Origin of the sequence: Roseobacter weihaiensis, assembly GCF_020622345.1 — a bacterium.
In the GTDB taxonomy this organism is placed as follows: domain Bacteria; phylum Pseudomonadota; class Alphaproteobacteria; order Rhodobacterales; family Rhodobacteraceae; genus Roseobacter; species Roseobacter weihaiensis.
On sequence record NZ_JACNMO010000014.1, the window covers coordinates 57,180 to 114,850 of the forward strand.

Annotated in this window: 50 protein-coding genes (2 of these 50 cut by a window edge); 29 read left to right on the top strand and 21 right to left on the bottom strand. The window is 60.0% G+C overall.

Going from position 1 to position 57,671, the window contains the following annotated elements; translation table 11 throughout:
* Positions 1 to 593, bottom strand: partial view of a sensor histidine kinase gene (locus tag H7847_RS15640; protein WP_227270418.1) — the beginning only. Its footprint begins 769 nt before the window's first position; the window shows 593 of its 1,362 coding nt (coding positions 1-593); the start codon lies at positions 591 to 593; its stop codon lies beyond the left edge, outside the window.
* Positions 590 to 1,297, bottom strand: a complete 708-nt coding sequence (locus tag H7847_RS15645) for a response regulator transcription factor (protein WP_319799776.1) — start codon at positions 1,295 to 1,297, stop codon at positions 590 to 592. The genes H7847_RS15640 and H7847_RS15645 overlap by 4 nt, the downstream gene beginning before the upstream one ends.
* A 97-nt stretch (positions 1,298 to 1,394) precedes the next feature.
* Between H7847_RS15645 and H7847_RS15650 the strand changes: the two genes are divergently transcribed.
* From H7847_RS15650 to H7847_RS15665, 4 genes are all read left to right on the top strand, one after another.
* Positions 1,395 to 2,498 (top strand): tricarboxylate transporter, encoded by a 1,104-nt coding sequence (locus H7847_RS15650; protein ID WP_227270419.1) that lies wholly within the window; start codon positions 1,395 to 1,397, stop codon positions 2,496 to 2,498.
* A 75-nt stretch (positions 2,499 to 2,573) separates the two neighbouring features.
* Positions 2,574 to 4,601, top strand: coding sequence for a tripartite tricarboxylate transporter permease (locus tag H7847_RS15655; protein ID WP_227270420.1), 2,028 nt, complete (start codon positions 2,574 to 2,576; stop codon positions 4,599 to 4,601).
* Positions 4,598 to 5,689 (top strand): 4-oxalomesaconate tautomerase, encoded by a 1,092-nt coding sequence (locus H7847_RS15660; RefSeq protein ID WP_227270421.1) that lies wholly within the window; start codon positions 4,598 to 4,600, stop codon positions 5,687 to 5,689. The genes H7847_RS15655 and H7847_RS15660 overlap by 4 nt, the downstream gene beginning before the upstream one ends.
* Complete coding sequence (locus H7847_RS15665) at positions 5,686 to 6,654, top strand: D-2-hydroxyacid dehydrogenase family protein (RefSeq protein ID WP_227270422.1); 969 nt, start codon at positions 5,686 to 5,688, stop codon at positions 6,652 to 6,654. Before H7847_RS15660 ends, H7847_RS15665 begins: the two co-directional genes overlap by 4 nt.
* Here H7847_RS15665 and H7847_RS15670 read toward each other — a convergent pair.
* Both H7847_RS15670 and H7847_RS15675 read right to left on the bottom strand, forming a co-directional pair.
* Positions 6,632 to 7,660 carry an AbrB family transcriptional regulator gene (locus H7847_RS15670; RefSeq protein WP_227270423.1) on the bottom strand — a complete coding sequence of 343 codons (1,029 nt, stop codon included), beginning with the start codon at positions 7,658 to 7,660 and terminating at the stop codon, positions 6,632 to 6,634. The two genes, H7847_RS15665 and H7847_RS15670, sit on opposite strands and share 23 nt — an antisense overlap.
* The gene (locus H7847_RS15675; RefSeq protein WP_227270424.1) at positions 7,657 to 8,304 is read right to left on the bottom strand and encodes a GntR family transcriptional regulator; all 648 of its coding nucleotides are present in this window, start codon (positions 8,302 to 8,304) and stop codon (positions 7,657 to 7,659) included. The genes H7847_RS15670 and H7847_RS15675 overlap by 4 nt, the downstream gene beginning before the upstream one ends.
* A gap of 63 nt (positions 8,305 to 8,367) precedes the next feature.
* Here H7847_RS15675 and tcuA point away from each other — a divergent pair, with 63 nt between their 5' ends.
* Positions 8,368 to 9,834, top strand: coding sequence for an FAD-dependent tricarballylate dehydrogenase TcuA (tcuA, locus tag H7847_RS15680; RefSeq protein WP_227270425.1), 1,467 nt, complete (start codon positions 8,368 to 8,370; stop codon positions 9,832 to 9,834).
* A gap of 226 nt (positions 9,835 to 10,060) precedes the next feature.
* On the opposite strand, the gene H7847_RS15685 is transcribed toward tcuA, so the two are convergent.
* From H7847_RS15685 to H7847_RS26780, 3 genes are read right to left on the bottom strand one after another with little or no spacing between them, the layout of a single operon-like run.
* Positions 10,061 to 11,212, bottom strand: a complete 1,152-nt coding sequence (locus H7847_RS15685; RefSeq protein ID WP_227270426.1) for a WD40/YVTN/BNR-like repeat-containing protein — start codon at positions 11,210 to 11,212, stop codon at positions 10,061 to 10,063.
* A gap of 39 nt (positions 11,213 to 11,251) precedes the next feature.
* Positions 11,252 to 11,605, bottom strand: coding sequence for a DUF1428 domain-containing protein (locus H7847_RS15690; RefSeq protein ID WP_227270427.1), 354 nt, complete (start codon positions 11,603 to 11,605; stop codon positions 11,252 to 11,254).
* Between the two features lie 16 nt (positions 11,606 to 11,621).
* Complete coding sequence (locus H7847_RS26780; RefSeq protein WP_264479589.1) at positions 11,622 to 11,747, bottom strand: hypothetical protein; 126 nt, start codon at positions 11,745 to 11,747, stop codon at positions 11,622 to 11,624.
* A 207-nt stretch (positions 11,748 to 11,954) separates the two neighbouring features.
* Between H7847_RS26780 and H7847_RS15695 the strand changes: the two genes are divergently transcribed.
* On the top strand, positions 11,955 to 12,404 hold the full coding sequence (locus tag H7847_RS15695; RefSeq protein WP_227270428.1) for a MarR family winged helix-turn-helix transcriptional regulator: 450 nt from the start codon (positions 11,955 to 11,957) through the stop codon (positions 12,402 to 12,404).
* A 563-nt stretch (positions 12,405 to 12,967) separates the two neighbouring features.
* On the opposite strand, the gene H7847_RS27195 is transcribed toward H7847_RS15695, so the two are convergent.
* Complete coding sequence (locus tag H7847_RS27195) at positions 12,968 to 13,129, bottom strand: hypothetical protein (protein ID WP_406676010.1); 162 nt, start codon at positions 13,127 to 13,129, stop codon at positions 12,968 to 12,970.
* A gap of 54 nt (positions 13,130 to 13,183) precedes the next feature.
* Here H7847_RS27195 and H7847_RS27200 point away from each other — a divergent pair, with 54 nt between their 5' ends.
* The 3 genes from H7847_RS27200 to H7847_RS15710 all read left to right on the top strand — a co-directional run bounded on the left by H7847_RS27200 (position 13,184) and on the right by H7847_RS15710 (position 16,087).
* Positions 13,184 to 13,447 (top strand): nucleic acid/nucleotide deaminase domain-containing protein, encoded by a 264-nt coding sequence (locus H7847_RS27200; RefSeq protein WP_406676011.1) that lies wholly within the window; start codon positions 13,184 to 13,186, stop codon positions 13,445 to 13,447.
* A gap of 187 nt (positions 13,448 to 13,634) precedes the next feature.
* Positions 13,635 to 13,892, top strand: a complete 258-nt coding sequence (locus H7847_RS15705; protein ID WP_227270429.1) for a hypothetical protein — start codon at positions 13,635 to 13,637, stop codon at positions 13,890 to 13,892.
* 302 nt (positions 13,893 to 14,194) lie between these two features.
* The gene (locus tag H7847_RS15710) at positions 14,195 to 16,087 is read left to right on the top strand and encodes a glycoside hydrolase family 9 protein (protein WP_227270430.1); all 1,893 of its coding nucleotides are present in this window, start codon (positions 14,195 to 14,197) and stop codon (positions 16,085 to 16,087) included.
* Positions 16,088 to 16,486: 399 nt separating this feature from the next.
* Here H7847_RS15710 and H7847_RS15715 read toward each other — a convergent pair whose 3' ends face one another.
* The 5 genes from H7847_RS15715 to H7847_RS15735 all read right to left on the bottom strand — a co-directional run bounded on the left by H7847_RS15715 (position 16,487) and on the right by H7847_RS15735 (position 21,152).
* Positions 16,487 to 17,401, bottom strand: coding sequence for a PhzF family phenazine biosynthesis protein (locus H7847_RS15715; protein WP_227270431.1), 915 nt, complete (start codon positions 17,399 to 17,401; stop codon positions 16,487 to 16,489).
* Between the two features lie 207 nt (positions 17,402 to 17,608).
* Positions 17,609 to 18,757 carry an MFS transporter gene (locus tag H7847_RS15720; RefSeq protein ID WP_227270432.1) on the bottom strand — a complete coding sequence of 383 codons (1,149 nt, stop codon included), beginning with the start codon at positions 18,755 to 18,757 and terminating at the stop codon, positions 17,609 to 17,611.
* A 151-nt stretch (positions 18,758 to 18,908) separates the two neighbouring features.
* On the bottom strand, positions 18,909 to 19,628 hold the full coding sequence (locus tag H7847_RS27205) for an MFS transporter (protein WP_227270433.1): 720 nt from the start codon (positions 19,626 to 19,628) through the stop codon (positions 18,909 to 18,911).
* Positions 19,629 to 19,934: 306 nt separating this feature from the next.
* Positions 19,935 to 20,153 carry a hypothetical protein gene (locus H7847_RS15730; protein WP_227270434.1) on the bottom strand — a complete coding sequence of 73 codons (219 nt, stop codon included), beginning with the start codon at positions 20,151 to 20,153 and terminating at the stop codon, positions 19,935 to 19,937.
* 57 nt (positions 20,154 to 20,210) lie between these two features.
* Positions 20,211 to 21,152: a DMT family transporter gene (locus H7847_RS15735; protein WP_227270435.1), complete on the bottom strand. Its 942-nt coding sequence runs from the start codon at positions 21,150 to 21,152 to the stop codon at positions 20,211 to 20,213.
* A 53-nt stretch (positions 21,153 to 21,205) separates the two neighbouring features.
* Between H7847_RS15735 and H7847_RS15740 the strand changes: the two genes are divergently transcribed.
* Positions 21,206 to 22,111 carry a LysR substrate-binding domain-containing protein gene (locus H7847_RS15740; RefSeq protein WP_227270436.1) on the top strand — a complete coding sequence of 302 codons (906 nt, stop codon included), beginning with the start codon at positions 21,206 to 21,208 and terminating at the stop codon, positions 22,109 to 22,111.
* Positions 22,112 to 22,606: 495 nt separating this feature from the next.
* Positions 22,607 to 25,333: an EAL domain-containing protein gene (locus tag H7847_RS15745; protein WP_227270437.1), complete on the top strand. Its 2,727-nt coding sequence runs from the start codon at positions 22,607 to 22,609 to the stop codon at positions 25,331 to 25,333.
* Between the two features lie 152 nt (positions 25,334 to 25,485).
* Here H7847_RS15745 and H7847_RS15750 read toward each other — a convergent pair whose 3' ends face one another.
* Positions 25,486 to 26,385 carry a LysR family transcriptional regulator gene (locus tag H7847_RS15750; protein WP_227270438.1) on the bottom strand — a complete coding sequence of 300 codons (900 nt, stop codon included), beginning with the start codon at positions 26,383 to 26,385 and terminating at the stop codon, positions 25,486 to 25,488.
* A 94-nt stretch (positions 26,386 to 26,479) separates the two neighbouring features.
* On the opposite strand from H7847_RS15750, the gene H7847_RS15755 reads away from it, so the two are divergent.
* From H7847_RS15755 to H7847_RS15835, 17 genes are all read left to right on the top strand, one after another.
* A complete protein-coding gene (locus tag H7847_RS15755; RefSeq protein ID WP_227270439.1) occupies positions 26,480 to 27,247 on the top strand; it encodes an NAD(P)H-dependent oxidoreductase in 768 nt (255 codons plus the stop codon).
* Between the two features lie 376 nt (positions 27,248 to 27,623).
* Positions 27,624 to 28,712, top strand: a complete 1,089-nt coding sequence (locus H7847_RS15760) for an ABC transporter ATP-binding protein (protein ID WP_227270440.1) — start codon at positions 27,624 to 27,626, stop codon at positions 28,710 to 28,712.
* Positions 28,709 to 29,812 (top strand): ABC transporter ATP-binding protein, encoded by a 1,104-nt coding sequence (locus tag H7847_RS15765; protein WP_227270441.1) that lies wholly within the window; start codon positions 28,709 to 28,711, stop codon positions 29,810 to 29,812. The genes H7847_RS15760 and H7847_RS15765 overlap by 4 nt, the downstream gene beginning before the upstream one ends.
* 3 nt (positions 29,813 to 29,815) lie before the next feature.
* Positions 29,816 to 31,336, top strand: a complete 1,521-nt coding sequence (locus tag H7847_RS15770) for an ABC transporter substrate-binding protein (protein ID WP_227270442.1) — start codon at positions 29,816 to 29,818, stop codon at positions 31,334 to 31,336.
* A gap of 61 nt (positions 31,337 to 31,397) precedes the next feature.
* Positions 31,398 to 32,342: an ABC transporter permease gene (locus H7847_RS15775; RefSeq protein WP_227270443.1), complete on the top strand. Its 945-nt coding sequence runs from the start codon at positions 31,398 to 31,400 to the stop codon at positions 32,340 to 32,342.
* 1 nt (position 32,343) lies between these two features.
* Entirely contained in the window at positions 32,344 to 33,228 is an 885-nt protein-coding gene (locus H7847_RS15780) for an ABC transporter permease (protein ID WP_227270444.1), read from the top strand.
* A gap of 16 nt (positions 33,229 to 33,244) precedes the next feature.
* A complete protein-coding gene (locus H7847_RS15785; protein WP_227270445.1) occupies positions 33,245 to 35,026 on the top strand; it encodes a gamma-glutamyltransferase family protein in 1,782 nt (593 codons plus the stop codon).
* Positions 35,023 to 35,766, top strand: coding sequence for a DUF1028 domain-containing protein (locus tag H7847_RS15790; protein WP_227270446.1), 744 nt, complete (start codon positions 35,023 to 35,025; stop codon positions 35,764 to 35,766). Before H7847_RS15785 ends, H7847_RS15790 begins: the two co-directional genes overlap by 4 nt.
* 15 nt (positions 35,767 to 35,781) lie before the next feature.
* Complete coding sequence (locus H7847_RS15795; protein WP_227270447.1) at positions 35,782 to 36,513, top strand: FadR/GntR family transcriptional regulator; 732 nt, start codon at positions 35,782 to 35,784, stop codon at positions 36,511 to 36,513.
* Positions 36,510 to 38,159, top strand: coding sequence for an amidase (locus tag H7847_RS15800; RefSeq protein WP_227270448.1), 1,650 nt, complete (start codon positions 36,510 to 36,512; stop codon positions 38,157 to 38,159). Before H7847_RS15795 ends, H7847_RS15800 begins: the two co-directional genes overlap by 4 nt.
* Before the next feature lie 54 nt (positions 38,160 to 38,213).
* A complete protein-coding gene (locus H7847_RS15805; protein ID WP_227270449.1) occupies positions 38,214 to 39,752 on the top strand; it encodes an ABC transporter substrate-binding protein in 1,539 nt (512 codons plus the stop codon).
* 55 nt (positions 39,753 to 39,807) lie between these two features.
* Entirely contained in the window at positions 39,808 to 40,749 is a 942-nt protein-coding gene (locus tag H7847_RS15810; protein ID WP_227270450.1) for an ABC transporter permease, read from the top strand.
* On the top strand, positions 40,746 to 41,561 hold the full coding sequence (locus tag H7847_RS15815) for an ABC transporter permease (protein ID WP_227270451.1): 816 nt from the start codon (positions 40,746 to 40,748) through the stop codon (positions 41,559 to 41,561). Before H7847_RS15810 ends, H7847_RS15815 begins: the two co-directional genes overlap by 4 nt.
* 40 nt (positions 41,562 to 41,601) lie before the next feature.
* Positions 41,602 to 42,525 carry an acetamidase/formamidase family protein gene (locus H7847_RS15820; protein WP_227270452.1) on the top strand — a complete coding sequence of 308 codons (924 nt, stop codon included), beginning with the start codon at positions 41,602 to 41,604 and terminating at the stop codon, positions 42,523 to 42,525.
* A gap of 514 nt (positions 42,526 to 43,039) precedes the next feature.
* Complete coding sequence (locus H7847_RS15825; RefSeq protein ID WP_227270453.1) at positions 43,040 to 45,790, top strand: cation-transporting P-type ATPase; 2,751 nt, start codon at positions 43,040 to 43,042, stop codon at positions 45,788 to 45,790.
* A 69-nt stretch (positions 45,791 to 45,859) separates the two neighbouring features.
* Positions 45,860 to 47,578, top strand: coding sequence for a cation:proton antiporter (locus H7847_RS15830; protein ID WP_227270454.1), 1,719 nt, complete (start codon positions 45,860 to 45,862; stop codon positions 47,576 to 47,578).
* Positions 47,575 to 48,585, top strand: a complete 1,011-nt coding sequence (locus tag H7847_RS15835; protein ID WP_227270455.1) for a universal stress protein — start codon at positions 47,575 to 47,577, stop codon at positions 48,583 to 48,585. Before H7847_RS15830 ends, H7847_RS15835 begins: the two co-directional genes overlap by 4 nt.
* A gap of 491 nt (positions 48,586 to 49,076) precedes the next feature.
* Here H7847_RS15835 and H7847_RS15840 read toward each other — a convergent pair whose 3' ends face one another.
* The 7 genes from H7847_RS15840 to H7847_RS15870 all read right to left on the bottom strand — a co-directional run bounded on the left by H7847_RS15840 (position 49,077) and on the right by H7847_RS15870 (position 57,482).
* Complete coding sequence (locus tag H7847_RS15840) at positions 49,077 to 51,293, bottom strand: xanthine dehydrogenase family protein molybdopterin-binding subunit (RefSeq protein WP_227270456.1); 2,217 nt, start codon at positions 51,291 to 51,293, stop codon at positions 49,077 to 49,079.
* Between the two features lies 1 nt (position 51,294).
* On the bottom strand, positions 51,295 to 51,747 hold the full coding sequence (locus H7847_RS15845) for a (2Fe-2S)-binding protein (protein WP_227270457.1): 453 nt from the start codon (positions 51,745 to 51,747) through the stop codon (positions 51,295 to 51,297).
* A gap of 116 nt (positions 51,748 to 51,863) precedes the next feature.
* Positions 51,864 to 53,462: an MFS transporter gene (locus tag H7847_RS15850; protein ID WP_227270458.1), complete on the bottom strand. Its 1,599-nt coding sequence runs from the start codon at positions 53,460 to 53,462 to the stop codon at positions 51,864 to 51,866.
* Positions 53,446 to 53,745, bottom strand: coding sequence for a GNAT family N-acetyltransferase (locus tag H7847_RS15855; RefSeq protein WP_227270459.1), 300 nt, complete (start codon positions 53,743 to 53,745; stop codon positions 53,446 to 53,448). The genes H7847_RS15850 and H7847_RS15855 overlap by 17 nt, the downstream gene beginning before the upstream one ends.
* A 53-nt stretch (positions 53,746 to 53,798) precedes the next feature.
* On the bottom strand, positions 53,799 to 55,658 hold the full coding sequence (locus tag H7847_RS15860; protein WP_227270460.1) for an amidohydrolase: 1,860 nt from the start codon (positions 55,656 to 55,658) through the stop codon (positions 53,799 to 53,801).
* Between the two features lie 66 nt (positions 55,659 to 55,724).
* On the bottom strand, positions 55,725 to 56,414 hold the full coding sequence (locus tag H7847_RS15865; RefSeq protein ID WP_227270461.1) for a hydrolase: 690 nt from the start codon (positions 56,412 to 56,414) through the stop codon (positions 55,725 to 55,727).
* A 135-nt stretch (positions 56,415 to 56,549) separates the two neighbouring features.
* Positions 56,550 to 57,482, bottom strand: coding sequence for a VOC family protein (locus H7847_RS15870; RefSeq protein ID WP_227270462.1), 933 nt, complete (start codon positions 57,480 to 57,482; stop codon positions 56,550 to 56,552).
* 112 nt (positions 57,483 to 57,594) lie between these two features.
* Here H7847_RS15870 and H7847_RS15875 point away from each other — a divergent pair, with 112 nt between their 5' ends.
* Positions 57,595 to 57,671: the start of a LysR family transcriptional regulator gene (locus H7847_RS15875; protein WP_227270463.1), read on the top strand. The gene runs 838 nt beyond the window's last position; 77 of the gene's 915 nt are visible here — the first part of the coding sequence; it begins with the start codon at positions 57,595 to 57,597; the stop codon falls past the right edge of the window.

Consider the following 57,671-nt stretch of genomic DNA (forward strand, 5'->3'; position numbering starts at 1 on the left):
GCAATAGCATCCTCAAGGTCGATGAGCGGGGCCAACCCGCGCCGGACGCCAAACCAGACAATGACGGCCAAAGCGCCAATCATCGAGGCGATGATCAGGAACACAGGCTGCGCTCGCGACTGCACGAAGCCATCCCTGACGGAAGTTTTTTGCCAGACGGTGAAGGTGAATAGCCCGGTCAGGCCATCCATCGTCGTGCTTTGAGAAAACCGCAAGGCGCGCACCGTGGAGCCTTGATAAACAGCATCATAGTAGGTTTGCGTCGCGTCCGGAGCGGTTTTTTCAGGGGGCACCGGAGGTGTGGCATAGCCTGTCACAAAGACTCCGTCAGGCGCATAGACGTGATAAAATACTGCACCGCCTGATGTGTCGCGCAGCAGATCGCGGGTCTCTTCGCTGAGCGCATCGCCCCCGGACATCGCCGTGTCTCGCGAAATGGCAAGCGCCGTGGACAGGAGCGAGCGGTCAAACCGTTCCGCCGCATTCGCTTGCGCATCGAGATAAGCCCAGGCGCCGACCAGTGCCGCGATCACCATCAGCGGGGCAAGAATGACAATCGTCAAACGCCCACGAAGAGACAGGCTGTTCTTCATCCTATCGCCTGCATCATGTAGCCCAGCCCGCGTTTCACAATGATCTGAACGCCGTAGGGCTGGAGCCGTTTGCGCAGGCGGGAAACATAGACTTCGACCACGGGCTCATCCACGTCGGCACCGGTGCCATAAAGGCTATCCAGCAAGAGTTGCTTTGAGACAATCCGTCCCTCCGCCATCAGCAGCCGCTCGAACAAGGCGACCTCCCGGCGCGGAATGTCGAGCGGACCCTCGGGCCCCTCGACCGTTCGGGCAGTTCTGTCGAGCGTCACACGCCCGATGCCGGTGATCGGTCTGGGTTTCTCGGCCACGCGCCGCGACAAGGCCCGAATGCGCGCGCCGAACTCCTCCATCTCAAAGGGCTTGCTCAGATAGTCGTCCGCGCCTGTATCGAGCCCTTTTACCTTGTCGTCGATCTCTGCCCGGGCTGTCAGCAAGAGGACCGGTCGCTGATCGTCCCGCGCCCGCATGCGGCGCAGAATCGTCAACCCATCGAGGTCCGGGAGGTTGATGTCCAAAACCACGATATCGGCAGCATCATCACGCAAAAAGGCTTCGGCCTCTGCACCATCGTGCAACAGATCAACCGCGTGGCCTGCATCTTGCAGGTAATATCGAAGACCTTTGGCGACCGAGATGTTGTCTTCAATCACGAGGATGCGCACGACCGTCCTTTCAACAAAAATCCAAGATGCAAGGCTCACGCAAGGATGTCACTGCAAGGTCTTGGCATCAAGAAGACTTGGGAGGTCTTCTGATTCTATGTCTGGGGCCCTGCTGAGCCCCTTGGGAGGAGTACAAATGCTTAAGAAAACCCTGCGCCCACTGGCGGGCGCACTCGCGATGTCGTCCGCGCTGGTCGCAACGCAAACCATGGCCGATGGCCACCAAATCGATCTTTCCGGCAAAACTGTCGAATGGATCATTCCTTTCTCCGAAACCGGTGGCTCCGCCAAATGGGCCAATTTCTATGCCCCACTTCTGTCCGAGGCTCTGCCCGGCAACCCCACCGTGGTCGTGACGTTCAACCCCGGTGCCGGGTCCACGAAGGGGGCAAATGCGTTCCAGCAAATGGAATATGAAGATGGCACGACGATCTTTGGCTCGTCCGGTTCCACCCAGTTCCCCTATCTGCTGAGCGACCCGCGGGTGCGCTATGAATACCGCGACTGGAACGTGGTCTTGGCCTCTGGCACCGGTGGCGTGGCGTATCTGCCAGCCGATCTGCACGGCATGCTCGGCGAAGGTGGCGATGCCGCCGGGATCGCGGGTGAAGACTTCATCTATGGCTCCCAGGGCGCAACCCGGCTGGACCTCGTGCCGCTTCTGGCTTGGGAGATGCTGGGCCTGAACGTGGAGCCTGTCTTTGGTATCGAAGGCCGTGGCGATGGCCGTCTGATGTTCGAACGCGGCGAAGCCAACATCGACTATCAGACATCTTCTTCGTTCCTGTCGGGTGTGACGCCACTCGTTGAGGCCGGCACCGCTGTGCCATGGTTCTCATTCGGTGCTCTGGACGCGGATGGCAACATCGTGCGTGACCCGACGTTTCCCGATATGCCAACCTTCAAGGAAATCTGTGAGGCCACCGAAGGCTGCGAGACCGAAGGCGAACGGTGGGACGCTTGGAAAGCATTCTTCACCGCGGGTTTTCCGGCTCAGAAGATGGTCTTCCTGCCCGCAGGCGCACCTGAAGAGGCCATCACGACCTTCACCGAAGCCTTCGCTGCGATCCAGGAGCGGGATGATTTCGCCGAGATCAGCCAGGCCCGTCTTGGCGCCTATCCGCAGATGACGGGTGAGGCGGCCAAAACGGCGATGGCAAGTGCCACCGATGTGCCGCAGGAGGCCAAAGACTTTGTGATCAACTGGCTGCGCGAACGCTACGGAGTCGTCCTGCAGTAATCACACCATTCCCCACCCGTTCAAACCACGGGTGGGGGTTCTCTCATTTGAAATTTCACCGAACGGGGGCCGATCATGGAGGTCTTTGCGACAGCGTTGCCTGCGCTCAACGATGCGTTTGCGATGATCCTGCAGCCGCATGTGCTGGGTTTTCTGGTCCTCGGTGTTGTGATGGGGCTGTGTATCGGTGTCTTTCCGGGCCTTGGCGGGATCGCGGGCCTGTCTCTGCTGCTGCCGTTCATGTTCGGGATGGAGCCGGTCACGGGCCTTGCCCTGATGATCGGCATGGTCGCCGTGGTGCCGACCTCCGACACCTTCGCCTCGGTCCTCATGGGGATACCCGGATCGTCAGCCAGTCAGGCGACGGTGCTGGACGGTTTTCCCATGGCCAAAAAGGGCCTCGCGGCGCGGGCGCTGTCGGCAGCCTTTGCCGCCTCCCTTTTCGGCGGTCTTGTGGGTGCGGCTTTCCTGACGGTTTTCATTCTGGCCGCGCGCCCCATCGTCTTGCTCTTCCAGACCCCCGAATTGCTGATGATCACCATTTTCGGCCTGTCGATGGTCGGCATTCTTGCCGGGCGCGTGGCCTTGAAGGGCCTTGTCGCGGCCTGTCTGGGCATCCTTGTGGGCACCATCGGGGAGGGGGCGAGTTCCGGCGCGTTGCGTATGTCGACCTATGATATGCCCTATCTCGCGGATGGGCTGAAACTGGTGATCGTGGGGTTGGGCATCTTCGCGATCCCGGAAATCGTGGCCCTGTTGCGCCGTGACAAGGCCATCTCTGACCGCGCGCCGCTCGGGGGGGGATGGCTCGAGGGGGTCAAGGATTGGTGGAGCAATAAATGGCTCTCGGTGCGCTGCTCGCTGATCGGCGTCGTCGTGGGCGTGATCCCCGGCCTCGGCGGGTCGGTGGTGGACTGGATTGCCTATGGTCACGCGGTGCAGACCGCCAGGGACAAGTCAGAATTCGGCTCAGGCGACGTGCGGGGGGTGATCGGGCCAGAAAGCTCGAACAACGCCAAGGAGGGTGGTGGGCTGGTGCCGACGCTGCTGTTCGGCATCCCCGGTTCCGGCTCCATGGCGATCTTTATCTCCGCCGTTGCACTGCTTGGCACCGGTTCCATCGAGGTCGGGCCCTCGATGCTCAAGAACAATCTTGATTTCACCTATGCCATCGTCTGGCTGTTGGCGCTGGCCAATGTGGTCGGTACCATCATTTGCATCGCGGCGTCGGGCGGCATCGCGAGGCTGACCGAAATCCGCTTTGCCCTCTTGGCCCCGTTCCTGTTCATGATCATCGCCTTTGCCGCGTTTCAGTCGCGGCAGGAGATCTGGGACCTCGTCGCTCTTTTCGGCATCGGTCTGCTGGGCATCATGATGCGCCGTTTTGACTGGTCGCGGCCTGCTTTCCTGATCGGTTTTGTGCTGGCCGCGCCTGCCGAACGTTACACAAATCAGGCCTACCAGATTGCCGCGTCGCGGTTCCGCCGCGGGTTTGAAGAAGGGATCGACTATATCTTCAGCCCCATCGTGATCGTGCTGATCATCATCACACTGCTGTCGGTGGTCATCGGTTTGCGCCAGGCCAGAAATATTCAGGCCGAGGGCACCGTGGTCTCTGGCACCAAGAGGGCGCCGGTGCTCTTCTTGCTGGCGGTCACAGCCTATATCGCGCTGGCTTACTGGAATGCTGCGGTGATCCCGGATTTTGCCCGCATGGACCGGGTGTTCCCGGTGTTTGTCGCAACTGTCGCGCTCATCGGCTGCGTCTTGCTGCTGATCCAGATGATGCGGTCAGACGAAACCGCCCCCATCTTTGCCGATCGCGAGGCCGAAGACGCCGAAGACAACGTGCACAGCCTGTGGTCGACGCTGGGATGGTTCGCAGGCTTGCTCGTTGCCTCTGCGCTTGTGGGGTTCATCCTCGCGCTAGCCGGGTTCCTGCTGCTCTTCATCCGCATCCGGGCCGGCAAGAAATGGGGGTATGCGGTGATCTACACCGCATGCGGCATCGCATTCATCTGCACCATGGCCTGGACGCTGAACCGCGATTTCCCCCCGGGGCTCTTGCAGTCTTACGTTGATCTGCCGTGGCCGCTCACATGACCCAGACCGCGATTCCTTTCCTGTTCATGCGGGGTGGGACCTCGCGGGGGCCCTATCTGAACCGTGCCGACGTGCCCGAAGACCGCGAGGCATTGGCCCGGGTGCTGATCGCCTTGGTGGGGGCGGGCCATCCGCTGAACATAGACGGTATTGGCGGCGGCAATGCGGTGACAACCAAGGTGGCGATGCTGTCGCGGTCAGAGGACGCGTGGGCAGACATCGACTATTTTTTCGCACAGGTGAGCGTGGAGGACCGGGCCGTCGATTTCAAACCGACCTGCGGCAACATCCTGTCGGGCGTTGGACCGGCAGCCATCGAGATGGGGTTGATCGCGCTCGGAGGCCGCGAGACCAAGGTGAAGATCCGCGCGGTAAACACCGGGGCGCGGGTCGTGGCGACGGTTCAAACACCCGCAGGGGCCGTATCCTACGCGGGAGATGCCGCCATTGACGGGGTGCCGGGCACGGCGGCACCCGTGGCCTTGCAATTCATGGATACCATCGGCGGCACCACAGGCGCCTTTCTGCCCACGGGGCACCTCATCGACACTTTTAACGGGGTCGATGTCACCTGCATGGACGTCGCAATGCCCATGGTCATCGCCAAGGCCTCCGCATTTGGGCTAACAGGTTATGAGAGCGCCGGGGCACTTGACGAGAACACGGAATTCTTTGGCAGGATGGAAGCTGTTCGTCTCCTGGCGGGAAAGGCGATGGGCATGGGAGACGTCGCATCCTCTGTCACGCCGAAATTCGGCCTTCTGGCGCCGGCCCGCGACGGTGGCACCATTGCAACACGCTATTTCATGCCGTGGAAAACCCATCCCGCCATGGCCGTCACCGGTGCACAATGTCTTGCCTCCTGCGTGCTGACACCGGGCACTGTGGCCGACGGGATGGCCAGGAGATCGACCGCCCGTCCTGCGACCGTCACCCTGGAACATGCCTCTGGCCGGATCGATGTGCTGGTGGAGTATGACCTGACCGCCGATGGCATCGACCTGCGGTCTGCCGGTCTTGTGCGCACAGCGCGTCTTTTGGCCCGTGGAGAGGTCATGATCCCCGACCACATCTGGAGCGCCGCATGAAAGTCCATATCCTCGACGATTGGTTCGATACCCTGCGCGGCTTGCCTTGTTTCGCAAAGCTCGCCGACCACGATGTGACGGTCTGGACGGACCATGAGCCCGATCCTGCAAAACTCGCCGTTCGCATTCAGGACGCCGAAGCGCTTGTGCTGTTCCGGGAGCGTACCAGGATCGGGGCCGATCTGCTGGACCGCGTCCCGACCCTCAAACTGATCAGCCAACGCAGCGTCTACCCGCACGTTGATGTAGCGGCCTGCACGTCCAATGGTGTCACGCTCTGTTCCAACATGCACAGTGACACGCCCTCTTATGCGGCGGCGGAAATGACCTTGGCCCTGATCCTCGCCAGCTATCGCCAGATCCCACAACAGGTTGCGTCGATCCGCAACGGCGATTGGCAGATGGGCGTGGGCCGCACGCTGCGCGGGCGGACGCTGGGGCTTTATGGCTATGGGCGTATCGCGCAAGCCGTTGCATTTTATGCAAAAGCCATGGGAATGCGCGTGCAATGGTGGGCGTCCGACGCGGGGCGCGCGCGGGCGCAGGCGGACAACCAAACCGTCGCGGCTGACCGCACGACGTTCTTTGCGACCTCCGACATCGTAAGCCTGCACGTAAGGCTCAAGCCCGCAACGCGTGGCATCATCACGGCAGACGACCTCGCCGCGATGACACCGCGCAGCCTGCTGGTGAACACATCACGTGCCGGTCTCATCGCGCCGGGTGTGCTGGAATCCGAGATCGCCAGACGCCGCATCGGAGCGGCCCTCGACGTCTTTGACACCGAACCCCTGCGCGACACGGCGAACCCTTTGCTGAACCACCCCAGCGTCCTGCCGACCCCGCATATCGGCTACGTGACCGAGGATGAATTCGACCTGCAATTCAGCGATATCTTTGATCAGATCAACGCCTTTGCCGCAGGCGCGCCCATCAACGTCATCAATCCACAGGTTTCGGGCTAAAGAGCCGTGCCGCGATTGGTGCGCCAAGGATCACCGTTACGATCCTGAGCACATGGTGCGCAATCACGAAGGCCATGTCGGCTCCTGCGATCAGCGCAAGCACCGTCATTTCCGCCTGACCACCGGGTGCGAAAGCCAAAAGCGTCTCCATTGGCGGTGCCAAGGCGAACAGGTGGATCACTTCGAAAAAGACCGATGTCAGAACCAACAGGATGACGCAGAAGCCCAGGGCGGCGGCCACGTCGCGGCGCACCTCGGCACCTGTGACCCCCGCGTATTTGGATCCAACGGTCATCCCGATAAAAAACTGCGCCGCCCAGATCGCCTCGACCGGGGGGCGGTGCTGCAAAACGCCGGTCAGCGCCAGGATGCCCGCCAGGATCATCGGCCCCAGGATCGAGGCGCCAAACAGACCAACCGCCTTGGCGATCTGCCATCCTGCCAGCCCCGCCACGATCATCAACACAAGCTGAGGCAGAGGCAACGTGACGGCTGGCACCCCCGGCGGGTTGCTGAGATCGACACCCCAGTAGCCCTCCAGGACGAACGGCAGGGCCGCGACGATCACAACGACCCGCGTGGCGTGTATCAGCGACAGCGTGCGGACGTTGCCGCCTGCCTCCTCCCCAAAGAGCAGCATGTCCTGCAAACCGCCGGGCATTGCAGAATAGTAGCTCGTGGCGAAGTCGAACCCCCAAAGCCGCTGGAAATAGGGGACGCCGACCAGCCCGATGAGAAACACCATGACCGGCACCAAAACCAGCGTCGTCCACATGCCGGCCATGCTGGCCACCAGCGCCGTTGTGAATGTCGCTCCGACGGCAACTCCCAGGATTGTCCGCATGGCGTTATCCAGGAAGGACAGGCTTTTCAGGGGCACGCCCATAAGTGCGGCCACGAGGCAGGCTGCGATCGGACCAAGCAACCATGGCAGTGGCAGCCCCAGAACGTGAAAGATCACCACGCCGACCCCGGCGACCCCATGCGTGATCGTGATCTGAATCATCCGCGCATGACCTGCAAGCGATAACGCAAAGACGTCTGCAAATGCGCCTCTGCCGCAGCTCCGGCCCCGTCGATGTCGCCCGCGCTGATCGCATCCATGATCTGGCTGTGCTGATGCACAACGGTTGCAATCCTGTCCACATCCGCCAAGGTCGTTGGTCCCAGCAGCAGGAGTGCATTGTTCATCGCGCGCGCTGCATCCAGCAGAAAACGGTTCCGTGCCGCCAGATAGATGGCGCGGTGGAATTTCTGATTGACCGCAGCGGCGCGGGGCGCATCGTCCCTTGTTTGCGCGAGGTCTTCATTCAATGCCGCAAGAGCGTCCACTTCTGCCTCGGCGGCATGTTTCGCCGCCATTTCAGCCGCTGTGCGCTCCAACACCAGCCGCATCTCGTAAAGCTCAACCACTTCGGTCTGCCCCAGTTTTCGGATGACCGCTCCGACACGGGGGCGATGTTCGATGATGTTTTCGGCCTCCAGCCGGCGCAACGCTTCCCGGATCGGCGTGCGGGAAAGCGCGAGCCGCTCCGCGACCTCAACCTCGCGCAGACGGTCACCGGGTTGATAAACACCTGTTTCAATCGCCTGCATCAGCTTGGCAAAGGCCACACCGCCCTGCGAGAGATCGGATGGATCTGCTGTCATCACAGCGCCTCTTTCCAAATTGTATCCTCTTGGATACACTTTTTTTAAAGAGGAGACTCGAAAATGTCAAAGCAGGTCATCGTTGTGGGATCAGGCAATGCAGCACTTTGTGCGGGGATTGCGGCCCTCGAGGCGGGCGCGCAGGTTCTGATGCTGGAAAAGGCGGATGAAGCACTTGCGGGCGGCAACACAAAATACACTGCAGGCGCGATGCGCTTTGCCTATGATGGTGCGGATGATTTGCTGCCGCTGCTAAAGGACCCTGACGATCCGCGGCTCGAAATCACAGACTTCGGCGGTTACACGACAACCAGATTTGCCGAAGACCTGCTGGGGTTTAACGGCGGACGACCCTTGTCGCCCGAACAGGAACGGCTGATCTCAGGGTCATTGCCCGCTCTGCAATGGCTCGGCGGTCACGGTGTGAAATTTGAACCAATCTACAGTCGCCAGAGTTTCGAAAAAGACGGGCGACACGTCTTCTGGGGCGGGCTTACGCTGGCAGCGGAAAATGAGGGCGTCGGCCTTTTCGAGATGGAACTGGCAGCCTTTGAGCGTCTTGGGGGTGCTATCCGTTATAGCAGCGCGGTGACCGGCCTGCTCAGCCAGGAGGGCCGCGTCATTGGTGTGCAAGCCGGCGACGAAGACATCCCCGCCGATGCCGTCATATTGGCGTGCGGCGGGTTCGAAGCCAGCGAAGCGCGGCGGAAGGAGTGGATGGGTGGCCATTGGGATAAGGCCAAAGTGCGCGGCACGCCGATGAACACCGGCGACGGTCTGGCAATGGCGTCCGGGATCGGCGCGCAACGCTACGGCTTGATGGATGGCTGCCACGCAACCCCCATGGACTTGCACATGGCGGACTACGGCGGACTTGATCTGCCGGCATCCGAGCGCAAGAACTATCGCAAGATCTGTTACTTTCTGGGCGTGATGCTGAATGCCAACGGCGACCGCTTCGTGGATGAGGGGGAAAACTTCCGCAACTACACTTATGCTCAATTCGGCAAGGCGGTTCTGGATCAACCCGGTCACTTTGCATGGCAGATATTTGACGCAAAGGTCGATGATCTTCTTTACGCTGAATACAGCTTTCACGACGCCCATTTCGTTCAGGCTGACACGCTAGCGGAGCTTTGCCAAAAGCTTGAAGGCGTTGATGCCGATGCCGCGCGCGCGACACTGGATGCTTTCAACAAGGCGGTAAACGATGATACACCCTTCGACCCGACAAGTCTGGACGGCAAGAACACACCAGATCTTCCCCTGCCAAAATCCAACTGGGCGCAAAAACTGGATACAGCACCTTTCAAGGCGTACCCGGTGACAGGCGGCATCACTTTCACCTACGGCGGGCTTAAAGTCTCCGAGAATGGCGAGGTTCTTCGAAACGACGATACGCCGATCAAGGGGCTCTACGCGGCGGGTGAAATGGTGGGAGGTGTGTTCTTTGAGGGCTATCCCGGTGGTTCAGGTCTGACGTCCGGAGCGGTTTTCGGGCAAAATGCCGGCAGGAATGCCGCGCAATAGGGCCGAAAGCCTGCCATGTTGTTGCAGCAAATTCCTGTTGCCCGCCCTGCGAAAGTCGTCTCTTCGCCAACAGCGGGTATATATTCAGCTGTCGGAAATGGTGCTTCCGCAGCGTGTGAATGTGCCCGCCGCCTGTTTTCGCAACGCCGGCAAAGGGCCGACTTGGTGAAGCTGCTCTGCAGCGTTTGACAATATCGCGATAGTCCAGACTGCCCTGTCGGTACCCTCACAACACCTCGACGCCAAGAATGGTGGGCAAGTGTCTTGCGATTTCGCTCCAACTGTCGCCTTCATCTTGGCTTGCAAAAATTGACCCGCTGTTTGTGCCGAAATAGATCCCTGCAGGATCGTGGGTGTCGCCCGCCATGCATTGCCGCAATACGGTGAAGTAACACCCTTCCTGGGGCAGCCCTTCCCGCAGGGCTTCCCAGCTCTGTCCCCCGTTTCTTGAACGCCAAACGGCGGCTGCCGCGTCAGGTGGGAAGCGCCCGATGGCGTCGCCGTTCAGGGGCACCGTCCAGATTGTGTTGGGATCCCGCGGATGAACGCGGATCGGAAAGCCGAAGGTCGAGGGCAAGCCATGGGTGATATCGTCCCAGCTTCTTCCGCCGTCAGAGGACCTCCAGACGCCGTGGTGATTTTGCTGATAGAGCAGATCTTCCGGGCCGCTGGCGCGCATCATATTGTGCACGCAATGTCCCGTTTCACCGTCGTGCGGAGCCGCAGGGTGATCGTGATGGCCACAATCCTGCGCATTGGACAGACGGTTTCTGCGCTCCCACGAGTTGCCACCGTCTTCTGTGGCAAAGACACCGGCGGCCGATATCCCAACCCAAAGCTTCTTCGGGTTGGCGGGATCTGTGACAATAGTATGCAGGACCAGACCTGCCGCGCCCGGGTTCCAGGTTGCTGCAGACTCGTGTTCGGTCAAGCTGCGCAACTGTTCCCATGTTTTTCCGCCATCGGTACTGGCCAGAAGGTTTGCCGGCTTGGTGCCAGCATAGAGCAGACCATCGGCATAGTGCAGTGACCAGATCTGGGAGAATGCATCACCGAAAGGCAGCTCAGTCGCTGTCCAACCAATCATTTGAGCAAAATCGGGATCATTGGCAGCCCAGGTATCCATTTCACCCTTGGTGAGCCGGGTTACCTCCCACGTCTCGCCCCTATCCTTGGAACACCAAACGCCCGCACCGCTCCAATCACCACCTCCACCGGCCCAGATGGTGCCGGTTTCCGGATCACCCGCGAAATGGTTGATGGGCCAGCCGTCACAGAACGGCCCCTTGGTTGACCACTGCCCGGTCGTCTTGTCAGGTCGCAGGAGGAACGCGCCCTTTGTCGTGCCGACGAGGATTGTCACTTCTGTGTCTGACATGGGCGTTTCTCCCTGATTTCATTCCTGTTGCACCGGCTTTTATGCCTCGAGCAGGGTCTGAAAGCTGGCAAAGATCATGCGTTTGCCGTCAAACGGCATGGGGTTGTCCTGACTGGCCTGCTGCATCTCCTCCATAACGTTCTGCATATTCGCGTCATGGGTCTGCTTGTCCGGCCAAATGACATGCGAGTAGGCGACCGTCTCATCTGCTCCGCATTTCACGGCCATTGGAAATGAGGTCAATTCTCCCTCCGGCACATCATCCCCCCAAGCATCAACGGCAGCGAGAGCCCCGTTCTTGGTGAAGAGCGGGATCAGCTCTTTCGCATGCGCGATGAATGCGTCCTTTTTCGCTGTAGGCACGGCGTAAACGGCGACAGTGATATAGGTCATTGAAGTCTCCTTTCGGTTAGGGGGCGGCAAAAGCGGTTTCCAGAGCTTCGATGTCGAGCTTCTTCATTTTGTACATGGCTTGCCGGACCCGTTCTGCCGCTGTCTGGTCTTCCGCACTCTGCATATCGAGCAAGAGCCGCATGGCAAAGGAGGTGGTCTCCCCAACATCATGCCGAGTGCGGTATCGTCATCGAACACAAAGCCAGGAGCGTCAAAGAACCGCTTGGAGCGTGCCAAATCCTGAACCGGTGAATTGGTATAGCTGCTCATGAGTCTACCCATTTGGGAATCGCTTCTCAGGGTAGTGTTTATATTGACATTTACGTTGATGTCAACGTAATTAGCCTTTATGAGATCTGACCTCCCCTTAGACGTAACGCATGAAGTGCGTGATCGGTGCCTTTGTTTACACCTTCAGCGCGCGGCACGGGCTATTGGCAGACGCTTTGACGAAGCCTTGCGGCCGGTTGCTCTGAGCCATGGTCAGTATTCGCTACTTGTATCTCTAAACAGGCCCGAACCGCCCCGCATTGGGGAGCTGGCCCGATTTCTCGCGATGGACAGAACAACCATGACGGCAAACCTCAAGCCCCTCGAACGGCGCGGCTTGCTGACGATGCACTCGGACCCAGAGGACAAACGCAGCAGGCGCATCACATTGACCGATGCCGGACGGGATCTGCTTGTTTTGGCTGTGCCGATTTGGCGAAAGACCCATGACATGATTGATGCGCAGTTGGGGCGAGACGACAGCGGGCCATTGAAAGCGGATTTGATAGCGTTGTCTTTCGGCAGTTAGGGGGGCAGGTACCCAGTTCCGCGCTCCGCCCAGATGAACAGCCATTTTGTTGACAAAATAGAATCTTTCCGACGGCCTGCCATGTATCGAGGCTGCAAGATTGGCGGCATGGCCAGTCATCCAGTCGTCCGGCCTATGAAACATTTGCGCGGTCGAGATATCTCCCTTTTGGTCAAGCTCTAAGGAGCCATCCTGACACGAACTTGATGTCGACAACCAAGGCTGGATAGATACCGGGTTGCACCTGAGCCCGGTTAGAACCCCGAGTATAATTCCGCAGCATGCCGCACTGGAAGTGTGTTTCGCGAAATACGCATCTCCGGTAGGGGATCGTCTCGCGGGTATCGACGCTCGCTCTCGACAGGCGGGCATTCCGGAAAATCGTGCCGAGGGAAGCCCAGGACGCTCGGCGGGCTGTTCGTTCTGCGAATATCCTGGCCGAGATCGCCACGTTTGTCCGTCGTATCTGCACGGTCATCGGGTGAATGGGCGCGGCATTGCGCCGGCTCCTCAGCGACATGGCGCAAGGCGCCGCTGGCGGGGTGGCCCGCATTCGCCGGACCCTAAACCAATGATCTTTCGAAATCGACCAGAACATGCTCGGCATGAACAGCAAGAGCATTCAGATCGTCTGAAAAGCGCTCGGGCGCCAGTTCGCGCGCAACGCCACTGGCCGTGCTGCCCAGGAATGCCACCGCGTCAACAATATCAGAGGTGCGCGCCATGCGGCAGTCTTTCAATGTATTATAGATGACGCGGGGCAAACATGCACCATCTCGATGGCGAGCGAACGCGGTGTGGGGCAAGCGGAACGCCGTATCGCCAGGGAGCTTGATGAGATGGGCGTTCCACCCGATCACGTCGGGAGTATTTGCAGCGTTCTCGCGCCCTGCAACCGGCCTGGTGGCTATTGCGAGGGTATGATCCGTAGAAACTATACGGATGCCGATGTTTCTTACAGCTTCGAATATGGCAACGATAGAGCAAGCCGCCCGGGTGGAATCGCCGCTTTGCAAGACGCCGCCGGGCTATTCTTTGACTGACGAGAAAATGCATGATCGACAATCTGGGCTCCTGGATATTGACCTTTTGGGACTCAAAAGGCGGGAGGTGAGGGACGCCATCGGCATTCTGTCCTTTGCGGAAGATGACGCCTGACTGATCGGGGTCGATCCATCGAGCGAACGGGTCTTTGCCGAGAGCAAGCAGGAGCCGCATGTAGGGGTGTTTATGAACAGAAGTCTCGACCGATATGTGGAGATACAGGAGGCTTTCCTTGATTACGCAGCGCGCGTGAGAGAAATGAATGACGATGAGGCGGACAGCTTCGTGCAGGAAAAGAAGACTGCATTCAATGCAATTGGCCCCGAAGTCATGGGTGTGCCACACAACTGGTGGAGTCTGAACATTGAACAGATGAAATCGGGCACATTTAACGCGTGTCTGGGGGCTCCGGATCGGCGAAGGCAAATCCATGAAAGCGCTTGAATGTCGATGGCCTTCGCTTAGTCCCGTAAGGGCTCAAACTGGATGCAGAACTGCGCATGGCGGTTTGGTGATATGCGCGGCAACCGACTGGCACAGTTTTGATTACTGCCGTCTTGATGGGTCTCAATCTGTCCCGCGGTGTTGCCTTCGGTGACAAGAAATGCCGCGCGGGGTCAAAAACCACGCTCAACTCAGCAGCTTTTTGCGCACTGATCTGAATTGCAACTTTAACGGTCGCTAAGCTCGAACAATGCCTACATAAACCGCGTAGGGAGTGAGCTAGCCCCAACAAAGGGATCTGCATGACACAGTATGATAAATCCACGACAGATGCGACGATGACCGGCCCCAAGCCAGACATGGACGAGCGTGAATATCGCGACGGGGCTGCGACAGAAACAGAAGGGGAAACCCCACGGATCAGCTTTGACGTTGCCGAGCGCTGGGATGGTGGGTTTCTTGGTGAGATCACCATCACGAATGCGACCGGTCAAATAATCGAAGATTGGTCTTTGGATTTTGACACCACGGGGTTTTCGATCAATGACGCCTGGGGTGGGGATCTGACCGTCGCAGGCAATATGGCCAGCCTTGATGCCAAAGGCTGGACGACCGATATCGCGTCTGGTCAGGCCACAACCTTCGGCTTTGCTGCAACCGGTACACCGCCCTCGGAACTGGGCAGCCTCACGTTTGAGGCGAACATGGAAGATGGCAGCAAGATCACGCTGTCCGACAACGAGAATCCCGATTCTGATACCGCAGACGAACCCCCGGCGGTGTCGGACACGGGCGGTGGCACGCTGCCGGTTGGCGGCGAGGACGGCGCGCCATTTGGTGTGGCCGACTATGATACCGTGCTGAATAAATCGATGCAGTTCTACTACGCCAATTATGCAGGCGATCTGCCGGAGGATCATCCGATCTCATGGCGTTGGGACTCGACGCTGGATGATGGTGCGGAGGTTGGGCGCGATTTGTCCGGTGGCCTGTTTGATGCAGGCGATCATGTGAAGTTCGGGCTGCCGATGGCAGGCACTGCGACCACCCTTGCCTGGGGCGGGCTGGCGTTTGAGGACGGCTACAAGGACACCGGCGCCTACGATGCGCTGAGCGATCATCTGCGCCAGCTGAACGACTATTTCCTGAACGCCTATGACGACAAGGGCACGGCTGACCTGTCTGACGACGTGTTCCATGCGCAAGTGGGGGATGGCAACACCGATCACGCCTTTTGGGGCGCGCCCGAGGACATGACCATGGACCGTCCCGTCTATTCGGTCGATGCTGAAAACCCAGGCACCGAAGTCACGGCCCAGACCGCAGCGGCCATGGCGGCCTCATCAATGTTCTTCCGCGAGAAAGGCAACACCGACTACGCAGATGAATTGCTGGACAAAGCCGTGCAGCTCTTTGAGTTTTCCGAGACTTATCAGGGGGAATATACCGACACCGTCACTGATGCCGCACAGTTCTACAACTCCTGGAGCGGTTATGAGGACGAGCTGTCGTGGTCTGCAAACTGGCTTTATCAGGCTACAGGGGATGATGCCTATCTGCAGAAATCCATCGACTACTATGTCGAGCCAAATACCTCTTTTGCTTTCGGCTGGGACAACATGAGCAATGGAACCACGCTTTTGCTGGCGCAGCAAACGGGTGAGGCGCGCTACGTCGAGGACCTGGACCGACATCTGGATTACTGGATGGAGGACATCACGACCACACCGGGGACAGACACCAATGACGGTCTGGCATGGGTCGATGAGTGGGGCTCGAACCGCTATGCGGCCAACACATCGCTGCTGGCCACGGTTCATGCCAAGAACCTGGCGGAGGCGGATGCCTCGGGCAATGCGGACCGGGTAGACGATCTGCTTGATTTCGCCACCGATCAGCTGGACTTCATGATGGGCGATAACCCGGAGGAGCAGAGTTTTGTGGTGGGCTTCGGTGAAGATTTCCCACGAAACCCGCACCACCGCGGCGCATCAGGAACGACCCATGTGGGGGATTCCGATCCGAATGCCTATATCCTCCAGGGCGCATTGGTCGGCGGCCCCGACCAGAATGGCGACTACAATGATGTGCGCAGCGATTACGTCTCAAATGAAGTCGCAACGGATTACAATGCCGGTTTTTCAGGCGCATTGGCAGGGGTGTATGAAAGCCTGACCTACGACGATTGGATGTAGCAGAGGGCTCTGCTACATCGATCAGGCCAGGGCGCTTGTGGGTAGAGGCCCATTTGTTTTCGGGCCTCCAGCTGCAGGAGGCTTTCGACAAAAAGGGCTGCGCCCGCAACGCGCTGCCCGCAAACCTCCGACCTCTCTGCCCGGCATAAAGCGGGGTGTGTCAGGAGCTCAAGATCGACGGCACTTTCACCGGTTATTCCGATCCAGCGGCAGAAGGCCCAAGATCCTGCCGCTGGGTCGGGGTGGTGTGGTTCGTTCATGAAGCGCCCTTTGCGGTGGCCCGCTGACAGCAATACGAGGCGTGACAGTTTTCGCAGATGGCGCATCGAATGTCGGCTTTTCGGGTTTCAACCCCAATAGCACATGTTTTGTGCGCCAGCTCCGTCTAAGCCTCTCGTTTCATACGCTCATCGTACCCCGGCTGACCATCACGCAGTGTCCCCGGATGCGGGGTTGGCGATCTTGCCCGTTGATCTCAACGTCAATCTCGCTCCGTCGCCCCATCTCGACACCTTGGGTGATCGTGAAGAGGCCTGTGTCCTGGTCCTGCGCGCATGAAAGAAGCGCTGCAAGGGCACCAGAAGCGCTTCCGGTGGCGGGATCTTCCGGAGGGTGACCGAGCGGCGAAAAGACGCGTGAGCGGATGGCGGTCGTCGAACCGGTCTGCTGCGTCACGACAAAAGCGCAGACCGCAAAACCATCAACCGTCTCTGGTCCGGTTTGCGCGGCCCCCCGAAAGGCAGCAGCATCGGTTTCGATAGCGGCCAACGCGTCGAGATTGCGCAGCTCGGCAAACGCGAATGGCAGGCCGACCGACGCAACACAGGGTGGGAACTTGTCAGAAACGATATCTGCAAGGTCAAGTCCAAGACACCTTGCGATCACATTCGGATCAACCTCGCCGACCGTTTGCAGCGGCTGCGGGGCCTCGATCTGCGCGCCGATGAACTGCTGCGCCTCGCGCAGGGGCCATATGCGGACTGGACCGCCCAACTCATCAAGCACTGCCACGTCCGGCAGCGGGCCGCGTGCGGCTGTGTCTTCATGTGCCATGACGAAAACGGTTCCGATGTTGGGATGCCCGGCAAAAGGTACTTCTGCGTGGGGGGTGAAGATACGGACCTGTGCAATGCTCCCGGCATCGCGTGGCGGCAGGATGAAGGTTGTCTCGGAATAGCCGAACTCCCGCGCGATTGCCTGCATTTGTGATGGATCCAGATCGCGTGCATCGTGGATGACTGCAACGGGGTTGCCGCTGAAACGCTCTCGCGTGAAAACGTCGACGGTGCTGAATGAAAGGGTGTTCGTCTTCATCACGCTATTGTCCTGCAGATCTGGCGTCATTGGCAAGGGCCCCCTAAGGCTGAGAGCTCTGCAAGGCGCTGAGGGTGCAACTGCAACGCCTCCGGAATTTCAGCGCCCGCCCCCCTTATGATCCGGGCAACGCGTTTGCGACTACTGGATCCAAGCTGACCCAAAGCCCATGCCGCATGATCGCGCAGGGCGACATCGCACACCGGTTCAATTCCCCATCAGGCCGGAGATTTTCTTCCGCTGGTGCATAACGAGGAGCGCGCCGCCAAATCCGATCACCACCACCGGCAGAAAGACCGCGCCGGGCAGCAGCGTGCTGGTAACGCCGGAAACTGCAGGGCCAACCATACCGCCGAGCGCATAGGCCACCGAAAAAGCCGAGGCACCTGCGACCAGCATCGCGCCTTGGTGATCGCGCCCGAGGATCGCCAGCGCGCAGGTGTAGATGCCAAAGAATGCAGCTCCTGCAACCGCGCCGAGCGGCCAAACGAGCCAGCTGGTGGTGGGTACAAACAGCAGGGCACCGAAGGAGAGACCGGTTGCAAAGAGGCATGACGCGGCGATGACCCACCTGTCCTTGAGATCGAGCAGAATGCCCAGAAACGGCTGGGCGACAAACATGCCGACATGAAGAACCGCGACGAAGGTCGCCGCCGCGTTCACCGAGGCACCGCCTGCGGTCAGATGCAGCGGCGCCAGGGCCAGAGCGACCGCGTCGGCAAAGCCGAAGGCGAGGACAAGAAAAAGAAGCAGCGGTGCTGCGCGGGCAAAACGCGGCAGATCCGAGAGCTCGAACCTATCGGGTTCAGCTTTTGCCCGCCTAGATAAAAGCGCGAAGGCAAAGGCAACCAGCGACACGATCACGGCGCAGACCGCGAAGGCAAGACCATTCTCAGTGCCGAACAACGGGATCATCATGGGGCCGATCACAAAGCCCGCTGTCATGCCAGCGCCGTAGAGCCCCGAGACGCGGCCACGGACCTTGTCCGCCGTCGCGACGTTTAGCCAGACTTCCCCAAAGACATAGATCGCGTTGACACAGAAGCCGAGTGCAAATCGCAGGACGAACCACGCAGCGACAGTGTCGAAGATCGCCAGGGCGGCAAGGACCCCTACCGAGCCGATCAGACCTGCCACGATGATCTGCCCGGCGCGCAGCCGTCTTGACAGACGCGGCACAGCCAGAACCGAAAGGCCCAGCCCCAGCATGAATGCTGCTGCGTTGAGCCCGACCACCAGATCCGACGCCCCGCGTTCGGCGAGCAAAAGCGAAATCAAAGGATGGGTGAGCCCTTGAGCGATTGCGAAAACCGTAATGCCCAACACGACCACCACGACCGAATGCCAGTCGGTCACCATCGTTGGCCTCGTTGATGGCTGTGGTTGCACGGTCCGGTCCATGGCAGCACGATAGGATCGGAGCACCACATGCGCAACGGGCAGCGGAGGAGATAAGCTGAGCATCCGCTGCAAGCAGGCGTCTGCTGTCTGGGCACGGCTTGGCACCCTATCCAATGCTTTCCATGCGTGATGCACGGTTTGTCCAAAACACAACAGGGCAGGCCGCCACCCCCAGTACCGCGAAACCGGCGACCGGCGGCAAGACGGTTCCGTCGAAGCGCTGCCCAATCGCTGCGGCAAGTAGCAGAGAAAGGAACGTCGCGCCCAATCCGGCCATCTGGCCAAGCGGTTCCAGTGCCAGCGCATTCAGGTTCCCGAAGATGATCCCGACACAGAAAAGGCGAAGCAGATTGAAACGAAGTTCGCCAAGGCAGCAAAGTCGAGAAAGCTGGACCGCCACCCACCAAGATAGATCAGCCCTTGCCAAATGATCGGAACAATGATGAAAGCCGCCATCGCGATGGACATGATGCGCGCCATGGCGCGTCCCGCGCAGGCGTCCCTGACAAGTGCTACGGTAACGATGCGCGGCCGCTGCGCCAAAACCCTGAAGCAGGCGGCCTGCCAGCATGATTGCCCAACTCTCAGGGACCATGCAAATCACGCAGCCAAGGATAAAGAGACCGTATCCAGCACAGATCACGGGCGTTCGATCAAGACTGTCGGACAATGGCCCTGCAAAAAGCTGACCACCCGCCATGCCCAAGAAGAATGCCGTGACGATGTAATGGAGGTCATTTGCAGTGCAGGCACCCACTTCCAGACCGATAACGTCAAGTGCGGGCAGCATCAGGTCTGTCCCCAAGGCGCGAATCGCAATCAGCATCGCCACCAGAACGAAGTATTCGACAGACGGAGTGGGTGGCTTTTCTTTTAAGGTTAAGGAAGGAGGATGTTTTTGTCAGTTTGTCGGGCAGAATGTTGTTTGTTGCCGGTTTTCAAACCCAACGTTTCCTGACCAGTCGGCTTGATCGCGAGCTGCGGGGCAAATTGCCGGTCTTCGATGTGGGATGAAAGCCGCGTTCCAGGTGACCTGATCTGATGCGTTGGCATCAAAGCACGCTCACCGGGACGACATGAGCCACCAGCGCAACCCATCTGTTTGCGTGCGCGCAGTCTGTCACACGTCAAACTAGCCCACTCCGGCCCCTTTCGGCATATGAAACGCTTGGCTGGACCCGGCAAGGAGCACGCCCCAACCGATACACGATGCAGTCATGACGATCACGCGGCTGAGCGGACCGCCAAGAATGCCGAACACCGCCACGCCCATCCCGCATGAAAGCGATTGTCCGGGCCCCATGAAAACGCCCAGACCGGGGATGAACGACAGGATGGTGTATGCAGCCAAATAGACCCACCCGGTTTGATGGTCACTTTGCGCATTGTTTTGAGGTTCGGCTTTGTCTCACTTTGATCGCCTTTGCCGGGGTGGCATGGCCAGAAGGCCCGCGCTGACGATGACACCGATGCCAATCAAGGCGATATTGCCTGGCAACTCGCCAAAGAACAAGCGTCCCCAAATCAGACTGAACACGAGATAGCTGTAATCAAAGGCCGCGACCGTGGTGGGCGGCCCTTTTTGATATGCAACTGCGGCACCGACACTTCCGATCAGGATCAGGGCGGCGAGGGCGGCGACGGTTGCGAACAGGCGCAGATCAACAGGTTGCCAGGGCCCAAAAATGAACGATCCTTCTCGACCGGAGAAAAGCCCAAGCAGCGCGCCGACCATGATGAAAGCCAGGTGGAGGGCAAGTGCCAGCGCGACGGGATCGTCATTTTGACATTTTACCGAGGTCAGCACCATCGCACAGGCATAAAGAAAGGCGGCGATCATCGGCAATAGCGTTCCGAGATCGAAACCGGCCATATCAGGGCGGATGATCATCAGAACACCGATGAAACCGCACCCGATTGAAAAGAGGGTACGACGCCTAGGCCATTTGGAACTGATGAGCGCAGTCAATGCCACAATAAAGATGGGTCCAGTGTAGTAGGCTGCGGCTGCCAGAGACAATGGCATGAGCGACAACGACGAATAATAGCTTAGCCACATGACGACCAGCAGAATGCTGCGCATAACGGTCCAGAACGGGGCTTTGGGCGTGATCGGTCCCTGGCTGCGGGCGAACCACCACAGGACAGGCAAAAGGAGCGCAGAGCGCAGGATATACATCTGCCACAAAGGGAGTGATAGCTTTGCCGTCTTGATGAGGGCATCCCCCAGGGACAAGGCCGCCACGGATGCGATGATCGCGAAAACCGCAGTTCTTGTTTGATACGGTCCACCAACGACCACCACTTTTGTCCCGCTATCTGTTGCGCCTCGATACTTCCCCAAAATCATGTATGTTTTCATATTAAAAAGGAATTTTTGTAAAATATGCATGAGTTCTGGTCATGAATAGATCCAGCCGCCATCTGCCGCCCCTGTCGCGCCTGAAGCCCTTTGAGGCTGCGGCGCGACATGAGAGCTTTTCATTGGCCGCGGTCGAGTTGGGTATGACCCAGACGGCCGTCAGCAAGCAGATCGGGCTGCTGGAACAGGAACTGGAGACTGCGCTTTTCGAGCGTCGTAACAGGGCGGTGTTCCTGACGGATGCCGGTCGGCGGCTCGGGCGGGTCGTCGGCGCGGCCCTCTCCGATGTTGCCGCTGAAATTGCTATTTTGAAAGGTTGTCGGCGGTCGGGCGAATTGGTGCTGCACTGTCAACTCTGCGAGGCATTCTATTGGCTTATGCCAAGGCTCGCGAGGTTCCACGAACGACATCCCGGCATCGAGTTGCGGGTGGTTAGCGCACTCAATCCACTGACAGAGGCGTCGGAGGCGTTCGATGTTGCCATTCAGACGTCAGGTCGCGCGTCTGGTTCGGCACGGCTGGCCTTCACTGCCGCGGACGATGTTTTCCCGGTCTGTGCACCCTCCCTCGTTGCGCGGGGGAGCCGTCCCGTAAGGCCGGGTGATCTTGTTTCGTATCCGCTCCTGTCCCACTCTGTCGTGCCGCAAGATTGGATGGAATGGCAGGATTGGTTCGAGAGCGTTGGTGCCTCGTTGCCGAAACGTCCCCGGATTATCACTTTCGACAGCTATCCTTTGGCCCTTCAGGCGGCTGTTTCCGGCCAGGGTATTGCCCTTGGGTGGAGAAGAACAACGGAAGGCATGATCGGGGAAGGTAAGCTCATCAGACCCTGCGACGAATTCGTGGCGCGACCGACGGAGATATCGGTGTTTCGCGGCACAGCGCGTGATCAGCACCCAAACACAGATCAGCTTCTGTCCTGGTTGTCCGATGAGCTGTCCCAATAGCTGAAAGCCGCCCCGACACGGAATTCACGCAGTCCGGGCTGTCTCTTTGAAAAGGTCTTCGGCTTTCGTTTCTTGCGGTTTGTTCCGGCACGGACGCGGTGTTGGTTTTTTGAAAATGCCCTCGCCCGGGAGCTTCCCGCCGGGCTGTTACGGGGTGTTATTGGTGTTTGATTTTTGGTCGTTTCCTGCGGGCCTAGGCAGTTGCTGCTGGGATACACTCTTCCCTGATGCCCTTGCAGATGCCGGTGAGTTGACCGGTCCCTTTCAAAGTGTTTTCGAGGTCAGACTGCATCGCTGCCGCCTTCAGTTGTTGCCGGATACATCACCTATGTGCTCCAAGGCGTGCCCTGCGCCTGCTGGAACGCCCGAGCGCAGCATTGCCCGCGCAGCCGCATGACTGCAGCCATGTAGATTAAAAACAAACCGTTTTCAGGGAATGTTAGTAGTCGCCGGCCTATAGAAGCCGATACGCAGGTTTAGGATCAGCAACTCTCAATGTCAGAAGTCAGCGAACTGTGGATAATCCTTTGTGCGCTGATCGTGTTGGATCTTCAGTGCGGTTTCCTCTGCCTTGAAGCGGGGACGGTGCGCGCCAAGAATGCGAGCAATGTCGCGTTGAAGAACATCAGCGACATCTGTTGCGTTGCGACCGTCTATTGGATTTTCGGCTTCGGCATTATGTTTGGCACAAGCCACGCGGGGTTGTTCGGCACGACCGGCTTTCTTTTGCCACTTGATAACACCACAGGTGAGCTTGCAGCGCTCTTCTTCTTTCAACTCGCATTTGCCGCCACTGCCGCGACGATCGTGTCTGGGGCCGTGGCGGAGCGGGAGCGATATATTGGCTACGTCCTGTTTTCCCTCGCGCTCGGGGCGGTCGTCTATCCGGTTGTCGGTCACTGGGTGTGGGGTGGTGGCATTTTTTCTCAGGACCAAGGGTGGCTCCAAAGCTCCGGCTTTCATGACTTTGCCGGGGCGACGGTTGTTCACAGCGTCGGCGGTTGGGCTGCGCTGGTCGCAATCTGTATCGTGGGCCCGAGGCTCGGGCGGTTCACCCATATTCGTCGGAAATTCGAAGGCAGTTCAACGGCGATGAAGGCGCTCGGCGCGGTGTTCCTCTGGATCGGATGGGGCGCGTTCAATGGCGGCAGTGCGCTTTTCTTCGGCGAGGCGGTAGGACCCATTATTGCCAGAACCACCATTGGGGCTGCGGGTGGCGGCATCGCCGCGATCATCGTCTGCCTTTTGATTTACAGGTACGCCCGGGTCGATATTATCATCAACGGCGTTCTGGCCGGGCTGGTCGCTGGCACGGCGGGCATCGACATCTATACGGCCAACGATGCGTTTTTGGTAGGTGCGCTTGGGTCTGTTGTCATGGTGCTTGCCGTGGAGCTTCTGGAGGCGCTTCGTATTGATGACGTGGTATCCGCAGTTCCGGTTCACCTCGCCGCAGGAATATGGGGCACCCTGGCCGTTGCGTTATTTGGGGACCCGTCGCTTCTCCCTGCCGGATCCCGTTTCGAACAACTCGGTGTTCAGATCCAAGGTATCCTGTCCATCGGCACTTGGGTTGTTCTGGCTCTGACACCGCTTGCATTGCTCCTCAAGCGCGCCGGTCTGTTTCGTGCGACGCGGCGAGACGAGGTCCGCGGGCTGAACCTCGCAGAAAACCGCGAGCAAAACTCCCTCGCCGATTTTGTTCGACAGATCAGAAGCCACCACCGCAAGGGCAAAACGGGTGACAGGCTGACGATTGAGCGGTCAACCGAAAACAGCGGGCTCGCGATCAGTTTCAATGGGATTCTCGACAGGATCGAGGGAGAAATCAATACCCAGCTCGCGCGCCTCAACGAAGAACGCGAAATGCGGCTGCTCGCGGAAAAATCGTTTTCTGCCCTCCGGAAAGTTCAGGAAGAAAGCGCTTGGGCCGCGCGCCATGATGCGCTTACGGGCCTCGGGAACCGAATTCTGCTGGATGAAATTTCAGCGGTAGGTGGCACCTCAGAGGGTCAGAACATCCTCTTCATTGCGATTGATCTCGACCGTTTCAAAGATGTGAACGACAGCTACGGGCACGACGCGGGCGACCGCGTCCTCATAGTCACCGCAGACCGCTTGCGTGCGCATCTGCGCAGCGGGCGAGACTTCGCATTTCGCATTGGTGGTGATGAGTTCATCATGCTGATCGATTTCGAGGGCGATGAAGGAAGAGCGCAGATGTTCTGCGACGGTCTCGTTGATTGTCTTTGCGAAACAGTTGATTTCGGACCTGCCGAACTTCGAACAGGTGCCTCTGTCGGTTTCGCCATCGTTGGGCCGCACGAGCAGGGGGCCGAGACCCGGCGACGCGCTGATCTAGCGCTCTACGAGGCCAAGGCACAGGGGCGGAATCGCGCTGTTGCATATGCGTCCACGATGGGGGCATTGCACGAAGAGCGCATGGAAATGCTCAACGATTTCAAACGGGCCTTCGAGCGGAACGAGCTTGGCATCCACCTCCAGCCTCAGGTCGCGGCGCAGGGGCGTATGGTGCTGGGGTGTGAAGTTCTCGCGCGCTGGGAACATCCCAAACGAGGGCGGTTGTCACCAGAGGTTTTCTTGCCGCTGGCAGAGGAGCTTGGTCTGACAGCGCAACTCGACGCCAGGATATTTCAACTTGCTCTCGCCGCTTGGTCGGACGTCACAGCAGCGGGTATCAGCCTGCCGAGCATGTCGGTGAACGTCTCGGCGCAACGTCTTTCCGATCCCGCCCTCATGGTGGATATCAAAGAGGCCGGCCCGTTTCCCGGCACTCTGACGATCGAGATCCTTGAGACGGCCTTTATGGACAACATCAACGAAGAACTTCGCGATCGTATCTGGGAACTGAAGAGCCAGGGTATCCGCATTGAGATCGACGACTTTGGCACAGGTCACGCCAGTTTCGCGGGCCTGTTGGAGCTTCGACCCGACCGGTTGAAAATAGACCGTGTCTTTGTCCCAGGGATCGATCAGAACCCGGAACGCAGGAACCTCGTCAGAGGAATGATCGAGATGGCGCAAAGCGTGGGGACAGGGGTGACGGTTGAAGGTGTCGAAACCGAAGCCGAAGCTGCGGCGATACTGGCTGCGGGTGCGGATGTCCTGCAGGGCTATCTTTTCGGGCGGCCCATGAATCTGTCAGACTTCATTTCGTGGGCGAAGGGACAAGATAGCAGGCAATCGCAGGTATCGGCCTAAAGGCGGGATGGCGGGCGTCACCAGCCGGCATCCGTCAACGCTCTGCACTCTTCAAACCCCGCGCAATCGAGACTGACCCGCGCGATGATGTCACGGGTTTTCCGGAGCCCGAACCAAACGCCGGGGAAGGCATTTTCTGTTGCCCGAAAAAGTCAGCTCTGATGTTCCTGCCCCAGGCGTGAAAGGAGGACATCAGAACTGGCGAAATAGTCAAGAACCGCGCGTACACGCGCGGTTCGGCGCAGATCGCGATGCGTCAAAAGCCAAAGATCGATGGTCATGTCATCGATTGAATCGCCAAGACGCACTAGTTCCGGATCGGCTTCGGCAAGATAGATGGGCAAAGCCGCGAGGCCGACACCTGCGCGGACCGCTGCATGCATGCCAAGGGTGGTGTTCATCCGGCAAACACACGCCTCATCGTAGCCATGTTTCTCCATCCACGAATGAAGCTGAGGATAGATCATGGTCGGGTCGGGGCCGACCCAAGGACAGGTGCCGAGGTGTTGCTGACCTGAACCTGCCCGACAAAGGTGTTGCGGCGCATAGACTGCCTGCTTGATGATGCCCAACTTGCGCCCGACCAGATGCTGCGCCGGTGATGAAGTGGGCCGGAGCGCGATATCCGCCTCCCGCAGCGACAGATCGGATATCTCGTTGGAAACGATGATCTCAAGAGTTATCTCGGGTTCCGCTTGGCGCAGCTTTGCAATTGCCGGGGCCAGCAAACCCAGCAGCAGCGTATCTGTGGTTGCTATACGCACGATGCCGGATGGTCTAAGATCACGTCCGGCCACGCGTCGCTCTGTTTCTGTCGTGAGGTCCGCCATCTGGCGTGCGACGGCTACGATTTCTTCACCGGCGGCCGTTGGCCGGTACCCGGTTCGAAAACGTTCGAACAGCCGAACTCCCAATTTCTCTTCTACCGCGTTTATCTTGCGGAACATCGTCGGATGGCTTGATCCGGCCAGCTGGCCGGCCTTGGCGAGCGATCCGGCTTCGGCAATCTGCAGAACGACCTTGTAGTCGTTCCAGTCAAGCATATTGTTCATTTCTGAAATACCGATTTACATCTTTGTATATTTACTAACAAAAATGAAAAGGAAAGAGTAGGGCGCATAGCAATCTGCGTCGGAGAAGATCGAAATGCATGCCCATATTGTTCACGCCCATCCAGAGCCCTCTTCATACAATGGTACCCTGACGAGAACGGCACGTCAGGCCTTGCGCGACAGCGGCTATGCTGTGACCACGAATGATCTCTACCGGACCAGCTTTGATCCGGTTGAACGAGGAACGCATTACCGCGACCGCGCAGATGTGGTGACTTTTGCGGCGCTGAACGAGCAACGTCATGCTTGGAAAAACGACACCCTGCCAAAGGAGATCAGAAGCGAGGTGGGGAACCTGAAGCGCAGCGATCTGGTCATCCTGCAGTTTCCTCTTTGGTGGCACGGCCCACCCGCCATTCTCAAGGGTTGGATGGATCGTGTGTTCCTGAACGGGGGCCTTTACACCAGCCGCATGCGCTATGATACCGGCTACTTCCGGGGAAAACGTGCGATTGTCTCTGTCACCACAGGCGCGCCGGAAAAAGTGTTTGGTCCAGGCAGTCGTGGCGGAGATTTCCAGACCATGCTTTGGCCGATCCAATACTCGCTGCACTACATGGGCTTTTCGGTCTTGCCGCCCTTTATCTCCTTTGGCGTGCAGGGCCATGGGTACAGATATGAGGACGACAAGAGCCTGCAAGAAAGGCTTTCGCGAAACCTGTCTGACTGGCGCTCCTATCTGATGGCACTGGAGGATATCGACCCTATTCCGTTTCCATGTTGGGATGATTGGGATGAACATGGCTGTGCTCTCAGGTCGCGAAGCCCCGAGCCGGAGACGCAAATCAACAGTTGCGGATAAGTCGCAGATCTAGATCGTTCCAATGCCAACAGATGTCGCCTTGATGGCGGTCGGGGCATCGGCGCGCTGCTCCGCAATTTGCCTTGACGGGTGCCTTTTGAAACTGTGTTTACGCCTTGTGATGGGCGCTCATCGGTTGTGTTTTGATTGCGCTTGCCGGACAGGCTGGTGCCAAACTCCCAGCCTTCGCCCCGACCGCAGAGGCGCTGTCGCCCGCGCCCATTCTTGGCGGCAGAACCTCCGCAATCGGGATACAGAAACATCCGAAATGCTGCCCCCCAGTTTCGCCCGCGCATCTTTTTTGGGCATTTTGCATGTGCGGCAGAAGTGTATTCCACATTCACCCAAAGGCTCGGGGGAATGACTCGCCAAAACAGTGAACCAATTTATAATTGGTTCGAGGGTTTCGCGAATCGGTGAGTGGGGGAAAGACGGCGCAATGTCTTCTTCGCGACATGCAATCAGACAGGACTTCGCGTCCGAGGACTCCTTATTGGTTTTGTCAAATCTGACATTGCGGTTCAAGGGCCAGGAAAATGACGTTGTTCAGGACGTCAGCCTGCGCGTCAGGCGCGGAGAGATTCTATGCGTTGTTGGTGAGTCAGGTTGCGGAAAAAGCGTGACATCAATGGCCATCATGGGCTTGCTTCCCAAGAGCGCAACGCAGATTTCCTCAGGTAGAATGCAGATTTCGTCAGACGAGTGGCACCTTGTGACAGATCGTTTGCCTGCCGCATTGCGCGGCAATGAGGTCGCGATGATTTTTCAGGAGCCGATGACCTCTCTGAATCCGGCCTTTCGTATTGGGGACCAGATTGCCGAAGTCGTGCAGCGCCACCGTGGCGGCAGCCGTTCTGCCGCGCTGGATCGCGCGGAGGTGATGTTGCAGCGGGTCGGCATCGCCAATCCGACGCAGCGGTTGCGAGAATATCCGCACCAATTGTCTGGTGGTATGCGTCAGCGGGTCATGATTGCGATGGCGCTGGCCAATGACCCTCAGATTCTCATCGCGGATGAACCTACGACCGCGCTGGATGTCACTATTCAGACGCAGATCCTGGATTTGATTGGTGACCTGCGAGATGAAACGGGGATGGGAACGATCATGATCACCCATGATTTGGGGGTGGTCGCCGAAATAGCCGATACGGTGGCCGTCATGTACGGGGGCCAGATTGTGGAACAGGGACCGGTGGAAGAAGTGTTCCGCAACCCGCAGCATCCCTATACAATCGGGCTGATGAGCGCGATGCCGCGCCTTGACAGGCCCGGTGAGCGGCTGGCTATTGTTCCCGGAACAGTGCCGACAATTTCCAACATGCCGGACGGATGCCGCTTCCGGACCCGCTGCGCCTTTGCAACATCGCACTGTGCGACCCGCCCGCAGCTGACCGATGTCGCCCCTGAGCACGGTGTGGCCTGTCACTATGTCCCATTGGAAAAACACGTGGTGGTAAGCGCATGAGCCATGATGTGATCCTCGAGGCGGTCGATGTGGTCAAACATTTTGGCGATGGCGGAAATTGGTTGTCCCCCAAGCCCCCCGTACAGGCAGTAGACGGTGTCTCCTTGAAGATCCGGCGCGGGGAAACCTTTGCGATCGTCGGGGAATCCGGTTGTGGTAAATCCACGCTCGCGCGCTTGCTGATGCGTTTGCTGGAGCCAACGGCTGGCAACGTGCTCTTTGATGGCGCGGAGATTTCCCACGCGAAGGGTGCGAAGCTCAAGAGGCTGCGCAGGGACATGCAGTTCATCTTTCAGGACCCGTTTTCATCGCTGAACCCGCGGATGAGCGTCGGAAAGCTGGTCGGAGAACCATTGGAGGTTCATGCACCGGACATGAACGCAGACGACAGGCGCGCCAAGGTTGCGGAGCTGTTGCGCAAGGTCGGGCTGCGGCCTGAACACGCGGGACGCTACCCGCATGAGTTCAGCGGTGGGCAACGTCAGCGGATTGGAATTGCCCGGGCGCTCGCCTCCGGGCCGAAACTGATCATCGGTGACGAGCCGGTGTCCGCGCTGGATGTGTCAGTGCAGGCGCAGGTCATCAATCTGCTCGGTGATCTGCGGCGCGACTTGGGTCTGACGCTGGTGGTCATTGCGCATGACCTCAGTGTGATCCGCCATATGAGCGACCGCGTTGCGGTGATGTATCTGGGCCGGATTGTCGAAATCGGGACCGCCCAGCAGGTGTTTGCCACGCCAAGGCACCCCTATACGCAGGCGCTGCTTTCGGCGATACCGTCCATGGAGGGCACATCAAGGGATAAAAAGCCAGCCGTGCAAGGCGAAATGCCCAGCCCCTCCGATCCGCCATCCGGCTGTCGGTTTCACACCCGCTGCCCACATGTTCAGCCGCTGTGCAAATCCCAAAGCCCAAAGCTGCACGGGCAGGGGCATCAGGTTGCCTGCCATTTCTGGCAGGATATTGCGATGCCACCTACAGAGTCTGCACCCCCCAACCGATCAGACAGGGCCGAGGCACGTTTCGCGCTTTATCGCGCGGCGACGACCGGCGGGACAGTTATCCACCAAGACAAAAAAGCAACAACGGAGAGGACCTAACCCATGAAACATATCAAAACTGCAATCGTCACCGCAGTGATGGGCGCGGCGGCGCTGACCGCGGCGCCGACGTTGGCCAAGGATTTGCGCATCGCGTTGCAATCGGATGCGGATGTGCTCGACCCCGACCAGTCGCGCACTTTTGTCGGTCGGATTATTTATGCATCGCTCTGTGACAAGCTGGTGGACATCACGCCCGATCTGGAAATCGTCCCGCAGTTGGCCACCGCCTGGGAGACTTCTTCCGATGGCATGCAGATCACCATGCAACTGCGCGAAGGTGTTGTTTTCCACGATGGTACGCCCTTCAACGCCGAGGCCGTTGCGGCCAATATCGAACGCTCTCAGGCCTTGGACGAATCGCGCCGCAAGTCAGAACTGAAGTCCATCTCATCAACAGAAGTTACAGGCGAATATGAGATTGTGCTCAATTTGGGCGCGCCCGATGCAACGCTCATCGCCCAGCTTGCGGATCGCGCCGGGATGATGGTGTCCCCAACTGCTGCGGCAGAAGCGGGTGTGGACTTCGGCCTCAATCCCGTCTGTTCCGGTGCCTTCAAGTTCGAGGAACGCGTGGCGCAGGACAAGATTGTCCTGAGCAAATTCGACGACTACTGGAACGCGGATGCGATCCATTTTGACAGCGTGACCTTCCTGCCGATCCCGGACACCACTGTGCGCCTCGCCAACCTGCAATCGGGCGACATCGACATGTTGGAACGGCTGAATGCCACCGATTTGGCGCAGGCCGAGGCGGACCCGGACATCGTTGTCGATAGCGCTGTTTCACTGGGATATCAGGCGATTACCTTCAATATCAATAATGGAGAACGGGGCGACACCCCGTGGGGCAACGACAAGCGGCTGCGCCAGGCGCTGAGCTATGCGATTGACCGCGAAGCATTGAATCAAGTTGTTTTCGAGGGGGCCTTTGCGCCGGGCAACCAGTCGTTCCCGCCGACCTCGCCCTGGTATAACAGCGACCTGCCGCTTCCAGCAGCCGATATTGACAAAGCAAAAGCGCTCTTGGCTGAGGCCGGTTATCCCGATGGCATCGATCTGGAAGTGCAGGTGCCCAACTCGACCGAGCCTCTTGCGGTGATGCAGGTGGTGCAGGCCATGGCAGCACAGGCGGGCATTAACATCACGCTGACCTCCAAGGAGTTTGCCACGTTGCTGGCCGACCAGTCCGCCGGGGACTATCAGGCCAGCCAGATCGGATGGTCGGGCCGTGTCGATCCCGATGGCAACAACCACCAGTTCGTCACCACCGATGGCGGCATCAACGACAGCAAGTTTTCAGACCCGAAAATGGATGAGCTGTTGAATGCCGCGCGTGTTGCTCCGACACCCGAGGAACGCAAGGCGATCTACGACGAAGCCACGGTGATCATGCTCGATGAGCTGCCACGCCTGTTCCTCTACCACGTGAAGTGGATCTGGGCCTATCGCGACAATATGAAAGGCTTCACGGCCTACCCCGACGGCATGATCCGTCTGGAAAATGTGACCTGGGAGGAATGACCTCCGGCGTCGCGCCGCTGCACCCGGCGGCGCGGTTTCTTTTCTCACGAAGGGGCCTTTCATGCTGCGGTTTCTGATCCGGCGGGTGCTGATTGCACTGCCGACCATCATTCTGATCTCGATCTTTGTGTTTTCGCTGCAAAAGCTGTTGCCGGGTGATCCGCTACTCATCCTCGCGGGCGAAGAGCGGGACCCGGAAGTGCTCGAATTCCTGCGTGAAAAATACCGCCTAAACGATCCAATTCCGGTACAGTACCTGGCCTGGATCGGCAGTGCGCTGCAAGGTGATCTGGGCACCTCGCTGAGGACCAATCAGCCGGTCACGGAACTGATGGCGCAGAAACTGCCCGTAACCATTCAGCTGGCGGTGATGTCGATGATCTTTGCCCTGGTGATTGGCATACCGGCAGGCATCCTGTCGGCGGTAAAGAAGGGCACGGTTACCGATTATGTGGCCAATGTGGTCGCTCTGTCTGGGCTCTCGATCCCGAACTTCTGGCTGGGGATCATGCTGATCCTGCTGGTTTCGGTGAAGTGGCAGCTGTTGCCTGCATCGGGTTACGTGCCCTTGTCAGAGGACTTCTGGCAATCCATTCGCACGATGCTGATGCCTTCTTTCGTGCTCGGGACGGCACTGGCGGCGACGCTGATGCGGCACACCCGCTCGGCCATGCTGGGGGTTTTGAGCGCCGATTACGTGCGCACCGCCCGCGCCAAAGGGTTGTCGGAGCGTGTGGTGATCCTGAAACACAGTTTTCGAAACGCGCTGACCCCGATCGTAACGCTGACCGCGCTGCTGTTCGGAGAGCTGATTGCCGGTGCGGTTCTGACAGAGCAGATTTTTACAATCCCCGGCTTCGGCAAGCTGGTTGTGGATGCGGTGTTTAACCGCGATTACGCGGTGGTGCAGGGCATCGTGCTGGTCACCGCGGTGGGGTTCATCTTCATGAATCTGCTGGCGGACATGATGTATTTCGTTCTGAACCCGCGCCTGAGGGAGCAGTAGAATGACCGATGCCACCACATCGGAGCTGACGCCCGACCCGGTTCTGACCGCGCAGCCGGAAAGCCGGGTGTGGAAGAAATTTCGCAGCCACAAGAGCGCGCTCCTGGGCGGCTTTCTTGTGGCTTTCTTTGTGCTGATCGCGCTGGCCGCGCCGCTGCTGCCGATCCCGGACCCCGCCGCCACCGATTGGGGGGCGGTACGAAAGGCGCCAAGCTGGGCGCATTGGATGGGCACCGACGAGATCGGACGCGATGTCATGGCCCGCATGATCTGGGGGGCGCAGGCGTCTTTGCTGGCGGGGGTGGTTTCGGTCGGCATTGCGGTGATCGCGGGTGTACCCTTGGGCCTCGTGGCAGGCTATTTCGGCGGCTGGACCGATGCGGTGATCTCCCGCTGCACCGAGGCGTTGCTTGCAGCCCCCTTTCTGATCCTCGCCATCGCGCTGGCGGCCTTTCTGGGGCCGTCGCTGACCAATGCGATGATCGCCATCGGGATTTCTGCCACACCGATCTTCATCCGGTTGACACGCGGGCAGGTGATCAACATTAAATCCGAGGATTACGTGGACAGCGCCCGCGCCATCGGCCTGCCGACGCATCGCATCCTCAGCCGGTATATCCTGCCCAATGTTCTGCCGCCGATCCTTGTACAGGCCACGCTGACCATCGCAACCGCGATTATTGCCGAGGCCTCCCTGTCTTTCTTGGGTCTTGGGCAACAACCGCCGGCACCCAGTTGGGGGTCGATGCTCAACACCGCCAAGAATTTCCTCAACCAGGCGCCCTGGATGGCGATGTGGCCGGGTTTGTCAATTTTCCTCGTGGTGTTGGGGTTTAATCTGCTGGGCGACGGGCTGCGCGATGCGCTCGACCCCCGTGAGCACTGATCCGTTGGGAGGGAACATGTCCGATTTCACCACCAGGCCCGAGATCAGAGGCACCTTTGGCGTTGTCACCTCCACCCACTGGATCGCCTCCGCCGTCGGCATGTCGATCCTCGAGGCGGGCGGCAATGCCTTCGACGCAGCGGTGGCCTGTGGATTGACCCTGCAGGTGGTGGAGCCGCATCTGAACGGCCCCGCGGGTGACATGCCTGCCGTGTTTCATTCGGTGAAGACCGGCGTGACGCAGGTACTCTGCGCGCAAGGTGTCGCCCCGGCGGCGGCCACGACAGAGCATTACAGGGCACAGGGGCTGACGCTGGTGCCTGGCTCGGGTTTGTTGGCAACCGTGGTGCCGGGCGCCTTTGACGGCTGGATGCTGATGCTCCGCGACCACGGCACAATGGGCCTGCGCGACGTGATGCAGCCGGCGATTAGTTACGCCTGCGACGGTCACCCTGTGTTGCCCCGCGCGGCCGAGACGATTGCCGGGCTGGCCGCGTTTTTCAAGGCAGAGTGGCCAAGCTCTGCCGCTGTGTGGACGCCGGGCGGCAAAGCCCCAGAGCCTCATAGTCTCTTTAAAAATCCCGACCTTGCCGCGACCTATGACCGCCTGGCCGCCTGTGAAGGCGATACGCGCGAAGCCCGGATCGACGAAGCCCGGCGCCAGTGGCGCGCAGGGTTCGTGGCCGATGCGATCTTTGCGTATCTTGAGGATGCGCATGTGATGGATGTGTCTGACGCGCCGCATTCCGGGGTTCTGGCACCGCAGGACATGGCGGGCTGGCGCGCGGCATACGAAGACACGCTCAGCCATGCCTATCACGGCTGGACCGTTCACAAGACGCATGCCTGGGGGCAGGGGCCGGTGATGCTGCAGGCGCTGGCCATCCTCAGCGGCTTCGATCTGGCGGGGATGGATCCCAATGGTGCCGAATTCGTGCATGTGGTGATCGAGGCCATGAAGCTCGCCTACGCCGACCGCGAAGCCTACTACGGCGATCCGGCGCAAAGTCCCATCCCGATGGAGGTATTGCTGAGCGAGGGCTACAACGCGGAGCGCCGCAGCCTGATCGGCAGCAAGGCGTCGATGGCGCAGCGCCCGGGCCGGGTGCCGGGCTTTGAGCATCTGGCAGATGCCTATATCGCGCGCAGTCAGCGCGACTTTGACGTGGGCCGGGTGGCGGCACAGGAACCCACCATGTCCCACCTGACCGAAAGGCGCGGTGATACCGTTCATCTCGATATCATCGACCGCTGGGGCAACATGGTGGCGGCAACGCCCTCGGGCGGCTGGCTGCAGAGCAACCCCGTCATCCCCGGGCTGGGCTTTCCGCTGAATTCACGCGCGCAGATGTTCTGGCTCGAAGACGGATTGCCGACCTCGCTCGCCCCGGGTCGCCGTCCGCGCACAACCTTGTCGCCAAGCCTGGTAGAGAAGGACGGCGTGCGGCTGGTTTTCGGCACGCCCGGCGGGGACCAGCAGGATCAGTGGCAACTGATCTGGTTCCTGCGGTTTGTGCATTTCGGGCTGGGCCTGCAGGAAGGTATGGATGCACCGCTGTTTCATTCCATGCATTTCCAGAGCTCGTTCTACCCGCGCGAAACGCGTCCCGGCGAGCTGATGATCGAGCCGAACGTGGGCGCGGATGTCATCGCGGATTTGCGCGCCCGCGGACACAAGGTGACCATTGCCGAGCCTTGGACTGTGGGGCGCCTCACGGCTGCGCTGCGCGAAACGGACGGCACGCTTCGGGCCGCGGCAACACCGCGCCTGATGCAAGCCTATGCGGTGGGCCGATGACCTGGTCGCTGATTGCACGCGATGCGGAGGGCAGGGTCGGGCTGATCGTGGCGAGCCGGTTTTTTGCCTGCGGTGCGGTGGTGCCTTATGTCGGTGCCGAGGTTGCCGTTGCCAGTCAGGCGTTTTGCAATCCGGTTTGGGGGACCGAAGGACGCGCCCGGCTGATCGGGGGAGAACCCGCCGAAACTGTTCTGGCAGATCTGGTGGCGCGCGATGAGGGGCAGGCCATTCGCCAGGCCCACATGATGGACGCGGCAGGGAATTTCGCCGCACATACAGGTGCGCAGTGCGTGGCCTGGGCCGGGCAGGTGCAAGGGCATGCGCATTCTGTTGCAGGCAATATGCTGGCCGGGCCCGAGGTGCTCGACACTACCTCTGATGCGTTTCAGGACGGGGCGCATTTGCCCTTTGCCGAACGCCTGATTGCAGCCATGCAGGCGGGTGAAGCGGCGGGGGGAGACAAGCGCGGCCGCCAGGCGGCTGGCCTTACCATCCATCACGGAGAGGCGCATGCATGGCTTGATCTGCGCGCCGATGACCATGCTGACCCTCTGGCCGAGTTGTCGCGTCTTTGGGGGGTGGCGCAGGAACGTTATGTGCATTTCGCCAAGGGCATGCCGACAGCGGCCCGGTTCTCTGGCGCGCCGACGCGCGAAGGCATTGATGCAGACATCGCGGCGGCCGAGGCCGCGCGCGTGGCTCAGGGCCAATCCAGCCGATCACATGCGGTCGATCACTGACACAACGGAGCAGGCATGACACTCAACAGCACATCTGCGCAGGTCCGTGAGCAACTTCTGAGACTGATAAAATCAGGTGAATGGCGTGAAGATGGTCAACTTCCAACAGAACGTTCCCTGGCCGAAAGGTTCGACGTTGGTCGGCGGCACGTGCGTCAGGCGCTCGACGCGTTGGAGGGGGAGGGGCTGGTCTGGCGGCGACAGGGCAAGGGCACCTTCATTGGGCAGCCGGCGGATCCGATGGGCGATCTGGCGGCCAAGATCACCGGTGAGACAAGCGCGCTTGAAGTGATGGAAGCGCGGCTTTGTATCGAGCCGGAACTGGCGGCCCTTTGTGCACAGCGCATGCTGCCCGATGAGGTTGCCCGGTTGCGACACCTGGCGCGGCGGCAGTTCGAAGCCACTGACGCGCAGGCCACCGAGTTGTGGGATGGGGCGCTGCACAGGCTGATTGCGCAATGTGCCCGCAACCGTCCGCTGCTCACGGCCTATGCGTTGCTGGACAAGATACGATCTGACCCGGATTGGGTCACGATCCGCGCCAAAGGGCGCGACGGCGCGTCATTGGCAGTCACCCATTCGGAGCATCTGGCCATCATCGACGCCATCGCGCTGGCCCATCCGGAGGCGGCCCGCCAGGCCATGCGCGACCATCTGGAAACGCGCTTTCGGGCACTGGAAGGTGAGATCGGCCGCGCCGCTACGGCAGAGGGCCAGACCTTCTTTACTGTGGAGACTGAGATATGACGGACCCTTTGACCACCATCGATATTGCGGCGGCTGAAAAGCTGATGGGGGTAGAATATACGCCAGCCGAACGCGACCAGATGGTGAGCAACCTCGAAGGACAGCTTTTGTCTGCCATGGCGCGCCGGGAGGTGGTGCTGGACAACGCAACGCCCATGGCCTGCCGTTTTGATCCCAGGTTGCCCGGTTTCACCATGCCGCATGCGATGGACAGCCTGCGCCCATCGGACGCCTCCGTTGCCTTGCCGGGCAATGAGGAAGACATCGCCTTTGCCCCGCTCACCTCCCTGTCCCACTGGATTGCCAGCGGGCAGATCACGTCGCGACAGCTGACAGAGATTTACTTGGCCCGGATCGAGGTGTTGAATCCCAGACTGGAATGCTATGCCACTGTCACCCCGGAGATGGCGCTGGCTGAAGCCGACGCGATGGACAGCCTTTCACGCGCGGGCGTAAACTTGGGGCCGCTGCACGGTATTCCATATGGATTGAAGGACCTGTTCGATACCAAGGGGATCACAACGGGGTGGGGGGCCGAGCCGTTCAAGCACCGTGTGCCGGATGCGGATGCCACCGTGACCCGCAGGATGCGGGCAGCGGGGGCAGTGCTCTTGGGCAAAACAACGCTGGGGGCACTGGCTTACAACGATCTTTGGTATGGCGGCTGGACCCGCAACCCCTGGAACCTGAACGAAGGGTCGAGCGGGTCCAGTGCGGGGTCTGCCTCGGCCACGGCGGCAGGTCTGTGCGGGTTTTCCATTGGCACCGAAACGCTGGGCTCCATCACCTCGCCCTCGCATCGCTGCGGCACCACCGGGTTGCGCCCGACATTCGGGCGGGTCAGCCGGGCAGGCGCCATGGCGCTCTGCTGGTCGCTCGACAAGGTCGGCCCGATCTGCCGGTCGGTCGAAGACACCGCTTTGGTCCTTGGCGCTCTGAACGGCCATGATGCAATGGATCGTGGGTCCATTAATGCGCCCTTTGTTTTTGACACCGACCGTCGCATCGACGGCATGGTTCTGGGCTACCTGCCGGAGGCCTTTGAAGAGGGGGCGACGGATGTGGACCACGCCGCCCTTGAGGCGGCAAGGCACCTCGGGATCACGGTAAAGGAGGTGAGCCTCGAAGACCTTCCCTATGGCGCGCTGATGAACGTGGTCTATGCCGAAGCCGCTGCCGCCTTTGAAGCGCTGACGCTGACCGGTGCCGACGACACGCTGCGATGGCAGGACGAGGGGGCCTGGCCCAACACCATGCGCAAGGCGCGGTTCCTGTCAGCTGTGGATCACGTGAACCTTGACCGGTTGCGCTACCGCGTGATGCAGGCGGTCGGTGACATGATGGGCGGCGTCGACGCGCTGATCGGCCCGTTCATGACCGGACCGATGCTGGTCGCCAGCAACTTCACCGGCCACCCCTGCCTCCATCTGCGCGCAGGATTCGAGCAGATCGCGACACGGTCTGCCGCTTCTTTGGGCGCAGGCAGGCTCATCACCGGTGAAGCGGAGGGAGACCGTACCTTTCGGGTGCCTCAAGGCATATCCTTGTGGGGCCAGCTTTTTGATGAAGGATCCATTTTGAACTTGGGCATGGCGCTCGAGCAGGCGCTGGATGTCGCCACCGAACGCCCGACCTTTCCAGAATAACAAAGACCTGCAGAAAGCAGGCCGTTTACTTGCAACCGACATGGAGACGACACGATGAAACGCAGAGACTTTTTGAAATCCACTACCGCAATCATGGGGGCCGTGATCGTCAGTGGGACGCCGATGGCGGCCTCTGCCGAGGAGCCGGTGAGCGGCGGCACCCTGATCTGGGGCCATTCGGAGACGACGCAGAATCTGGACATGCACCAGACGGGCACTGCATCGACTGGGCGCCTGCTGCAGAATGTACACGAAAGCATCGTCTCGGCGGACGCGGATTTTAACATCATTCCCAATCTGGCAGAGAGCTTTGAGCAGTCGGAGGATGGGTTGACCTATACCTTCAGGTTGCGCGACGACGTGATGTTTCACAATGGAGCCAAGATGACCTCGGCAGATGTGAAGTACTCGTTTGAACGCGTGATGAACCCTGAAACCGGGGCCGTGAACTTCGAGGTCTTCAACGCGGTGGAGAGCATCGAGACACCCGATGACCTGACCGTGATCGTCAAGCTGGGGTCGGTCAACGCGCCCTTCCTGTCGCGTCTTGCCGAGAATGGCGCGGGCGTGGTGATGCCCACAGACAGCGGGGAGGTTCAGGGCGAGACGCCCATCGGCGCGGGCCCGTTTAAATTCGTCCGCCGCGAATTCGGCAATGAGGTCGAGCTGGAGCGGTTCGATGAGTATTTCGGCGGACCTGCCTACCTCGACAAGGTGATCTCGCGCGAGATCACCGAGCCCACCGTGCGGCTGACCGGGCTGCGCACCGGTGAGCTTCATATGATCAACGACATTCCGCTGGATCGCATGAGCGAGTTCGAGGGCAACGATGATTTCCAGACCGTCGCGTGGTTTCCGCTCAACTGGGACTTCGTGAACTTCAACCACGAATTCGAGCCCTTCAAGGATGCGCGTGTGCGCGAGGCCTTCGATCTGATGATCGACAAGGAAACCTTGATGCAGGGCGCGCTCTGGGGGCAGGGCCAGACCTCGGCTTCGCCCAGCTTTCCGACATCGGCCTCCTACAACGACGCCATCAGCCAGCGCCCGCAGGACTTCGAACGTGCGGCAGCCCTGTTGCAGGAGGCAGGCTATGGGCCGGGTGATCTGAAGATCGTCTTCAAGGTGACAACCAACTACCCGTACCACGTGGACAGCGCCCAGATCATGCTGGAGTGGTTCCGCGCCGGTGGCGTTGATATGACCATCGAGCAGCTCACTTGGTCGGACTGGCTGAGCCAGGTCTGGGTCGACAAGGATTTCCAGATGACGATGATGAACTTCTTCACGCTTTGGGAGCCCGATTTCCTCTATTATTCGCTCTATCACTCCACCGGCGGGTTCAACTACCGCAAGATCTCTGAACCTGCGCTGGACGATCTGTTGGAGCAGGCGCGCGTCACGGTGGAGACCGACGCCCGCATGGAGATCTACAAGGACGTGCAGCAGTACATCAACGAGAACACGCTCGATGTGATCTTGTGGTTCCGCAATGGCACCATCGGCGCACAGCCCAACGTTATGGGGCTCGATACGGTGGTGCAGCCCAACGGGTCGGAGATGAACTTTCACCAGGTCTGGCTGAAAGCCTGATGCACCGGGCAGGGGCGCGCGCTGCTCCCCGCCCGCGACCCATGCGGAGGGGACCATGACCTACATCGTCAACAGATTGCTGTCGGTGGCGCTGACGCTGCTGCTGATCTCGCTGATCACCTTTGCGGTCACCAACATCCTGCCGGGCGATGTGGCGATGGTGATCATGGGCACGCAGTCCAACCCCGAAGCGCTGGCTGGTCTGCGTGAAAGCCTGGGGCTGAACGATCCTCTGATTGTGCAATACGGGCGCTGGATCATCGGCATCCTGACCGGCGACTGGGGCAATTCGCTGGTCTTCCGCGAGGCCATCGGCCCGCTGATTCTGGACAAGGTCGTGGCCTCTTCGCTGATCGTCGTGATGTCGATGGCCATCGCGCTATCCTGTGCGGTGCCGCTGGGGGTCTGGGCCGCCGTGCACCGCGACAAATGGCAGGACAACACCGCCTCGACAACGGCGCTCTTTGGGGTCAGCCTGCCGGATTTCTTCTTTGGCATCATGCTGATCCTGCTCTTTGCGCGGGTTCTGGGCTGGTTGCCGTCCTCCGGGTTCGTGCATCCGGCGGAGGATTTTCTGGGCGCCGTCCGGCATGCATTTCTGCCCTCGCTGGCGCTGGGTCTCGGGCTGATGGCGCATCTGACCCGCATGACGCGGTCCACCCTGCTGTCGGTCCTGGGGCAGGATTACATCCGCATGGCCCGCGCCAAGGGGCTGCGCGAGCGCACCGTGATCTGGCGTTGTGCGCTGGCCAATGCCATCGGGCCGGTGATGACCGTCGCGGGGCTGCAGGTGGGCTATCTTTTTGGCTCGATCATCGTGATCGAAAGCCTGTTCAATTTCACCGGCATGGGATGGCTGACCTATCAGGCCCTGCTCAACCGCGACATTCCGTTGATTCAAAGCACGGTGTTCGTGATCGCGGCGGTGGTGATGCTGACCAATCTGGTCGTCGATCTGCTCTATACGCTGATCGACCCCAGGATCAAGCTGTCATGAGGCGGTTTCTGACAGGCAAGGGTATTTTTGGCGGCTGCATTCTGCTGCTGGTGATTGCAACCGCGCTTTTCGCCCCTCTGCTGATCCCAGAGACCTGGGCCACGCAGATGGACATGCGCGCGCGTCTCGCAGGGCCGTCGCTGGCGCATCCCCTGGGCACGGATCAACTGGGCCGCGATCTGATGTACCGGATGCTGCTGGGGGCGCAGACCTCGATCATGATTGCCGGAACTGCCGTCCTGATGAGCCTTGTGATCGGGCTGCCGCTGGGGGTCATTTCGGGCTACTTCGGCGGTTGGATCGATAATGTGCTCATGCGACTTGTCGATACGCTTCTGGCCTTTCCTGCTCTGCTTCTGGCTTTGACCATTTCTGCCGTGCTGGGGCCGAACCTGACCAATACGATCATCGCCATCGGGATTGCCTTTACGCCCTATCTGGCACGGATCATCCGGGGCGAGGCGCTGCGCGTCGCGCAAATGCCCTATGTCGAGGCGGCGCGCTCTGTCGGCACTCCTGACGGCCGGATGATCCTGCGCCATATCCTGCCCAACATCATGCCGCCCATCATCGTGCAGGCCACGATCAGCCTGGCCTTTGCCATCCTGGCCGAGGCGGGGCTGTCCTTTCTGGGGCTGGGCACACAGCCGCCCGACGCCAGTTGGGGGTTGATGATCCAGGCCAGCCGCGACTATCTGGATATCGCCCCCTGGACAGCGCTTGTGCCCGGTGCGGCGGTCGCGATTACGGTGCTCGGTTTGAACATGTTCGGTGATGTGCTGCGCGACGTGCTGGACCCTCGGATCGCATGACACCTCCTCTGAAAATGACATAGTATAGGGATCAATCAACATGCTCATAAATGCCGGGACCCAAACCTGCCATTGGGCCTACTTTGACGCTGCCCTGCCGCCCGTTGCGACCATTGCAAGTGGTGATGAGGTGACCATCAACACGGTGTCCGGCGGCCCGCAGGTTCTGCCAGGCAACGGATATCACGTGCCGCCTGAACTGCTCGAAATCCACGCACAGGGTGTGCCGCAGGTGCAGGGTCATCTGCTGACCGGGCCTGTCGCCGTGGACGGAGCCAGACCCGGCGATGTGTTGCAAGTGGATGTTCTCGATGTGCAACTGCGCCAGGACTGGGGATACAACATGATCCGCCCCCTGGCCGGCACGCTTCCGCAAGACTTTAAAACCGCACAGATCACCACAATCCCGCTGGACGCCGAAAAGAACGAGGCAACGATGCCCTGGGGTCTCAAATTGCCTCTTGCCCCCTTCTTTGGCGTCATGGCCGTTGCACCGCCACCCGAATGGGGCCGCATTTCGACGATTGAGCCAAGGACCCATGGCGGCAACATCGACAACAAGGAACTGGTCGCCGGGACGACACTTTATCTGCCGGTTTTTGTCGACGGCGCGCTTTTCTCCTGCGGGGATGGCCATGGCGCGCAGGGCGACGGCGAGGTGTGTGTGACGGCCATTGAAACGGCGCTGCAGGGGCGGTTCCGCCTGACAGTCCGGCGCGACCTGGAGCTGACCTATCCCGAAGCAGAAACGCCTGAGCATTTCATCACCATGGGATTTCATGCAGATCTGGATGTCTGTGTCGAGATCGCCGTGCGTCGCATGATCGCGCTGGTCTCTGCGCGCGCAGACATCAGTCGCGAGAACGCCTATATGCTCTGTTCGCTTGCCGGTGATCTGCGGATCACCCAGACCGTCAATCGCGAAAAAGGAGTGCATTTCATGATGTCGAAGGACCTCATCTAGCCGGGTTCATCGAGGCCTCAGGCAAAGTGGCGTCGATCAGAGCATGCTGGTCAAGAGCGCGTTGTAGAAGACCAAAAAACGGCTTGAAAAAGTCTCCGGCTTCGCCTCCAAAAAAGGGCTCTTAGAGGTTTGGCGGCCAGTCTGCGTTGAACTCTGCTCTTGCAAGGAGGCCGGGGAAAAATGACATCTTTTATGCTGATGCCCTCTGCTCCACGAAACGCGTCAGGACAGCAAAGCCGTCCTGACGCGTTCCGCAAAAGAATTCACTGCTTCTGATCAGCAACGGCCCAAGGCTGGAGGAGCCGAAGTGGTTTGATGCTGCACGAAAACCTCGCCCGTCGCGTTGATACTGCAAAAGACCGTTCATATGTATCTTCAGATGGTGAGGTGTGGTCGGGCGTTCAATAATTCGGCGCGCGGGTCAGCGGATTTTGCCCAAGTGGTAAAAGCGCAAGGCAGGTCAAGAATACTATCGCGAATACATACGGTTATGGCGCAAAAGGACCATTGCTAAATGAAGGATGAACCACCTCGTCAAATCCGTGCCGGACACTCATTGGACGAGACCCAGTGGCATTGCCAATCCGTGCAGGATGCGCTGGACAGATTAGGCACGGATACTGGCGGGCTGACTGACGCGGAGGCATCGGACCGGCTGCGCAGCTATGGACCAAACCGGTTACCGGCCCCGCCGCCGCCCGGTCCGGTGATCCGGTTTATGCGCCAGTTCCATAACTTGTTGATCTATGTGCTGATGGCCGCCGCAGCCGTCACAGCCGCCCTTGGTCATTTAGTCGATACCAGTGTCATTATCGCGGTTGTTCTGGTCAATGCCGTCATCGGGTTCGTGCAGGAAGGACGCGCGGAAGGCGCTTTGTCTGCCATACGTGACATGTTGGCGCCCGAAGCGCGGGTCTTGCGCCAAGGTCGACGCCAGACCGTCACCGCAGAGGATATTGTCCCCGGCGACATCGTTGTGCTCGAACCCGGGGACAAGGTGCCGGCCGATCTGCGCCTCATGACCGCGCATGGATTACGTGTTCAAGAGGCTGTTCTCACGGGGGAGTCTGTCGCGGTGGAAAAGGCCTCTGCGCCCGTTTCCGCTGATGCGGCCCTCGGTGACCGCCAGTCGATGGCATTCAGCGGCACGCTTGTATCTGCCGGCAGGGGGCAGGGTCTTGTGGTCACAACCGGGTCGTCAACAGAGATCGGACGCATCAGCGGTCTGTTGAAAACAGTGGAGGTGAGCGCCACGCCCCTGCTGCGGCAGATGGAAGTCTTTGCCCGAGGTCTGACAGCGGTCATCCTGGTGCTTGCTGCCCTCATCCTTGCCTTCGGATTTTTTGGTGCCGGGTTGCCGTTCAGCGAGATTTTCATGGCTGTGGTCGGACTGACGGTCGCGGCAATCCCCGAAGGCCTGCCCGCGATCCTGACCGTGACACTGGCCATAGGGGTGCAGCGCATGGCGGAGCGTCGTGCCATCGTGCGTCGGCTGCCAGCGATCGAGGCTTTGGGTTCGGTTTCGGTGATCTGTTCCGACAAGACCGGCACGCTGACCCGAAATGAGATGACTGTCGCCTCGGTTGCCACCTCGAAGCGGCTGTTTGGAGTGACGGGGGCGGGCTACGCCCCCCACGGTGCGATCACGCTTGAGGAGCGTGAAGTGTCTGCAACCGACTATCCGCTGCTGGAGGATCTGGCATTGGGGGCCATCCTTTGCAATGACGCCGATCTGACCCAAATCGATGGGGACTGGTTGATAAACGGCGACCCGATGGAGGGCGCTCTCTTGACCTTTGCCTGCAAGGCCGGTCTCGACCCGTCCACCGTGCGCAGTGCCAATCCCCAGACCGATGCCATTCCCTTTGACGCGCAACACCGGTTCATGGCCACGCTGCACCACGATCACGAAGGGATGGCAGCTATTCACGTGAAAGGCGCGCCGGAGCGGATCATCGCCATGTGCACGACCGCACATGGGGAAGAAGACGGTCAACAGGTGATCGATCCCGACTATTGGCATCGCCGCGCCCAGGAAATCGCAGATCTTGGCCAGAGGGTGATTGCGATTGCTATACGTCCGAACCCTCCAAGAGCGCGCACGCTGACCTTCGATGCGGTGGATGGAGACCTGACGCTGCTGGGGCTTGTCGGGCTGATCGATCCGCCGCGGGAGGAGGCCATTGCCGCTGTTGCAGAGTGCCAGATGGCAGGTATCCGCGTGAAGATGATCACCGGCGATCACGCGGGCACGGCGATGGCCATTGCCCGGCAGTTGGGGCTCGAGAGCAGCGGCGAGGTGTTGACAGGTGCGGAAATCGACCAGCTGGATGCAAAGGCGCTGCAGACGCGCGCGCTGAGGGTTGATGTCTTTGCAAGGACCAGCCCCGAAAACAAACTGCGGCTGGTCGAAGCGCTCCAGGCGGAAGGTCAGGCCGTGGCGATGACGGGTGACGGGGTGAATGATGCACCGGCGCTCAAGCGGGCGGACATTGGTGTTGCCATGGGGCGGACGGGCACCGAAGCCGCCAAGGAGGCCGCCGAGATCGTTCTGGCCGACGACAACTTTGCCACCATCGCGGCGGCTGTGAAAGCCGGACGCACCGTCTATGACAACCTCAAGAAGGCCGTCATCTTTCTGCTGCCTGTGAATGGGGGCGAGGCACTGGCCCTCATCATCGCCCTTATGCTTGGACTGACGCTGCCGATCACGCCGGTACAGATCCTCTGGGTGAATATGGTCAGCTCTGTTGTCCTGGCCATGGCGCTTGCATTCGAAGCGGCGGAACCTGACATTATGCGTCGCAAGCCGCGCCCGGTTCGCGAACCCATCCTGTCGCGCTTCGTGCTGTGGCGCGTGGCGTTTGTGTCGCTGCTGTTCTGCGCCGGGATATTCGGCATGTTCACCCTTGCTCAGGCCCGGGGCGCCAGCCTTGAAGAGGCACGCACCGTTGCTGTCAACACGCTGGTGGTGATGGAGATATTCTACCTCTTTTCCGTGCGGTTTCTGAATACCTCTTCGTTGTCGCTAAAGGCCATACTGGGGACAAGGCCCGTGTTGATCGCCATCACGGCTGTAACTGTTCTGCAGCTCGCCTTCACTTATGCCCCGGTCATGGAAGCGTTCTTTGACACACGTCCGATCGGCCTGGAGCAGGGGCTGATGATCATTGCGGTCGGGCCAGTGCTTTTGCTGCTGCTCGAGATCGAAAAACAAGTGGTCCGCGCCTTAAGGTCGCCCTCAAGTGGCAGCTACCAGTCGTAATCTTCAGCCAGAAGAAGGAGAGCATAAGATGACCACGATGGGGGCGGCTGCGACTGTCGGAGGGCGCGTATGACCGAGGCAATCGAAGGCTACATTTTTTATGAAATCGCGGCCTTGCTGGTACTGGCGGCAGGCGCCGGTTTTGTAGGGCTGCTCTTGCGGCAGCCCCTGATTGTCAGCTTCATCGCAGTGGGGATCATCGCCGGCCCCTCGGTGCTGGACATTGCCCAATCCGATGTGCAGATCGACCTTCTGGCCGAATTGGGGATCGCGGTTCTGCTGTTCCTCGTGGGGCTGAAGCTTGATTTCAATCTGGTGCGCACACTTGGACCTGTCGCATTGGTCACCGGGCTTGGACAGGTGATCTTTACCACGATCTTCGGCTTCCTGATTGCGCTGGCATTGGGGTTCGACGCCCGTACCGCGATCTACATTGCCATCGCGCTGACGTTCTCCTCAACCATTATCATCGTGAAACTGCTGTCGGATAAACGGGAGATTGATGCGCTCCACGGTCGGATCGCGCTCGGCTTTCTCATCGTGCAAGATATCGTCGTGGTCGTCGCGATGATCGTCCTGTCCGCGATCGGTGTTGGCGGGGCGGGCGACGGGGCAGTTGCAGACGTGTTTCTCGTGCTGGGCTACGGGGTTGCAATGCTGGCCGCGGTTGCCCTGTTCATCCGCTACGTCGCCAATCCCCTGGTGGAGCGGCTGTCACTGGCACCTGAACTTCTCGTTTCATTCGCCATCGGCTGGGCCGCGCTGTTGGCCGCTCTCGGGCATTACCTGGGCTTTGGCAAGGAGCTGGGCGGCCTTCTTGCTGGCGTTTCGCTCGCTTCGACACCGTTTCGCGAGGCGATTGCCGCGCGGTTGGCATCGCTCAGGGACTTCCTGCTGTTGTTCTTTTTCATCGCATTGGGTGCCTCGCTCGATCTCTCCGTTCTTGGTGCCAGCGTCGGGCCCGCACTTGTGCTTTCGCTTTTTGTCCTGATCGGGAACCCTCTGATCGTGCTTATTCTGATGGGCCTTATGGGATATCGCAAACGAACCGGTTTTCTGGCCGGGCTGACGGTGGCACAGATCAGCGAGTTTTCCCTGATCTTCATGGCGATGGGGGTGACCATTGGCCATGTCACCGAAACCGCGCTTGGCCTTGTGACCTTGGTTGGCTTGCTGACCATCGCGGCATCGACATACATGATCTCCTATTCGCACTGGATTTACGACCGGCTGGAGCCGCTTTTGGGTGTCTTCGAACGGAAGAACCCCGACAAGCTGAAAGAAGACGCGCTTGAGACGGCAAAACCCCATGACGTTATCCTCTTTGGGCTTGGGCGCTATGGTCTCGGGATCGGTGCGGCCCTGAAGGACGCCGGATTGCGGGTGCTGGGCGTCGATTTCAGCCCTCAGGCAGTACGCCATGCGCGAGAAAATGGCTACGAGGTTATGTTCGGAGACGCCACCGATCCGGAATTCCTCGCCAACCTGCCGCTGCGCTCGGTATCATGGCTCGTCATGGCGGTGCCGGAACACGACACCGGCCTGACCCATGACGACCCGCGCCAGGCTCTGCTGAGGGCTGCGCGCGATCTTGGCTACCCGGGCAAAATCGCGGTGGCGGCACACCGCGATCAAACCGTCGACATGCTGCGGCGCGCCAATGCGGATCTTGTCATGATGCCCTATCGAGATGCAGCCATTGCAGCTGCGGGGATGATACTGGAGGGGCAGACCACGCCGCGCTTCACCCTGTCCGATCCCGAAGGCCAAAAGGAGTTGATCGCGTGACCCAGGATCCTGATGAAAGCATGGTACCGCCCGTCCTGCGCCCTATCGCCCGTGTTCTTGTGGTGGTTGACCCTGACGAAACTGCATCTCATTTGCGCGCGGCGGCTGAGCTGGCCGCCCAACACGGGGCCGACCTTGATGTCTTGAGCTGCATCGAGCCGCCCCCCGACCTCGCCGTCATTGCACGTGCGGCCGGATTGACTGAAGATGCCGTCCTCAAGGGCATGGCAGAGGAAAGGCGCAAGCGCGTCACGGAACAGATCGCGCGCCTTCTGCCGGACAAGGCGCCGCAACTGCACCTGGCCGTCGGAAAGACGTTCATCGAGATCATTCACCATGTAGATCGCCTGGACATCGACGTTGTGGTCAAGATGGCTGAACCGTTGTCCGGCTTGCATGGCTTTCTTTTTGCCAGCACCGATCAGCATCTGATGCGGAAATGCCCCTGTCCGGTTTGGCTGCATCTGCCAGACACGCCTGCAAAGCCGCGCAGGATTCTGGCCGCCGTCGATGTGGACGATTGGGATGCAACCGAGCCGGAAACCCTTGCCGATCTGAATCGGCGCGTCATCGAGATGAGCATTCGCCTGGCGTCAGGGCCCGATGCGATCGTGCATGTCCTGCACGCATGGGAGGTGATTGGCGAAGGCCTCATCTGGGCATTTGCATCGCGCGTTGACCCAAGGCTTGCCGCGGAAAGATATGTCAACGAGATCATGTCAACCCGGCGCAGGTCACTCGAAGCGCTTGTGCAGCCCTTTCAGGAGGGTCTCCAGGGCCGAGACCCGCGGCTTGCAGTGCATCTTGTTCGCGGCCCAGCGCACGCCGTTATCGCCGAACAGGCAAAACATCTTTCGGCCGATACCATCGTGATGGGTACCGTCGCGCGCACAGGTCTGAGCGGTGTTATCATCGGCAATACGGCAGAAAACATCCTGAATTCCGTTGAACGCTCTGTCGTGACCGTGAAGCCAGAAGGTTTCATCAGCCCGATCATGGTCCGCTGAACATTTGTGAATACATGACGGCTGGTTGATTGAACCGCGCCCGCTCCAGGCGACGTTTGCCTTTGCCTCGGGTCGGTGCCGATGTGCCATTACGGCAAAACAGCCTGGCCAGGTGGTTTGCCTGACAGGGCAGAAGCGTGGTTGGTTGATGCAATCTGCTCATTGGCAATCTGGGGTGCGCCTTCTCTGCCTGTGCCACGCATTTGGTCGCGCCAACCTGTGTGCATGTGAACAGAAATCAACCTTGCGTTTGTCCCGCGTCTCCGCCTGGAAGCCAACACAGATAGCCTTGGCGCGCCTCAACACTGCGTCCGCAGCATGGCCAATTGTGGCGTTTCTAGACCGTTATAGACCCTGACTGCCCAAGGAAAGCTGCACCATCCGTCCCCTTCCAGAGGTGCGCGGGCCTTGGCACCGGCCCTGGCGGCCGGACACGGGGTCAAAGGGTCGTCACGGCCCACAGTTCCGTCTGAAAGTGTGAGCCGTCACCTCTATAAGTCCAGCCTCAGCTCGCTTTGCAGCGCATCGCGCACCCGGTCCGGGGTGAAGGGCATGTGCCTGAGCCTCTGACCCTTGGCCGCGAAAAAGGCGTTTGCAATCGCCGCCGAGGCCATGGGTGTCCCCACTTCGCCGACACCCGTCGGGGGTGCCTCGACAGTTGCCATATAGATATCGATCTGCGGGACCCTGTCAGCTCTGAGAATTTCATAGTCAAAGAAGTTGCTCTGCAGGACCTGACCTTCTTCGATATCGATACGCTCGGTCAGCGCGCTTGAGATGCCAAAGATGATGCCTCCCTCGATCTGGTTGTGCGCATTATCGGGTGATACGATGCGACCGGCATCAACGGCCGCCCAGATCTGCGTTACAGCAATTTCGCCGGTGTCGTCATCCACCTCGATTTCGGCGACACCCGCCGCCATGGAAGAACTGTATCCGGCAAAGGACAGACCAAGCGCGCGGTCCCCACGCGCTCGCCAGCCCGACATCTCGGCCACCTTTTCCAGAAGATGCCGCCCGCGCGGGTTTTCCTCGACCAGATCGAGCCGGAAATCCAGCGGGTCGCGCCCGGCCTCTGCGGCCAGTTCATCCATGAAGGCTTCGGCGGCAAAGCTGGTGTAGGCAGCACCAATTCCGCGGTAAGGAGCCAGTCGCGCCTGTCGTTCGGTGATGATGTGATCGGCCTGAAAATCCTTGATGCCGTAGAATTTGCTCTCGGCACCCCGCATGGAAATCACATCGTTGGGTTTGACGGCCTCCCAACGGCCCGGATTGAAAAACCCGATGACCGAGGGGGTCGCCACCCTGTGATGCCAACCGGTCAGGCGGCCGTGGGCTGTCAGGCCGGCCTCCAGCTTTTGCGCGGCAGCGGGGCGGAAGGTGCCGTGCTTTACATCATCTTCGCGGGTCCAGATCACCTTGACCGGGCGTCCAACCGCCTTGGACGACAGGACCGCATCGCGCACGTAGTCCTGAACGAAAGCCGTCCGCCTGCCAAAGCTGCCGCCCATTGTCATCATGTTGAGCCGGATGCGGTCCTGTGTTGTGCCAAGTGTTTCCATGACCGTATGTGTGGTCCAGGATTGCGTTTGCGTTCCCGCCCAAACCTCGGCCCCCATACCGTCGGGGTCCACGGTGGCGACGGCGGCCATCGGCTCGATCTGGGCGTGGTAGGCGTAATCCGACAGATAGAGGTGGCTGACCGTGCGGTCTGCCTTCGCAATCGCCGAAGCCGCATCTCCCGTTTGGGCCCAGACAGCAGCCTCGGCCTGCGGGTCGCGGGCGGCTTCTGCATAGGCGGCAAGCGTCGCGTTGCTGTCGAAGGCGCGGGCCGGAGAGCTGTCAGACCAGGTCACCTGCACCAGATCGCGGGCGCCAAGGGCGGCCCAAAGGCTTTCCGCCACCACGGCGACACCGTCCGGCAGTGTGACAACATCAATCACGCCGGCGACCGCGCGCGCTTCAGCGTCATCTACGCTGCGTGGCGTTTCCCCTTCCACAGGGGTCCGCAACACGGCTGCATAGGCCATGTTGTCGATCTCGACGTCGATGGCATATCGGGCCTTGCCTGTGCTTTTTGCGGGCACATCGCGGCGGGGCACTTCCTGCCCGATGATGCGGAAATCCTGCGGGTCCTTTAGTGCTATGGCGTCCGCATCGGGGATTTGCACGTCTTCGGTGCCGGAAGCTGCCAACGCGCCATAGCTCAGGCGGGTGCCGTCTTCAGCCACCACCGCGCTTGGCTCTGTGCGCAGGCTGTCTTTTCGGACCTCCAGTTGACGCGATGCGATCTGCAGCAACACATCGCGTGCCTGGGCGCCAGCCCGGCGCATCGGTTCATAGTATCCCTGCACGCTGGTGCTGCCCGCCGTGTAGAGCACACCGCCAAAAAGCGGGTTACCAAAGGTGCGGTCATCCTCGTTCAACTGGGCGATCACCACATCGTCCCAGTTGGCATCAAGCTCTTCGGCGAGGATCTGGGGCAGGGTGCTATAGCTGCTCTGGCCCATTTCAGTAGAGGGAAACACGATCGAGATCGTGCCGCTGGGGGAAATGGTCAGCCAGGGGTTCACATCAAGCGGCTCCGCGTTCTGAGCGCGTACCGCCACGGCAGACAGGCCGCCCGCGCCCAGAAAGAACGCCAGGCCAGCGCCGCCTTTGAGGAAACCACGCCGTGAGAAATCGGATTTTGTCAGCGAAGTCGTCATCTTACACCTCCTGTGCCGCTTGCTCGACCGCCTTGAAGATGCGGTTGTATGTCCCGCAGCGGCAAAGATTGGCGCTCATGTACTCTGCAATCTCTGTGCGCGAGGGGTTCGGGTTTTCAGCCAGGAGAGCTGCGGCCCGCATGATCTGCCCCGATTGACAGTAACCACACTGCGGCACCTGCTGATCCACCCAGGCCTTTTGCAATGGATGCGTTCCGTCTTCGGACAAACCTTCGATGGTGGTGACCTCGGCGCCTGCCACATCGCCGACGGAGAGCTGGCAGGAAAACTCGGGTCTCCCGTCAACGTGCACCGTACAGGCCCCGCACATCGCCGCCCCGCAGCCGTATTTGGTGCCTTTCAGACCCAGTTTGTCCCGGATCACAAGCAAAAGAAGCTCATCACTTGGATTGTCGATCTCAACAGATTGGCCGTTTAACGTAAACTGTGTCATCTTCGAATTTCTCCTTTGGCTTTGTGTGGTGGCTGGTTGTCCTTTGTCAGAAATCTGCGGCGCATCGTGCCTTCAGGGTCGCTGTTTGGCCCCGGATCAACGCATGCGTGCCCATGTCATGGCGCGATATAGTGTTTGACGATAGGGCCGGAGGCGCGCTGATCAAACGCCCTCACCCTTTCCTGAAGATCCTGATCTGCCCGAGAGACACGCTCATGCTGGGCGAGATGTTCTTCCCAGGAGGACACCGTGAAGGCTTCGATCCAGATGTCGGGGGTCTCAGCGCTTTGGAACACGCGCCATTCAAACGCCCCGTCCCGAAACCGTTCGTGGGACCAGTCCCTGATCGTCTCAAGAAAGGCAGCGACATCGGTCTGCTTGACCTGATATTCGACCGTCACCATGACCGGGCCACGGCTGTTTAATCCGTCCTCCGGGATCGGAACCTGAGGGGCTGGCCAATGCAGCGCGGGCGAAAGATCCAAGCCCTCGGCTTGCCCCAACGCGAACCTGCGGGTCAGCATCAGACCCAGAACCATGCCTGCCGCTGCAATCAGCAGCGCGACAGGGGTTGAAGTGGCCGTTGCGACCTGCCCCCAGAGCGTTGCCCCCGCAGACATCGACCCGAAAAAGACCATCAGGCTGACCGCCAAGCCCCGCGCTCGCACCCAGTTGGGCAGAGCCGTCTGCGCCGAAACGTTGAAGGTTGTCAGAACCGCGATCCAGCTGAAGCCCCCCACGAGCGCCGCTGCCCCGGCCGCGACCGCATCCGTGGCAAGGGCGAGAACCACCATCGCAATCGCGGTGCCAATGATCCCGATGCCTGCGATCTGGTTGGAGGTTGCGCGCGCGCGGAGCCTGGGCATCAGAAATGCCCCGATCACCGCACCGGAGCCAATCAAGGTGAGCAAAACACCGTAGAGCGTGGCGCCGCCGTTTTCGATGTTGCGCACCACAAGCGGAAGCAGCGCCCAATAGGCGGAGGCAAAAATGAAAAACGAGAATGATCGCAAGAGCGTCGCCTTGAGCGGCGCGTTGTGCATCACATGACGCAGACCTGTCAGCATTGCATTCGCGATGGGCTGTGTGGTCCTTTTCGGTGCAGGGGCCGTGTTGTGCCAGGCGATCAGCGCGACAATAATGACTACATGGCTTAGGGCGTTGAGGGCAAAGGGTGCCGAGAGGCCAACCGTTGCGATCAGCACGCCGGCCAAAGCAGGACCGACGGCCCGGCTGATGTTGATGCCCATGGAGTTCAGGGCGATGGCAGGCTGCAAGGCATCCCTGGGCACCAGAGACGGGACGATCGCCTGCCAAGCCGGTGCCATGAAAGCCGTGCCGGTCCCGATGGCCAGTGTAAAAAGGATAAGGCTGAGGGGCGTGACCAGCTCGAAATGCACCAGCAGGGCCAATACACTGACAACGGCCAGCAGATAGACATTGATGACGATCAGCATCTTGCGTTTGTCCAGCCGGTCAGCAAGCGCGCCGGCGTAGAGAGCCAGCAAAAACACCGGGAGCGTCGTGGCCGCCTGCACCAGCGACACCACCGCAGGGGACGAATTCAGCGTGGTCATCAGCCAGCTTGCACCAACCTCGTGCATCCAGGTCCCGATGTTGGAGATCAGCGTCGCCACCCACAAGAGCAGAAATGCGCGGTGCCCGAAGGGCGCCCAGGGAGAGACCGGCGCTCTGGCTTCACCACTGGATGACATCTGACGTCTCCTCTCGGTGCCTTTGGGCATATCCGCGCACGAAGGGACACAGCGGAACGATCCTCTGGGCCGCTTTGCGCGCATCCTCTATCAGGCGTTCGACAAGGGCGGCGGCCACCCCCATGCCCCGCATGCTGTCGGGGACGCTGGTATGATCGGCGATAACCAGACTGTTCGAAACCTTGGAAAGCGTGAGCTCGCCTTCGCCCTCCACAGTTGCCACGGTTGCGGTATACCGGGCCTTGCTGTCCGTATCGGTGCGAATGATGGTGATATCTGCCATGAATACTCTCTTTCAGATGATGCGGACAGGGCGCGGGTCCGTTTGGATCTGTGTCACACTGCGAAACACGAGCACCCAAGCGCGCCCCAAAAAGCACCCTTGTCGCGCACCGGGATGGGCGCCTCCCAGGCAATGCCGTGGCGGTGCCCATGCATCCCGCAGCCGGAGGCACAGCCGTCATGACATGCGCGCATGTTCACCGGGGCAGGGGCCTGTGGCACCTCCCGCTCTGCCGGGCTGGCAAAGAGCGCATTGACGGACCAGTCCGGGCTTGCAGGTGGCAAGGGCGGGCTGTGAACGGCGAAATCATCCGCCGCAAAAACGATACGCCCCCCGACCACCGTCATGAGAGAGGTGATCCCGCGGATTTTGCCATCCGGCACCGACATCAGATCATCTGACAGCACAGCGAGATCTGCATACATACCGGGGCTCAGCTTGCCCTTCACATCCTGCTCGCCCGAGAACCAGGCGGACCCGGTGGTCCAGATCGCCAGCGCCTCTTCCCGTGTCAGCAGGTTTTCATCGCTATAAAGCGTCATCCCGCCGACCGTCTTGCCCGTGGTCAGCCAGTGCATCGCGACCCAAGGGTCGTAACTTGCCACACGGGTGGCGTCGGTGCCACCTCCGACGGGCAGCCCGGTCTTGAGCATCTCGCGCATCGGCGGCGTGGCCTGCGCGGCTGCTGCACCATAGCGGTCCACGAAATATTCGCCTTGGAACGCCATGCGGTGCTGAGTGGCAATACCGCCGCCAAGCGTCCTGATCCGCTCGATATTGCGCGGGCTGACGGTTTCCGCATGATCGATGATGAATCGTGTCTTGAAGGGCTGGCGCTGGTTGACGCGCTCGAACACGGTCAGGAACCGGTCGATTGTCTCGTCATAGGTGGCGTGGATGCGAAAGGGCCAATCGTTGGTGGCCAGAAGCTCCACGATCCTTTCGAGCTCTTCCTCCATGACCGGGGCCGGATCGGGGCGCGGCTCCAGAAAATTCTCAAAATCCGCCGCAGACCAGGCCAGGTTTTCACCTGCGCCGTTCATGCGCAACATATCGTCACCTGCGCCCGGTTCAGTCATGCCGATCCAACGCTCATAGTCGCTGAGTTCTTCACCGGCCTTTTGTGCAAAAAGGTTGTAGGCGATACGCAGGGTCAATTGATCGTCGGCGTGCAGCTTTTGCACGACATCGTAGTCTTCGGGATAGTTTTGCCCGCCGCCACCGGCATCGATCACGCTGGTCACGCCCAATCGGTTCAACTCGCGCATGAAATGCCGCGTGGAGTTGATCTGATCCTCGACGGGCAATATCGGCCCCTTGGCCAGCGTCGAATAGAGGATCAACGCGGAGGGCCGCGCAATCAGCATGCCGGTGGGGTTGCCCTTTGCATCCCGCTCGATCTCGCCCCCCGGCGGGTTCGATGTGTCTTTGCCAATCCCCAGAGCCCGCAGTGCGGCGCGGTTCAGAAGTGCGCGGGCATAGAGATGGAGGATGAAAACCGGCGTGTCGGGGGCGGCCGCGTTGATCTCGTCCAATGTGGGCATTCGCCGTTCGGCGAACTGGAACTCGGACCAGCCGCCCACGACCCGCACCCATTGCGGGCTGGGGGTGTTCGCCGCCTGTTTGCGCAGCATTGCAAGCGCATCGGCGACGGAGGGTACGTTCTCCCACCGCAACTCCATATTGTAGCTTAGACCGCCGCGGATCAGATGTGTGTGGCTGTCATTAAGTCCCGGGATCACGCGCCGACCACCAAGGTCAATGACCCGGGTCGCCTCCGTGCGCTGGGCCATGATCTCGCGATCTGATCCGACGCTGGCGATTTTGCCGTCTTTCATTGCAATGGCCGTTGCATCCGGCGTCTCTGGGTCAAGCGTCGTGAGACGCCCGTTATGTAAGATAAGATCGGTCATTCAAGCGCCCCATCGAAGTGAGAGAAGCCGGAGGCCAATGGCCCCCCGGAGATGCACAAAGGGGGCTCATTCAGCCGCAATCGGATCTTGCGTCTCGCCCTTGTGCTTGGTGCGCGCCGGCGCCTTGTGGACCAGAGTGTAGGCGTAATCGACACCCATGCCGTAGGCTCCGGAATGCTCTTGCACCAGCGCTATCACGTCATCATAGGTTTCCTTGCGCGCCCAGTCCCGCTGCCATTCCAGCAGAACCTGCTGCCAGGTGACGGGTACGACCCCGGCCTGCACCATGCGGTCCATCGCGTATCTATGCGCATCCTCCGACGTCCCGCCCGAGGCATCCGCGACCATGTAAATTTCGTAGTCGGTATCCTTCATGCAGCTGAGCGCAAACGTGATATTGCAGACCTCGGTCCAAAGCCCGGAGACGACGATCTTCCTGCGCCCCTCGGCGGCTCCTTTTGCGAGGGCATCCCGCACTTTCTGATCGTCCCACGAATTCATCGATGTCCGCTCCAGCAGCGGTGCCTGGGGCTGCACATCCAGAAGTTCCGGGTAGGTATGGCCTGAAAAGCTCTCGGTCTCGACCGTGGTGATGATCGTCGGGATGTCAAAGATCTTGCCCGCCTTGGCCAGTGCGACGGTGTTGTTTTTCAGGGTCTGGCGATCAATGGACTGAACGCCAAACGCCATCTGTGGCTGATGGTCGATAAAGATCAGTTGGCTGTTTTGCGGGGTAAGCACATCAAGTTTGGACATGGGACGTATTGCCTTTTCGGTTAGGAGCGGTTGGGGTTGAAAGCGCGCTGGAGGCTGCCGGACCGGGCGGAGGGCGTGCCGGTCTTTGCCAGTGCTATGCAGGCGGGGTCGCTCGGGTGTGACATGAGACGCCTCTTAATCGGCCAGAACCGGCAGTTTGTGTTCGATCTGATTTCGGTACGGACGGTAGCGTTCCGGCAGTTTCAGCGCGCTGCCAAGATGGGCCGTGTCTTCATCCCGGTCAAAGCCGGGTTCATTGGTGGCAATCTCAAACAGCACGCCCCCCGGCGTCCGGAAATAGATTGCCCAGAAGTAATCCCGGTCAATCACGGGTGTAACCTGATAGCCGGTGTCCAAAAGCGCTTTGCGCACCTCCAGCTGGGCGGCCCGATCTGCAACGGCGAAGGCGATATGATGGACCGAGCCTGCCCCTTGATGGGCATGATCGGCATCCGGCACTTCCTCCAGATCGACCGTGTCGGCGCCATTGCCCTTGTCGATCCGGTAGCGGATCACATTGCCTGCGGTCTCGTCCTGCTGGTAGCCCATGAAGGACAAAAGCTCCCCCGTGGGTGCCGCGTCCCGCAGACGGAACCTTGCGCCGTGAAATCCCAGGATGCCCACATCCGAAGGGACATCGGTGCCGGTCCAGGCTGTGCGTCCGGCAGCATCGGTTTCCACAAGGGCAAAGCTGTCGCCATCCGGGCCGGTGAACTCCAAGCGCCGCTCGCCCAGAAAATCTGTTTCGGTGAGGTCGCTTACCTTGAACGCAGCCAGCCGCTCTTTCCAGAATGTCAAAGCGCTGGGAGGCACTGCAAACTCCGTAATACCCACCTCCCCGGTGCCACGCGTACCTTTCGGCATCTGACCAAAGGGGAAATAGGTCAACACTGATCCAGGGGTGCCGACCTCATCGCCATAGTAGAGATGATAGACCTCGGGCACGTCGAAATTCACGGTTTTCTTGATCCGCCGCAACCCAAGGGCCTTGGTGAAAAACGCGTTGTTTCTAAGCGCATCTGTCGCCATCGACGTGACGTGGTGCAAACCTTGAATGTGTTTTTGCATCTTGTGCCTCAAGCGATCCATGTTGACTTGAAGGGTAAGATAAGGGCTGCAGAATAAAAGATAATAGTAATGATCTTGAATTTATAATTATCGCAGATGTAATAATTCCGTCATGCAAGATCTCAAGCCAATCCGCGTTTTTCTGGAAGTTGCGTCACAGCAAAGCTTCGTGAGGGCGGCCAAAGCCCT

Coding starts and splice junctions, on each gene's coding strand:
- H7847_RS15650 (WP_227270419.1), top strand. CDS start 1,395: ATGCTTAAGAAAACCCTGCGCCCACTGGCGGGCGCACTCGCGATGTCG.
- H7847_RS15655 (WP_227270420.1), top strand. CDS start 2,574: ATGGAGGTCTTTGCGACAGCGTTGCCTGCGCTCAACGATGCGTTTGCG.
- H7847_RS15660 (WP_227270421.1), top strand. CDS start 4,598: ATGACCCAGACCGCGATTCCTTTCCTGTTCATGCGGGGTGGGACCTCG.
- H7847_RS15665 (WP_227270422.1), top strand. CDS start 5,686: ATGAAAGTCCATATCCTCGACGATTGGTTCGATACCCTGCGCGGCTTG.
- H7847_RS15670 (WP_227270423.1), bottom strand. CDS start 7,660: ATGATTCAGATCACGATCACGCATGGGGTCGCCGGGGTCGGCGTGGTG.
- H7847_RS15675 (WP_227270424.1), bottom strand. CDS start 8,304: ATGACAGCAGATCCATCCGATCTCTCGCAGGGCGGTGTGGCCTTTGCC.
- tcuA (WP_227270425.1), top strand. CDS start 8,368: ATGTCAAAGCAGGTCATCGTTGTGGGATCAGGCAATGCAGCACTTTGT.
- H7847_RS15685 (WP_227270426.1), bottom strand. CDS start 11,212: ATGTCAGACACAGAAGTGACAATCCTCGTCGGCACGACAAAGGGCGCG.
- H7847_RS15690 (WP_227270427.1), bottom strand. CDS start 11,605: ATGACCTATATCACTGTCGCCGTTTACGCCGTGCCTACAGCGAAAAAG.
- H7847_RS26780 (WP_264479589.1), bottom strand. CDS start 11,747: ATGCGGCTCTTGCTCGATATGCAGAGTGCGGAAGACCAGACAGCGGCA.
- H7847_RS15695 (WP_227270428.1), top strand. CDS start 11,955: ATGAGATCTGACCTCCCCTTAGACGTAACGCATGAAGTGCGTGATCGG.
- H7847_RS27195 (WP_406676010.1), bottom strand. CDS start 13,129: ATGGCGCGCACCTCTGATATTGTTGACGCGGTGGCATTCCTGGGCAGC.
- H7847_RS27200 (WP_406676011.1), top strand. CDS start 13,184: ATGGCGAGCGAACGCGGTGTGGGGCAAGCGGAACGCCGTATCGCCAGG.
- H7847_RS15705 (WP_227270429.1), top strand. CDS start 13,635: ATGAACAGAAGTCTCGACCGATATGTGGAGATACAGGAGGCTTTCCTT.
- H7847_RS15710 (WP_227270430.1), top strand. CDS start 14,195: ATGACACAGTATGATAAATCCACGACAGATGCGACGATGACCGGCCCC.
- H7847_RS15715 (WP_227270431.1), bottom strand. CDS start 17,401: ATGAAGACGAACACCCTTTCATTCAGCACCGTCGACGTTTTCACGCGA.
- H7847_RS27205 (WP_227270433.1), bottom strand. CDS start 19,628: ATGCTGATTGCGATTCGCGCCTTGGGGACAGACCTGATGCTGCCCGCA.
- H7847_RS15735 (WP_227270435.1), bottom strand. CDS start 21,152: ATGATTTTGGGGAAGTATCGAGGCGCAACAGATAGCGGGACAAAAGTG.
- H7847_RS15740 (WP_227270436.1), top strand. CDS start 21,206: ATGAATAGATCCAGCCGCCATCTGCCGCCCCTGTCGCGCCTGAAGCCC.
- H7847_RS15745 (WP_227270437.1), top strand. CDS start 22,607: ATGTCAGAAGTCAGCGAACTGTGGATAATCCTTTGTGCGCTGATCGTG.
- H7847_RS15750 (WP_227270438.1), bottom strand. CDS start 26,385: ATGAACAATATGCTTGACTGGAACGACTACAAGGTCGTTCTGCAGATT.
- H7847_RS15755 (WP_227270439.1), top strand. CDS start 26,480: ATGCATGCCCATATTGTTCACGCCCATCCAGAGCCCTCTTCATACAAT.
- H7847_RS15765 (WP_227270441.1), top strand. CDS start 28,709: ATGAGCCATGATGTGATCCTCGAGGCGGTCGATGTGGTCAAACATTTT.
- H7847_RS15770 (WP_227270442.1), top strand. CDS start 29,816: ATGAAACATATCAAAACTGCAATCGTCACCGCAGTGATGGGCGCGGCG.
- H7847_RS15775 (WP_227270443.1), top strand. CDS start 31,398: ATGCTGCGGTTTCTGATCCGGCGGGTGCTGATTGCACTGCCGACCATC.
- H7847_RS15780 (WP_227270444.1), top strand. CDS start 32,344: ATGACCGATGCCACCACATCGGAGCTGACGCCCGACCCGGTTCTGACC.
- H7847_RS15785 (WP_227270445.1), top strand. CDS start 33,245: ATGTCCGATTTCACCACCAGGCCCGAGATCAGAGGCACCTTTGGCGTT.
- H7847_RS15790 (WP_227270446.1), top strand. CDS start 35,023: ATGACCTGGTCGCTGATTGCACGCGATGCGGAGGGCAGGGTCGGGCTG.
- H7847_RS15795 (WP_227270447.1), top strand. CDS start 35,782: ATGACACTCAACAGCACATCTGCGCAGGTCCGTGAGCAACTTCTGAGA.
- H7847_RS15800 (WP_227270448.1), top strand. CDS start 36,510: ATGACGGACCCTTTGACCACCATCGATATTGCGGCGGCTGAAAAGCTG.
- H7847_RS15805 (WP_227270449.1), top strand. CDS start 38,214: ATGAAACGCAGAGACTTTTTGAAATCCACTACCGCAATCATGGGGGCC.
- H7847_RS15810 (WP_227270450.1), top strand. CDS start 39,808: ATGACCTACATCGTCAACAGATTGCTGTCGGTGGCGCTGACGCTGCTG.
- H7847_RS15815 (WP_227270451.1), top strand. CDS start 40,746: ATGAGGCGGTTTCTGACAGGCAAGGGTATTTTTGGCGGCTGCATTCTG.
- H7847_RS15820 (WP_227270452.1), top strand. CDS start 41,602: ATGCTCATAAATGCCGGGACCCAAACCTGCCATTGGGCCTACTTTGAC.
- H7847_RS15825 (WP_227270453.1), top strand. CDS start 43,040: ATGAAGGATGAACCACCTCGTCAAATCCGTGCCGGACACTCATTGGAC.
- H7847_RS15830 (WP_227270454.1), top strand. CDS start 45,860: ATGACCGAGGCAATCGAAGGCTACATTTTTTATGAAATCGCGGCCTTG.
- H7847_RS15840 (WP_227270456.1), bottom strand. CDS start 51,293: ATGACGACTTCGCTGACAAAATCCGATTTCTCACGGCGTGGTTTCCTC.
- H7847_RS15845 (WP_227270457.1), bottom strand. CDS start 51,747: ATGACACAGTTTACGTTAAACGGCCAATCTGTTGAGATCGACAATCCA.
- H7847_RS15850 (WP_227270458.1), bottom strand. CDS start 53,462: ATGTCATCCAGTGGTGAAGCCAGAGCGCCGGTCTCTCCCTGGGCGCCC.
- H7847_RS15855 (WP_227270459.1), bottom strand. CDS start 53,745: ATGGCAGATATCACCATCATTCGCACCGATACGGACAGCAAGGCCCGG.
- H7847_RS15860 (WP_227270460.1), bottom strand. CDS start 55,658: ATGACCGATCTTATCTTACATAACGGGCGTCTCACGACGCTTGACCCA.
- H7847_RS15865 (WP_227270461.1), bottom strand. CDS start 56,414: ATGTCCAAACTTGATGTGCTTACCCCGCAAAACAGCCAACTGATCTTT.
- H7847_RS15870 (WP_227270462.1), bottom strand. CDS start 57,482: ATGCAAAAACACATTCAAGGTTTGCACCACGTCACGTCGATGGCGACA.